Genomic DNA, 55,581 nt, shown 5'->3' on the forward strand with positions numbered 1-55,581 from the left:
CGCTGACGCGGTCACCCTCGGGCCGCTGACGCGGTCACCCTCGGGCCGCTGACGCGGTCACCCTCGGGCCGCTGACGCGGTCACCCTCGGGCCGCTGACGCGGTCACCCTCGGGCCGCTGACGCGGTCACCCTCCGGCCCGCAGATGCGGTCACCCTCGGGCCGCTGATGCGGTCACCCTCCGGCCCGCAAACGCGGTCACCCTCGGGCCGCTGACTCGGCCCGCCTCGCTGGAGGGTGGGTTGCGCTGCGCGACGAGCCGCCGCCTCCCCCACCCCGGCACAGGGTGGGTCGGAATGTAGCGCGCCGGTGTGACGAGACCGGGAAGTTATCCACAGGCGGGCGGAGGTAGCCTCGCCGCGTGGTGCGTCGTGTGGTGGTGGCTCTGCTGGTGCCGGTGACCTGGTCGCCGCCCGGTGTTGATCTGGGTGCGTGGCGGGCGGCGCTGGCCGAGGATGTGGTCGATCTGCTGGCCCGGCTGGCCGAGGCCACGCCCGCGATCGCGGCCACGCCGGCCGACAAGGCGCTGGCCGAGGAGATTGCCTGGCCGGGGACGGTTGTCTACGAGGTGGCGACGGCCACGATCAGGCCGGTGCTGGAGGCCGCCGCCCGGGACGGCTTCGATCAGGCCGCGGTGATCGCCGCCGACGCCCCGGACGTGCCGGGGATGCTCCTGGGGAAGCTACTGCGCCCGCTGGAGCGCAAGGCGGTGGCGGTCGCGCCGGGGCTGGGGGTGGCCGCCCAGCTGCCGCCGCCGGAGTGGCTGACCGACCACGACTTGGACGGCGCCACGCCGATGGCTCTGCGCCGGACCGCGCCGCAGCCCAGCGACGTCGAGTCGACTCCGGAGTGGCGCCGGCTGCGCGGCCCGGCCGACCTGGCCACCCTCGACCCGGCCCTGGAGGGCTGGGAGAACACCCGAGCCCTCCTGGGCGGCTGACCTAAGCCACGACATGCGCGGCTGACTTAAGCCCACAACATGCGCGGCTGACCTAAGCCCACGACACGCGCGGGCGACCTGTAGCCACGATGCGGCGGGTTGACGGGACGCCACGATGTGGGTGGCGGACCTGCGCCTGCAACGCGGCCGGTCGACCTGTGGGGAGGGGGCGGTTGAGCTCGGCGGGACCTCGCCGAGACTGTGGAGAAGCCCAGCCGCTCACGCACGCCGAGCCGTCGCCGGAGGCGAGGCGACCTCGGCGGGAGCTGCGGTCCGCACCACCCGCCGAGCTACGACCTCGATCTTAGGCTTTGGGTTCTTCGTCCGGTTCGTCAGAGGAAGACGGGCCATCCAGCTCGGAGATGTCCCAGTCGAGCTTGGCCTCGGCGAACGCCGCCGGGTTGGCGAAGTCTTCGTCGGTCGGCAGCAGGTCGGGGTGGTCCCAGAGCGCGTCACGGCCCGCGATGCCGCGGTGTTCGGCGACCGCCGCCCACAGCGCGCCCGCCTCACGCAGCCGCCGCGGCCGCAGCTCGAGGCCGACCAGCGCCGCGAACGTCTGCTCGGCCGGGCCACCCGCCGCGCGCCGGCGCCGGAACGCCTCGCCCAGCGCGATCACCGACGGCAGCCGGTCACCCGCGGCCGTGTCGACGACGTGGCCGACCCAGCCCTCGACCAGCGCCAACGCCGTCTCGAGGCGGGCCAGGCTGGCCTTCTGCTGTGGTGTGTCCTCGGGCGTGAAGATGCCCTCGAGGGCCATCGCCTGCATCGACTCGGGGTCGGACGGGTCGACGCGGCTCATCGCCTCTTCGATCGCCTCGCGGTTGACCGTGATGCCCGCCGCGTACGTCTCGACCGCGTTGAGCACGTGGGCCCGCAGCCACGGGACGTGCTGGAAGAGCCGCTGGTGGGCCGCCTCGCGCAGCGCGACATAGAGCCTGACCTGGTCTTCCGGGATCTCCAGGCCCTCGCCGTAGGCCTTGATGTTGGCCGGGACGAGCGCCGCCGTGCCGGCCGGGCCGAGCGGCAGGCCGATGTCACCGGCCGACAGCACCTCGGCGGCGAGCTGACCGAGCGCCTGCCCGAGCTGGCCGCCGAACAGGGCGCCGCCCAGCGTGGCGACCATCGACTGCATCGGGCCGAGCTGGGACTTCGCCTCTTCGGGGACGAGGTCGCTCATCGCGCCCACCATGCGGCCGGCGATCGGGTCGCACAGCTTCTTCCACACCTCGAGCGTGTTGTAGATCCACTCGTTGCGGTTCCAGCCGGCCATCGCGCGGACGCCGCTGGGCATGGCGGACACCGGGTCGAGCCAGAGGTCGGCGAGCCGTAGGCTCTCTTCGACCTGGTTGCGCTCGACGATGGTCACGGCGGGGTCGCCGGAGCCCTGGAGCTGGCTCGCCGCCACCTGGCGGGCGAGGTCCCAGTTCACCGGGCCGCTTCCGCCACCGGCGAACATCTGCTGCAGCTGATTCATGAACTGCTGCATCTGCTGCGGATCGGAGGGATCGGGCGGCTGGGCCCCCGGCAGGGAGAAGCCGAACGGGATATCAGGCACGTGGTCAACGGTACGCGCGAATTGGGTTCCCGGTACCTATGCAGGTGTCAGCTCAGAGAGAACTCAGGGTGGGTGGGTACGCTCACGCGCATGAGACGTCGCGGTGTCACGGTAATCCTCGGCGCCCTGATCACCGCGCTGCTTGCCATCGGGGTCATGGCCGTCCCGATGCCGTATGTCGTGTTGAAGCCCGGTCCGACGGTGAACACGCTCGGTTCGGACAACGGCAAAGAAGTGATCCAGGTGACGAAGGCGACCACGTCGACGTCCAAGGGGCAGCTCCGGCTGACCACCGTCGGGGTGCAGAACGACGTCGAACTGGTCTGGGCGATCCGCGGCTGGTTCAGCAACGACCAGGCGGTCGTGCCGCGCGACGTCATCTACCCGCCGGACCAGACCGAGGAACAGGTCGAGGAGACCAACAAGCAGGAGTTCCAGGGCTCGCAGTCCAGCGCCGAGACGGTCGCGCTGCGCAAGCTCGGTTACCCCATCCAGACGTACGTCGCCGACGTCACCGCGAACGGCCCGTCGGCCGGCAAGCTGGTCAAGGACGACATCCTGACCTCGGTGGACGGCACCACGGTGACCAGCCCCGCGAAGCTGACCGAGCTGATCCAGGCCAAGCCCGCCGGCACCGAGCTGACGCTGGGCTACACCCGCGCGGGCAAGCCGGCCACCGTCAAGATCAAGACCGCGGACGACAAGGGCACGCCGCGCGTCGGCGTGCAGATCGACAAGAAGCAGCCGCACCCCTTCGACGTCACGATCGACCTGACCGAGATCGGCGGCCCCAGCGCCGGCCTGATGTTCACGCTCGGCATCATCGACAAGCTCGAGCCGGAAGACCTGACCGGCGGCAAGATCATCGCCGGCACCGGGACCATCGACGACGAGGGCAACGTCGGCCCGATCGGCGGCATCCCGCAGAAGCTGGTCGGCGCGAAGGCGGCCGGCGCTCAGATCTTCCTGGTCCCCAAGGACAACTGCGCCGAGGCGCTCCGCAACGCGGTGACCGGGCTGCCGATGGCCGAGGTGGCCACCGTGGACGACGCGCTCACCGCGCTCAAGACCTTCAATACCGGTGGCACACCCAAACCGTGTACCGCTGGCTGACAATGCGTTGCAAACGAGTGGGTGGAGTTTACGTTGGTAATGCGTAACAGTCCCCTGCCGAGGATGAGCCGGCGCGGTCGCGTCACGGTCGGCGTCCTGGTCGGGGTCTTTCTTCTTTTCACATTGCTGGGCTGGGGCATCGACCAGTACACCGATCTCCTCTGGTTCCGCGAGGTCGAGTTCGCCAACGTCTACACCGGCGTGCTGTTCACGAAGGTGTTGCTGTTCCTGGCGGTGGGCGCGGCGATGGCGCTTCTGGTGGCGGGCAACCTCTACCTCGCGTACCGGCTCCGGCCACTGCTCCGCCCGCATTCGGCGGAACAGGCCACGCTGGAGCGCTATCGAATGGTGCTGGCCCCGCGGCTGGGCACCTGGATCGCCGTCCTCTCGATCATCGTCGGCTTCTTCGCCGGCGTGAGCGCACAGAACCGCTGGAAGGAGTGGATGCTCTTCCAGAACGCGCAGCCGTTTGGCGTCCGCGACCCCCAGTTCAACGTGGACATCGGCTTCTACGTCTTCGACTACCCGCTGTGGCGCTACCTCCTCGGGGTCGGCTTCACCGCGATCGTGCTGGCGGTGATCGGCGCGCTCGCCGTCCACTACATCTTCGGTGGGGTACGCCTGCAGGGCGTCGGCGACCGCATGACACCCGCCGCCCGGGCCCACCTGACCTCGCTGGTCGCGGTGTTCGTGCTGCTCAAGGCGGTCGCGTACATTCTCGACCGGCGCGCGCTGCTGCTCGAGCAGCATGTGTCACCCGGTCTGTACGGCGCCGGGTACACCGACGTGAACGCGTTGTTACCGGCCAAGGAGATCCTCGCGTACATCTCCATCGTGGTCGCGGTGGCGATCGTCGTGTTCTCCAACGCGGTCATGCGCAACCTGGTCTGGCCGGGCGTCTCGCTGGCCCTGCTGGCCATCTCGGCGGTCGCGATCGGCGGCATCTACCCGCTGGCCGTGCAGAACTTCACCGTCCAGCCGAGCCTGCAGGACAAGGAAGCGCCCTACATCCAGCGGTCGATCGACGCGACCAGAGCGGCCTTCGGCATCGCACAGACCGATATACGCCCGTACGCCTCCGGCAACACCAGGGCGCCGGCGAATCTGTCGTCGAACACCAGCGCCCAGAACGTGCGGCTGATCGATCCACAGCTGGTGTCCGAGGCGTTCACCCAGTCCCAGCAGGTGCGCGGTTTCTACGACTTCGGCGCCAAGCTGGACGTGGACCGCTACACCGTCGAGGGCAACACCCGGGACTACGTGGTCGGTGTCCGCGAGATCAACGACCAGCAGCTGACCGCGCAGCAGCGCAACTGGCTCAACCGGCACACCGTCTTCACCCACGGGTACGGCCTGGTCGCCGCGCCCGCCAACCAGGTGTGCAGCGGCCTGCCGCACTTCGTCTCCGGCTTCCTCGGCGAGCAGAAGGCCGACCCCAGCCAGGACGCCGCCTGCGCGCCGTCCGAGCAGATCAAGGTCGAGCAGCCGCGCGTCTACTACGGCGAGCAGGCCACCGAGTACGCGATCGTCGGCCAGGCCGACAAGGACCGCAACGTCGAGTTCGACCGCCCGCAGCCGGGCGACAGCAACGCGGAGGAGCGCTACACCTACGAGGGCAAGGGCGGCGTCCCGATCGGGTCGTTCGGCCGCCGGCTGGTGTTCGCCATCAAGAACACCGAGAGCAACTTCGTCCTGTCCGACGCGGTCAACAACAACAGCAGGCTGATGTACGTACGGAATCCGCGCGACCGGGTCGAGAAGGTCGCCCCGTTCCTCACCATCGACGGTGACCCGTACCCCGCCGTCGTCGACGGCCGCATCCAGTGGATCCTCGACGGCTACACGACCAGCAACAGCTACCCGTACTCGCAGCAGGTCAACCTGCAGACCGAGACCCGCGACGAGACCACCAACCAGGGCACCTTCGCCCTGGAACGGGACAACGTCAACTACATGCGCAACTCGGTCAAGGCCACCGTCGACGCGTACGACGGCACGGTCAAGCTGTACGAGTTCGACGGCCAGGACCCGGTCCTGAAGGCCTGGAACAAGGCCTTCGGCGGCAACCTGATCGTCCCCAAGAGCCAGATCCCCGAGTCCCTGGAAGCGCACTTCCGGTACCCCGCGGACCTGTTCAAGGTGCAGCGCAACCTGCTGGCCAGCTTCCACGTCACCAACGCCGGCGAATACTTCTCCGGCCAGGACTTCTGGCAGGTCCCCAACACGCCGGACGCGCCCCAGGAGGGCGTCAAACAGCCGCCGTTCTACCTGAACGTGCAGCTCCCCGGCCAGGACAGCACCAGATTCCAGCTCACCTCGGCCGTCACCCCACGCAACCGCGACAACCTGGCGGCCTTGATCTCCGGCAGCTATGTCGACGGCCAGCCCAAACTGGAAGTCCTCGAACTACCCGACCAGACCGCCATCCCCGGCCCCGTCCAGGTCCACCAGCGGATGGCCAACAACGCCGAGGTCAGATCCCAACTGACCCTTCTGTCCACCAGCACCCAATCCACGGTGCTGTACGGAAACCTGATTTCCTTGCCGGTGGGCGACGGCATGCTCTACGTAGAACCCATCTACGTCAAAGGCACCCAGGCCAACGCCACCCCGCTGCTCCAGAAGGTCCTGATGTCCTTCGGCGACGGCAGCCAGTACGTAACCCTGGCCAACAACCTGGAAGAGGGTCTGGCCGACCTGATCAAAAAGGGCCAGGCCGCCGGCACCGGCAACAACCCGCCGGCCAACACCGAAAAGCCGCCGACCACCGGCACCAACCCGCCGGCGACGGGCCCCGTGGCCCAGGCCGCAGCCGAACTCGACACGGCCATCAACAACGCCCGGGACGCCCAGAAGAGCGGCGACTTCGCCCGCTACGGCCAGGCCCTGCAAAACCTCGACAGCGCCATGACCAAGTACCAGGACGCCGTCCGAGCGGCCGGAGGCACCGTCACACCCAACGCCTCCACGCCACCCAGCCCATCAGCAAGCGCCCCCGCGCCCAACCCAAGCCCCAGCGGCTGACGGATTTCGTGGCCCGCCCCCTGTGGGGCGGGCCACGCCCACCCGTTTTGCAGGTAACTGAGCCCCTGCGCTACTGTTAACGAGCCGACGCGGGGTGGAGCAGCTCGGTAGCTCGCTGGGCTCATAACCCAGAGGTCGCAGGTTCAAATCCTGTCCCCGCTACAGAGATGGGAGACCCCTGTCCAGCCCTTCGGGCTTGGACCGGGGTCTCTTTCGCTATTCCGCGATGGGGGCCGAGCCCCCAAACCCCCACGGTGCGGTGGTTGCGGTTTTCGGGGTTGGTTTCTGGTGGGTGGGCTTGTTGGCCTTCGGCCTCACCTCTTCGCTTGGCCTTCGGCCTTTGCTTGAGTTTGGGTGCGGTGGGGCTTTGGGCGCGCTTCCTGAAGCGTTGTTTGGGCTGGTCGGGGGTGTGGTGGCGGGGGAATGGGTGTGCCGGGTGCTGGGGGGCGGGCGGGCTGCGGTAGGCTTTGTGAGGCGACGCGGGGTGGAGCAGCTCGGTAGCTCGCTGGGCTCATAACCCAGAGGTCGCAGGTTCAAATCCTGTCCCCGCTACGACATGAAGAGGCCCGGTCCAGCACTGCTGGATCGGGCCGCTTTGTGTTTGCGGTGGGCGGGCGGGCCTGGGCCAAGCGTGAGGTGATCTCACGCCTCGAGCGCGAGGGCCGTGACTGACAACGGCAAGGCCTCGGGGCAGTGAGGGTGATTGGCTGGCCCCCGAGCCCCACCACGAAGCCGCACTGCGAGTGCCGGCGCGCCCCACCATTGGAAGCCTTCGCAGTGCCCCGGGTTTGACCGAAACCGCACCCCAAACGGCAGCCCGCCGCTGGGAGTCCAAGCCGGGCCCCGCGCCTGCACCCTCCCCTCCCGCCGGTGAAGGTTTTGACTTCGCCGCAACATCCAACGAGGGCGTGGGCGGCCTGACGGCTCGGACGGCAGCACCAACCGACGGCCCGGTGTCCTAATGTTTTGACCTTCTGGAACGAGACGACGGCGGCCTGATTTCGCGGTGTGTCAACCTTCCGCTCCGACCTGGTAGCGGTGCTGCATGACGTTGTCGCCGATCAGCATGTACGGGCGGCCGCTGTTTCCCCATGTTCCGATCTGCGGCAGCTGTCGATGGCCCGGTGTCCTCGTGACCTCGGCCTCGGCACGCAGTGCCGCCGATGGCCGGCCGTTGAGCTTGAGCTCGAAATTCCGTTGCGCCTTCCTGGGAGCCCGTTACCTTGGTCCCTAGGGACCACGACGGGGGGAGTGCTATGACTGAGGCGGCGAACAAGATCGAGCGGGTTCAGCTCGGTGTGCGGCTGGAGGCGCGGCTGGTGAAGGTGCTTAAGGGCCTGGCCGAGTTCAACGATGAGACGCTCGGGGAGCTGCTCGAGAAGATCATCCTGCATTCCTTCGAGCCGGTGCCGGGAGACGAAGGGGAGTCCAGCGCGAGCCCCCACAGCAAGGCCCAGCTCAAGGCGATCGAGGACCTCAAGAAGGTCTACGGCCTCGACTACGAGACGCACGGCGCACGAGACTTCCCCAAGCAGTCCTCAGCCGGCTGACGCCTTCGACGTCAAGGCTCCGACCCGCGTTGACCAAGACGGCGCCGTTGGCGCTGATCAAGGACCCCTCCGGGCCCCAGCCGGCGGGCCGGCTGGAGGGTCGGCAGGCTTGCACTCGTCGGCGGGGACGTCACCGGCGGCTCGTGAGTTATGACCGCGTTCCCCACCGCGCCGGCCGGCGATGAATCATCGGGTACTCCGGCCGGATCCGGCGAGCCCACCGCACCGGCCTGACAGCCCGCGGCGGGGAGTGTCAGGCCGGTACCAGCCCTGTGTGCGTTCCCTGCCAGCCGCGCCCACCAGGCTCGACGGCATGACGATCACCCTGCGGCCGGGCACCACCGTGATGTTCACCGGCGACTCGATCACCGACCTGTGGCGACCCGACGGCGAAGGCCGGTGCGGCTACCCGCTCCTGGTCGCCGGCGAATGGTGCTTCCGGCACCCGGACCGGCCCATCACCTGGCTGAACACCGGGAACGCCGGCGACAAGGTCAGCGACCTCGAAGCCCGCTGGCAAGCCGACGTGCTCGACGCACGCCCCGACCTGGTGTCGATCCTCGTCGGAGTCAACGACAACAGCTGGCACACCCTGGACCCGAGCGGCCACGAGATCTCGGCGGACGAGTTCGCGGCGGGGTACGGCCGCCTGCTCGCTTCCCTCGCCGGGACGGGCGCCGAGATCATCCTCATCGAGCCGTTCCTCCTGCCGATCCGAGGCGTCGTCGAAGCCGGGATCCACCGCGACGGCGAATCCGGCGCCGTGCTCATCGACGACGACGTCCGCCGCGCATGGCGCACCGGCCTGAACCCGAAGATCGCGGCCGTCCGGCAACTCGCCGTCGAGTACGGCGCGCACCTGCTCGCCGCCGACGGCATGTTCGCCGGCCTCGCCGCGAGGACCGGACCGGAACACTGGTCCGAAGACGGGGTGCACCCGACGCCGGCGGGCCACGCCGCACTCGCGGATGCCTGGCTACGCCTGGTGGCGTGACTCCGCCTGTCTTAGCGGGTGCCGGGGAGGATGGCGGCGCTCGCGTTCGCGGCGCGCGTGATTCGAAGGCGGGGTCAGGGGCGCCCGCCCCAACCGCAGGTCACGGCCAGGTAGAGGTTGGCAATGAGGTTCGATTGCAGACAGCGCTGTCAACGCTGTTTCGGCTGTTGGGCGCGCTCCCAGCCACCCCGAGACCAGGAAAGAACGACCTGCCCATTGACAGCGCTGTCTAATCCGGCGCAGGATCGGCCCAGGGCCGATGTTTCGGGCGTGTTAATGGGATGACGCCCCTGTCCAGGAGGTGGGTCGAGCATGACTGAGCTTCCTGCGGGTCGCCCCACCGTCTATGACGTGGCGCGGGTGGCCGGGGTCTCCATCAAGACTGTTTCGCGGGTGGTCAATCAGTCCGCGGGGGTCTCGGACAAGACGCGACAGCTGGTTCTCGGTGTGGTCGAAGAGCTGGGGTACGTCGTCAATCCGGCGGCGCGCAGCCTGGTCACCGGGAGCAGTAGCACGATCGGGGTGATTGTCGACTCGATCGCCGACCCGTTCTTCGCCTCGCTGGTCAGCGTGGTCGAGGTGCGGGCGCTGGCGGCCGGGTTCAGCACCCAGGTGGCGTCGACCTGGCGGGATCCGCAGCGGGAACGGGACCAGCTGCTGCGCATGACCCGGGAGAATGTCAGCGGGCTGATGCTCGCCCCGACCATGGGGGATCACAGCTGGTTCGCGGCCACGGTGGGGGATGTGCCGGCGGTGCTGGTCGACCGTGGGTGGCCCGGTTCGGGGCTGGACATGGTCGGGGTCAACGACCGGGCGGGCGCGAAGCACGCGGTCGAGCAACTGCTGAAGGCGGGGCATACGCGGATCGCGTTTCTCGGTGACGACACGGAGCTGACGACGACCGAGCACCGGCGGGAGGGATATCTGGCCGCGATGGATGCGGCCGGAGTGCCCGTCCCCGAGGAACTGGACCGGGGGTCGCTGGCCATGACCGATCCGGGCGTGGGGGCCGTGACCGAGTTGCTGGAGCTGCCCGATCCGCCGACGGCGTTGTTCTCGTCGAACGCACGGGCCAGCCTGGGCGCGGTGCGGGCGTTGCACATGACCGGGCGTACCGATGTGGCGCTGATCAGCTTCGGGGACTTCGAGCTGGCGGACGCGCTGCAGCCGGGAATCACCGTGGTGGACCACGATCCGGCGCTGATCGCCGCCACGGCGGTCGAGCGGCTGCTGGCCCGGATCGGCGGGGCCCAGCTGGTTCCGGCCGAGATTCTGTTGCCGACACCGCTGGTGAAGCGGGGATCCGGAGAGGTGCCATGCAACCGGTCTTGATGCCGCCGAACATCATCGATCACTTCTACCGGGGTGGCGACCGGCTGACCGCCTTCCGGGGCGTGCCGCAGCATTCGCCCAGGACGCCGGAGGAGTGGCTGGCGGCGACCGTGCACCGGGCCGGCGAGCCGGAGGTGGGACTGAGCCGGCTGGCCGACGGGTCGCTGTTCGCGAAGCTGGTCGAGGCGGATCCGGAAGGCTGGACGGGGTTCGAGCACGGCGGCCCGGGCGCGGGTCCGGCCGACACGGGCCTGCTCGTGAAGTTTCTGGACGCGGGGCAGCGGCTTCCGGTGCACGTACACCCGACACGATCTTTTGCTATAGCAAATTTGCACTCTTGCTATGGCAAAACCGAGGCGTGGCACATCCTCGACGTTCGCGGTGACGATCCGGCCGTGTGGGTCGGGTTCCGCGAGGACGTCGACGAACGCGAGCTGGCGGCGCGGGTGGACGCTCAGGACTCGGAGTGGCTGCTCGGGCACATGAACAAGATCTCGGTACGGCCGGGCGACGGGATTCTGGTGCCGGCGGGGCAGCCGCATGCGACCGGCGCGGGCATCTTCCTGGTCGAGGTGCAGGAGCCGACCGACTTCTCGATTCTGCTGGAGTGGTCGGTCACCACCGCCACGCGCGACGAGTCGCACCTCGACCTGGGGTTCGAGACGGCGTTGCGCGGGGTGAGCCATCGGGCGACAGGCGCCGACGAGCTGGCCTCGCTGCTGCACCACCTCGATCCCGGCACGCGCGACGGCGGTCTGCTCAGGGCGCTGCCGGCCGCGGCGGATCCGTTCTTCCGAGTCGATGTGGCCGCGCCGGGCGGCAGCGACGAGGCCGGCGGTGTGAAGGCCGAGAGCGAGGCGGTCGGCGGCGAGAAGGTCGGCGGTGCGAAGGCCGGCGGTGAGGTAGCCGGCGGCGAGGTGGTCAGCGTGCCGCGCGGCTTCGCCGTCGCGATCGTGCTGGCTGGTCAGGGTGAGCTGGGCTGGTCCGGGGGTGGCGTGGCGATCAAGAGCGGTGAGGTGTTCGCGATCCCGGCCGGCCTCGGCGACTGGACCGTGACGGGCCCGGCCCGGGTGGCGATCTGCCGGCCCGGTGTGGGGTGGCCCGACCTGACGTGATGCGTGAGTTTCCCCCCCGACGGAGGTGCAACATATGACAACGGTTCTCAGAGCCGAGGGCCTGTCCCGGTCCTTCGGGCACGTGATGGCCCTCAACGCGGCCGATTTCGACATTGATCAGGGCGAGGTGGTGGCCCTCATCGGTGACAACGGCGCGGGCAAGTCGACCCTGGTCAAGGCGCTCACCGGCAACCTGCAGCTGGACTCCGGCCAGATCGAGTTCGAGGGCCGGCCGGTGACGCTGGAGTCGCCGACGGCGGCCACCCGGCTGGGCATCGAGGTGGTGCACCAGGACCTGGCCCTGGCGCCGCACCTGAGCCCGGCGCAGAACATGTTCCTCGGGCGGGAGATCTCGGCCAAAGGTGTGCTCGGCTGGCTGGGCTTCATGGACAACAAGGCGATGCGCGACCGGACGCGGCAGCGGCTGGCCGATCTCGGCGGCACCGTACGGGCGCTGAACTCGCCGGTCGGCTCGATGTCCGGCGGCCAGCGGCAGCAGATCGCCATCGCCCGGGCGATCGCGTGGGCCGACAAGGTCGTCTTCCTGGACGAGCCGACGGCCGCGCTGGGCGTGGTGCAGACCAAGAACGTCCTCGACTCGATCAAGCGGGTGCGTGACCGCGGCATCGCCGTGGTGCTGATCTCGCACTCGATGCCCGAGGTGCTCGAGATCGCCGACCGCGTCCAGGTGATGCGGCTCGGCCGGCGGGTCGCCACCTATCGCGGTGCGGACACCAACGTCGAGGAACTGGTCGGCGCGATGACCGGCGCCCTGGACTTCAAGGAGGCGGCGTGACCACGGCGGCTAGGACCAAGGTGGAGAACGCCCGGGACGAGGACGACGAGTCGGGCACCCTGCTCCAGCGGCTGGCCGGCACCCAGGCGGTGTGGATCCTCGGCGTGCTCGTGGTGATCATCGCCTTCTTCTCGATCGCCGGCGGCGACCGCTTCCTCTCCGCGGCCAACTTCTCGCTGATCAGCCAGAACCTGGCCGTGCTGGCGGTGCTCGGGGCCGGGATGACCTTCGTGATCATCACCTCCGGTATCGACCTGTCGATCGGTTCGGTGCTGGTCTTCTCGTCGGTGATCTCGGCCAAGCTGATGGATTCGATGGGCGGCGACGGCGCCGGCGTGGTCCTCGTGGGCATCCTGGCCGCGGTGGTGGCCGGCGCCGCCTGGGGCTGGCTGAACGGCTTCCTCATCGCGTACGCCAAGATCCCGGCCTTGATCGTCACCCTCGGCACGTTGTCGGCGGCTCTCGGCCTCGCCTACGTGCTCAGCAAGGGCATCAACATCACGGTGAGCGCGGAATCGCTCACCGACTTCGGTATCTACACGCGGTTCGCCGGGCTGCCGGCGCTGCCGCTGGTGGCGCTGGTGATCGTGGTGATCTTCGGCATCGCGCTGCACCGAACCCGGTTCGGCCGGCACACCTACGCGATCGGCTCCAACCAGGAGGCCGCCCGCCGGGTGGGCATCCGGGTCGACCGGCACCTCATGCTGGTCTACCTGATCACCGGTGTGCTCGGTGGCATCGGTGCGGTGATGTACCTGGCCCAGTTCGGCACCACGACGATCGGCGGCCAGTCGCTCACCAACCTCAATGTGATCGCCGCCGTCGTGATCGGGGGAACCTCGATCTTCGGCGGCTACGGCTCGATGTTCGGCACGATCGTCGGGCTCTTCATCCCGGCCATCCTGCAGTCCGGATTCGTGATCATCGGCGTCGACCCGTTCTGGCAGGGCGTCGCCGTGGGCGCCGTACTCATCGCCGCCGTCTATGTCGACCAGACCCGTCGCGCTGCCGCGCAGCGTGGCGCCCCCCGTGCAAAGCAAGCAAAGGAAGGTACCAAGGAATGAGAAGAGGGAATGTCCTCGGCGTCATCACTCTGAGCGCCGCGGTCGTGGTCTCCGCGTCGGCCTGCTCGTCCACCAAGGACGACTCGGCCGGAGGTGGCACCGGTGTCGTCACGCAGCCGTCCAGCTCCGCCTCGTCGGCCGCTCCGGAGATCCCGCTGCCGACCAAGGCCAGCAAGAACTACAACATCACGTTCATCCAGGGTGTCCAGGGTGACGCGTTCTACATCAGCATGCAGTGCGGCATCCAGGAGGAGGCGGCCAAGCTGGGCGTCACCGTCAACACCCAGGGCCCGCAGAAGTTCGACCCGACCCTGCAGAAGCCGATCTTCGACTCGGCCCTGAACGCCAAGCCGGACGCGATCCTGATCGCGCCGACCGACGTGAAGGCCATGCAGGCCCCGCTGCAGGCGGCCGCGGCCTCCACCAAGATCGTGCTGGTGGACACCTCGACCGAGGACCCGTCGTACGCGGTGTCGCAGATCGCCTCGGACAACGAGGGCGGCGGCAAGGCGGCCTTCGACGCGATCAAGCAGCTCGCCCCGCAGGGCGGCAAGGTGCTGGCGATCTCGGTCGACCCCGGTATCTCCACCACCGACGCCCGGGTGAAGGGCTTCTCCGAGGCGGCGGCCGCGGACGGCAAGTACCCGTACGTCGGCGTGCAGTACTCGCACAACGACCCGGCCACCGCCGCCCAGCTGGTCACCGCGGCCCTGCAGAAGGACCCGGACATCGTCGGCGTCTTCGCGGCGAACCTGTTCGCGGCCCAGGGCTCGGCCACCGGCATCCAGCAGGCCGGCAAGAAGGGCAAGGTCAACGTGATCGGCTTCGACGCCGGCCCGGACCAGGTCAAGGCCCTGAAGGACGGCACGGTGCAGGCGCTGATCGCGCAGCAGCCGGGCTACATCGGCAAGGTCGGCCTCGGTGAGGCCGTGGCCGCGCTGGACGGTGGCCAGGTGACCAAGGAGGTCCAGACCGGATTCTCGATCATCACCCAGCAGAACGTCGACGGCGACCAGAAGGACGCGGCCTACAAGGCCAGCTGCTGACGATGGCGCCCGGGGTCAGCGGTCGCGGTTGCCGCGGCCGGTGATCCCGGGCTCCTGGTCGGGGGCGCGGCGGGAGCCGATGCGGCCCCGGCCCGAGTTGGCGGCCATCCGCGCGGCGGTGCGGCGCATCGACTCGGCGCGGGCCGCGAGGTTGGTGGTCGGCAGGTCACCGAGATTCCGCGCGGGCGCCTCGCCGGAGCGGGGCTCGGAATGCAGCGGCATCCGCAGCGGCAACTCGATCACGACGGCGGTCGGCCCGTCGTCATCCGGCTCCGACACTGATTCCGGCGACGAAGGCGCAGGCGCGGGCGAAGGCAAAGACGCGGGCGAAGGCGCAGGCGCGGGCGACGAAGAAGGCGCAGGCGGCGGAACGGCGGAGCTGACCATGTTCGCCACCCGGGCGGCCAGGTCGGCGGCCCGCGAGGCGATGTCGGGCTCGACGAGCTGAGCCTCCTGCTCGGCCCGCTCGGCCATGATCGCCCGAGCCGCGTCGGCGGCCCGGCCGGGACGATAGTTGATCAGGCGGGTGCTCTCGGCGCGGTCGAGCAGCGTCGGCTCGGGCGCCGCGGCCGGACGGTTGACCAGCAGCGAGCCCAGGATCGAGACGGTCTGACCCTCGCCACCCTGGTGATTGCGGAACTCGGGCCCGATCAGCAGCCGCGACAGCATGCGGACCTGGTTGGCGTCGATGCCCAGCCTGCCCGCGTTGTCGATGCGGAAGCGGGTGATCGACTGGCGGATCATGTTGGCCACCCGATCGGCGTCGCCGGCCGTGGCCAGGTCGCCGCCCGCGAAGACCAGCGCCGGGAACGAGCCGTCGGCACCGCCGCAGACCAGCTGGATCTGGGTGGCCGCCGCGCCGCGGTCGTCGCTGCGGGCGCCCGGCTGCACACGAAGATGTTGGGGCCAGAGCCAGCGCAGCTCGCCCGAGCGGACCCGCTCGCCGTCCTGGGGACGGTGCGCGTAGATCACGCGGCGGTCGGTGACCAGCACGTCGGTGGCCTCGGGCAGGGTCCACCGGGGCATCGAGGCGGCCTCGTCGAACGCGTATTCCGCCACGCCGCAGCGCCCGCGCCACATCGGCCGCTCGCCGCCCTCAAGGGGCCCGACCACCTCGTCGCCGGCCGAGAAGCCGGTCGGCCCGGCCGAGGAACCGGCGGAACCGGAGGAGCCGGCGCCGGCAGACGCGGCCGAGGAACCGGCCGAGGAGTCGGCATCGGCCCAGGAGGAGGCCGGCACAGCCGAGGAGGAGGACAGGAAGTGCTGTTCGAACATGCGCACGCCTCCCGTCGGCGCCACGATCCGGATCGTCGTGGCCGCATCGATTACATCGGTGCGACATCGACGACGACAAGTCCGCGCGCCGGTATTTCGCGTGTTGGCGGATAGATGACACTTGAGGACTGGCGAACTGGCACTTTCGGACGATAAGTCCGCGCCTCCCGGCTGATCCGGCGCGTGAAGCGGTCAGGGACGGACGCTGAACAGTCCCGCCGGAGGCTCGGGGGAGGCGACCGCGTCCGCATCGGTCATCGCGGCGGCGCCACCGGCAAATCGGTCCAGATCAGACTCCACGCGCCCCGGGAACCAATCGCCCGCCGCGCGCCGGGACAGCGCGGCCACCGGCGGCGGGGTCGTCCCGGCCACCACGACCAGGTTGCCGAAGCGGCGGCCGCGCAGCACCCCGGCGTCCGCGATCAGGCAGGCCTCGGGCAGCGCGGTCCGGATCGTGGCGACCTGGGCCCGGGCGTGCCGCAGCGGCGGCCCGTCGGCGATGTTGGCGATCAGGAAGCCGGCGCCCAGCACCCGGGCCACCTCGGCGAAGAACTCGGCCGAGGCCAGGTGGGCCGGGGTGCGGGCGCCGGCGAAGACGTCCAGCACGATCACGTCGTACCCGCCGCTGGTGGCCCCGCCGACGACCTCGCGCGCGTCGGCGACGCGTACCCGGATCTTGGCCTTGGTGTCCCAGGGAAGCTCGCGCCGCACCAGCTCGACCAGGTCGCCGTCGATCTCCACCACCCGCTGCGGCGAACCGGGCCGCGTCGCGGCCAGGTAGCGCGGCAGCGTCAGCGCGCCGCCGCCCAGGTGCAGCGCGCGCAGCGGTTGCCCGGGCGGGGCCAGCAGGTCGAGCGCGGTGGCCATCCGGCGGACGTACTCGAACTCCAGGTGGGTCGGGTCGGCGAGGTCGACGTACGACTGCGGGGTGCCGTCGATGCGCAACGTCCACGACGAGGACCGGTCCGGGTCGGCCACCAGCTCGGCTCGACCCGACCTGATCACCTGTTGTCGTCGGGGCATCGGGTAAGTATCGGTCAGCTCTACCGTGATCTGATGTTGACCCGGGCCCGAGTGGCCACCTCGATCATGTTCGCCGTGCACGGCTCGGTGACCGGCACGTTCGCGGCCCGCCTGCCGTGGATGGCCGACCACGTCGGTGTCGAGGTCGGCGGCCTGGGTGTGGCGCTGCTGATGCCCGGTGTCGGCGCGCTGCTGGCCATGCCGTTGTCCGGGCGGCTGGTCCACCGGTACGACCTGCGGACGCTGACCCGGCTCCTGATGCTGTGCTGGTGCCTGGCGCTGGTGCCGACGGCGCTGGCCGGCTCGCTGCCCCTGCTGTGCGCGGCCCTGGTCCTGTACGGCGCGACCGCCGGCGTGGCCGACGTCGCCATGAACGCGCACGCCGTGGTGGTCGAGGAGCGTCTCGGCCGGTCGGTGATGTCCGGCTTCCACGGATTCTGGAGCCTGGGCGGGCTGGCCGGCTCGTCGGTCGCCGCGCTGGCCGCGAAGTTCGGCGTGGACGGCCGGGTGCACTTCGCCGCCGCGGCCGCCGTGCTGTGCGTGATCGCCGCGGTCGGGGCGACCGGGCTGCTGCCGCACCGCCCCGAGCCGGAGGTCGACGAGCCGCCGGCCTTCGCGCTGCCGTCCCGGGCGGTGCTGCCGATCGGGCTGGTCGGCCTGTGCGCGGTGTTCGCCGAGGCGGCCGGACTGGACTGGTCGGCCCTGTACGTGCGGAACCTGCTCGACGGCTCGGCCAGCACCGCCGCGCTGACCGTGGCCATCTTCTCGGTGGCCATGGCGCTGACCCGGTTCGCCGGGGACGCGGTGGTGCGGCGGCTCGGCGCGGCCCTGACCGTACGGATCGCCGCGGGCTGCGCGCTGGCCGGTGCGGTCGTCGTGGTGCTGGCCCGGGTGCCGGTCGTCGCCATCGTCGGGTTCGGGCTGGTCGGGGTGGGCATCGCGGTGGTGGTGCCGCTGGTCTTCGCGGCGGCCGGCCGGCTCGATGATCAGCCGGGGCGCAACATCGCCGGGGTGGCCGGCATCGCGTACGGAAGCAGTCTGATCGCACCCGGCGTGCTCGGCGGCATCGCCCACCTCTCGTCCCTGACGATCTCGTTCATCCTGGTCGCGATCCTGCTCGCGGCCATGGGCGCAGCCGCGGGGGCGCTGCGCGCCCGCAACGCCTAGGGTGGGGCGGGTGAGCGTGAAGAGCCTGACCCAGACCGAAGCCGAGGAGCGCGCCGCGCTGCTCGCCGTGGAGCGGTACGACATCGCGGTGGACCTCACCGACCTGCCGACCGGCCCACGGGTCCGCAGCAGGTCGACGATCACGTTCACGTGCACGACCCCGGGCGCCGAGTCGTTCGTGGACGCCGCCGCGACCGTGGTCCGGGCCACCCTGAACGGCCGCGAGCTGGGCCCCGCCGCCGACGGCCGGCTGCCGCTGCCCGGGCTGGCCGCGAGCAACACGCTGGTGGTCGAGTGTGAGCAGCCGAACACCCAGGACGGCGCCGGCGTGCACAAGGCGGTCGACCCGGGCGACGGCGAGGTCTACCTCTGGATGTCGTTCGAGCCGGACGAGGCCCGCTGGGTGTGGGCCTGCTTCGACCAGCCCGACCTGAAGGCGCCCCACGCGTTCACCGTCACCGCGCCGGCCGGCTGGACGGTGACCAGCAACTCGGGCCACGCCCAGGTCAGCGCGTCCGGGTCGTCGCAGGTGTGGGCGTTCCCGGCCACGCCGCCGCTGTCGCCGTACAACACCGTGATCAACGCCGGGCCGTTCTACGAGCTGCGGCGTCAGATCGACGGGTACGACCTGGGCCTGTACTGCCGCCGGTCGTTGGCCGCGGTGCTCGACCGGGACGCCGACAAGCTGTTCACGGTGACCGAGCAGGGCCTGCGCTTCTACGGCGAGCAGTTCGGCATGCCGTTCCCGCAGCCGCGCTACGACCAGGTCTTCATGCCCGAGTTCGGCGGCGCGATGGAGAACTACGGCTGCGTGACCTGGGCCGACACCTTCCTGCGGCGGGCCGAGCCGACCCCCGCCGAGGACGAGCTGCTGGCCAAGGTGCTGCTGCACGAGATGGCCCACATGTGGTTCGGCAACATCGTGACCATGCGCTGGTGGAACGACCTGTGGCTGAACGAGGCGTTCGCCGAGTTCGCCTGCAACTGGTCGGCGGCCGAGGCCACCGCGTACACCGACGCCTGGGCCGGGCATCTCGCCGACGACAAGCTCGACGCGTACGTCGCCGACCAGGGCCCCACCTCGCACCCGATCCACCAGCGGATCACCAACGTGGCCGAGGCCGCGTCGATCTTCGACGCGATCACCTACCCCAAGGGCGCGTCGGTGCTCCGCCAGCTCCAGGTCTACGTCGGTGAAGAGGCGTTCCGCGTCGGCATGACGGCATACTTCGCGCGTTTCGCCTGGCAGAACACCACCCTGCAAGACCTGATCGACGAGCTGGCCGCGGTCAGCGGCAAAGACCTCAACGCCTGGCGGGACGGCTGGCTGTCGCTCGCCGGCACCGACCGGCTGACCCTGGTGTCGGCCGGCGACCAGATGGTGCTCGAAGGTCGGGGTCCGGCCGGCCCGCCGCGCCCGCAGGTGCTCGCGGTCAGCGCCTACCAGAAGCAAGATCAGGCTTTGGTACGCACCAAGCGCGCGCTGGTCGAGGTGCAGTCCGAGCGGACCCCCGTCGACCTGCCCGTGGGCGCCGACTTCTACCTGGTCAACGACGACGACCTGACGTTCGCGACGACCCGCCCCGCGGCCCCCGAGATGGCCGCCGCGCTGCCGACCGCCATCGCCCGCGGGGTGGCCGTGGCGACCCTGTGGGACGCCCTGGTCACCGGCGAGGCGACCGCCGCCGAAACCGCCGCCGGCCTGGTCTCGGTGCTCGACGTGGAGACCGCGCCCGCGGTGATCGAGCCCTACCTGCTGCTGGCCGGCGACGTGGCCGAGTACTGGTCGCCGCCCGCGGCCCGGGAGGCGATCGCGGCCGAGGTGGCCGACGTCTGCCGCCGCCTCGCCGCCCAGCCCGGCAAGAGGCGGATCGCGCTCCGGACCCTGGCCCGGGTCACCACCGACGCCGACGCCCTGCTCGAGGCGGCCGGCGACGACGTCGACCTGCGCTGGCGGGCGCTGATCAAGATGTCCGAGCTCGGCGCCGACACGTCGGTCCTGGTCGCCGACCTGCTGTCCCGCGACACCGACCCCGACGCCAAGTACCGCGCGCTGACCGTGCGGGCGGCGGCGCCCGACGCGGCGGCCAAGGCCGAGATCTGGCAGGCCCTGGCCCTCGACCGCACCGTGCCGATCGGCGCCACGAACGCGGTGACCACCGCCTTCTGGCGCCCCGGCCAGGACGAGGTGCTCACGCCGTACGCCGACAAGTATTTGACCTTGCTTCCCGTCCTGCACCGCAGCGGCATGATCGTGGCGATGCACTACACCCGCCGCCTGTTCCCGGTCTTCACCAGCGACGAGGCCTACCTGACCCGGGCGCGCGAGGCGGCGTCCGGTGACGTCGCGCCGGTGGTGCGGAAGAGCTTGATCGAGCGCGCGGACCAGATCTCCCGCATGCTCCGCACCCGCTCCCTGACCAAGGCCTGACGTCGACATCGAGGGCTCCGAGCTCCGCCTCCTAGAGTCGTCGGACGAGCGCGAGCCGGCCGGCGTGTGACGGACCGCTAGCGAGCCGGGACGAAGCAGCGGCCGTCGGCGACGCGCTCGTCATGGGCCTCGTGCGCCTCGTGGAGCAGTTCCATCAGCTCCTGCTCCTGGCGGACGCGCAGACGGTATTTCGGTGGGAGCTGGCGGATGTTCTCCTCCTCGGTGAGGAGCTTGTGGTAGATCTCGTCGCAGTACGCCGGGTCCTGCTCGATGTTCAGGAACTCCCTGGCGTGGCGGCGGGCCGCCGACACGTACGTCTGGGCCCGGCCCTTGGGGCTGAGCAGTGACGCCACCACCGTGACGATCAGGACGGCGACGATGAAGCCGAGGGACGCGCCGGTGCTGATCTCGACCACGTCGATGTGCTCGCCACCGTTGATGAACGGCACGTTGTTCTCGTGCATGGCGTGCAGGGCCAGCTTGACGCCGATGAACGCGAGGATCGCGGCCAGGCCGTAGGACAGGAAGACCAGGCGGTCGAGCAGGCCCTCCAGCAGGAAGTAGAGCTGGCGCAGGCCGAGCAGCGAGAACGCGGTGGCTGTGAAGACCAGGTAGACGTCCTGGGTGAGGCCGAAAATGGCCGGGATCGAGTCGAGCGCGAACAGCAGGTCGGTGCCGCCGATCGCCACCATGACCAGCAGCATCGGGGTCATCACCCGCTTGCCGTCCTGGACGGTGAAGAGCTTGTCGCCGTCGTAGGTGTCGGAGGTGCGCAGGAAGCGCCGGGCGACCCGGATGATCAGGTTGTCGGCCGAGCGTTCCTCCCCGTCGTCCTTGTTCCTCAGCAGGTTGCCCGCGGTGACCAGCAGGATCAACCCGAACGCGTAGAACACCCAGGCGAACGAGTTGATCAGCGCCGCGCCCAGGAAGATGAACCCGGTCCGGGCGATCAGCGAGAACACGATGCCGAAGAGCAGCACCTTCTGCTGGTCGGCGCGCGGCACCTTGAAGCTGCCGAGCAGGATGAGGAAGACGAACAGGTTGTCGACCGAGAGCATCGCCTCGGTCACCCAGCCGGCGAAGTACTGCGCGCCGTGGTCGGGTCCGGCGAAGATCAGGACGCCGAGCCCGAAGAGCACGGCGATGCCGATGTAGATCGACGACCAGATGGCCGCTTCCTTGATCGAGGGGATGTGCGCGCGGCGGACGTGGAAGACGAAATCGAAGAGCATGAGCCCGGCGATAGCGACCACAGTCAGCACCCAGACCAGCCCGGACACCTGCATGAGCCCATGCTAGGGGGAAACAGCGGTCCGCGCCGAGCGCAGTTGCGAGGCGGTCAGGAACAGCGCGCCGCGAAGATCAGCTTCGCGCAGGTCGGCACCCCGGAGATCGGCGCCGGTGAAATCGGCCCTCTGCAGATTCGCCCCCCGAAGATCGGCGCCGATCAGCCGCGCGCCCCGGAAGTTGGCGCCGCGCAGGTCCATTCCGCGCATCCGGCGGCCGATCAGGTCGGCGCCGCGATGGTCGGGTCGTGGCCCGGCGCCGGCTCGGGCCAGCTCACTCGCCCGTTGCAGCAGCGGGTTCACCCGGCGCCGGTGCGCGTCCAGGTCGAGGGCGGCGAGCTCCGCCGGCGTACCCATGGTCAACTGCTCGGTCTGGTCGAGCGCTGCGCGCAGCTTGTCGTGTACGCGCGCGGCGGCGTCCAGCTCGAGCGCCTCGGTGACGTACCAGAGCAGCTCGTGCAGCTGCCGCATCACGGGCAGGGTGGCGAACATCGCCCCGGCCAGCTCGGGCGCCGACCGCCAGTCGCGGCCGCCGAAGGTGTGCTGCGTCACCTGCTGACCGGCGCCGAAGCAGTCGAAGACCACGCACCCGCGGAAGCCCCGATCGGTCAGCTGCTGGTGGATGCCGCACCGGAAGTCGTCGGCCAGGTTGGGGCAGGGCCGGCCGGCCGGCTTGTCGATCGCGAAGTCGGATGACCTCGCGAACGCCGGCGCAACACAGCAGAGTCCCGCACATCGGGCGCAATCGGCCACGAGTTCTACCGGCTTTGAGGGCATGAGTCCAGGTTTAGCATTTAACGCTCCGTACTGTCGATCCGGTTGCAACACCTAGTACGACCAGCTAAAAAGGCTGGCCGCCCCGGATGATCAATACACAGGGTAGTTACTCATAGGCTCGCGGCATCGACCCGAGCGATGGAGATCTGTGATGCGCGTACGTTCACCGCGGCTGGTTGCCGCGCTGGCGGCGGCGGGGATCGGGCTGGGCAGCGCGCTGCTCGGCGCCGGCCCCGCGATGGCCGCCACCGTGCCGACCTTGACCGGCCCGGCGAGTGTGGTCGGCTGGAACTGGGCAACCCTGCACGGCAAGGCCGACCCGGGCGCCACCATCCGGTTGCGGGAGGCCGCCTACGTCTACCGCGACGACATGTACTACTCGGAGGCGTTCTTCCCGGAGGACGTCGTCACCGCGACGGCCGACGCGAACGGCGACTTCACCCTGCGCCGCCGGCTCGACTCCGGCTTCGTGTTCGTCGCCGAGGCCAACAACACGGTCGCGCTGCGTTCGGCGCCGCTGTACGTCGGCATCGTGCCGAAGCCGACCCTCGAGCTGAGCGTCTCCGGCACCAACGTGTCGGTGCGCGTCGTGTCCGAGCCGGGCCAGGCGTTCCTGCCGGTCAAGATCCAGCGGCAGTCGGGCAGCACCTGGCAGACGCTGGTCGAGGGCCAGACCGAGACCGAGGGCGTCTACCAGACCGTGCTGACCGGTCAGAGCGGCGCGCAGAACTACCGCGCCTCGGTCGGCCCGGACGACGCGAACCGGGTCCTGGTCGGCAACTCGGTGGTGGTGGGCATCAACGGCGGCCAGCCCAACCCGCCCACCGACCCGACCACGCCGCCGACGACGCCCACCAAGCCGCCGACGACCACCCCGACCAAGCCGCCGGTGAAGCCGGCGCCGGCTCCGCTCGTGGTCAAGCCCGGTGACGTGCGCTTCTCGCTGATCGTCTTCGACCCGGCGGGCAAGGACACCACGAGCAAGCTGAACCAGGAGTACTTCCGGATCACCAACTACACCTCCAAGACCTTCAACCTGAAGTACTGGACGGTGAAGGACCGGGCCGGGAACACCTATCGGTTCACCACGGACTTCTACCTGCGCGGGAAGAAGAACGTGTACATACCGACCGGCAAGGGCACGAACGGCAGGCCCTCGAACTACCGGTACTGGGGCCGTAAGGGCTTCATCTGGGACAACGGCGGCGATTCGGCCTACCTCCGGACCGGCACCAGCAAGCTGATCGACAGCTGCCGGTACACGAAGAACAGCAAGGGCAAGACCTACTGCTGATCGGGTACGGCACACCAGCACCGGCCTCTCGGGTTCCCCCCAACCCGAGGGGCCGGTTCGTCGTCGGCGCTGCTCCACCGTTGGCGCTGCTCCACACGTTGGCGCTGCTCCACCGTTGGCGCGGGCGAAGCTGTCCGCGCCGGGCGAAACTATCGGCGCAGGGCGAACCGGGCCCGCGTGACCCCGCCCGCGGTGATGACCGAGAGCGCGTCGCAGATCTGGCCGACCAGCCACAGGCCCATGCCGCCGACCACGCCGGGCACCGGGGGCAGGTAGCCGGCCAGCGGGCCCGGCGGGTGTGGCCCGTCGTCGGCGACCTCGCACACCACCGCGCCCGGGTTGAGCCAGACGCGCAGCTCGCGGTGGGCGCCGCCGTGCCGGATGCCGTTGGTGGCGAGCTCGCTCAGGGCCAGGATCAGCACCTCGACCCGGTCGGGCGGGAGCCAGCACTCGGCGGTGGCCCGGTTGCGCAGGTGGGCGCGCAGGTCGGCGACCGAGTCGGCGATCGGCACCTCGACCAGGGGCTCGCCGGTGGCCGGGTAGGGCGGCTCCTCGATGGCGGCCAGCAGGGTGCGGGGCTCGACGAACTCGTCGCTGCGGGTCCAGCCGCCGTCGTAGAGGACGTGGTGGGTGCGGCGGGCGGCCTCGATCAGCTCGGGCGCCAGGGCGCTGCGGTCGTACGGGCACAGCAGGTGCCCGTTGAGGCCGGCCAGGGAGGCGTTCGTCGCGGACTCCGCGCGTACCCACGAGGGATCTTGACCTTGGAAGTCGATCTCGTTGATCAGCCGGGCCGACGGGCGCCCCGCGGTGGCCGCCGTGCGGAGCAGCCGGGACCACACGCCGATCGAGCGGACCGGCCGGATGTGCCAGTCTTCGGTCGGCTGGAAGCGCACCTGGCCGGCGTCGGCGCCGAGAGCCTCGCGCACCAGGGCGACCCGGTCGGTGCCGGCGGCCATCGCGATGGCGTCGCCGTGTTCCACCCCATCGCGGATGAAGCGCACGAGGAAGTCGCGGTAGTCGTCGGGGGAGTCGTACAGAAAGGCCGAATGCGAGAAGCGCATCGTCGAAGCGGCCGGCTCAGAGGGCCACGTGACATGGGTGGATGTCTCGTTGCGCACGTCCGGCACCTCCGCGCGACAACCGTAGCATCGGCTTCGGGCCGGATCGCCGCCGGCGACCGATGCGGGTGAATACCACCTGGCTTTCGCCAAAACGGTCATCGTGCCCGGATCGTCCCGCCACACTGGCCACACGGGACCCGTCGGCCACGGACGGGACGGACAGGAGGGATGCCACCGTGTCGGGCTCTAGCAGTGTGCTGGCCGAGTTCACCGGGCGTCCCCTCGGGCCGCCACCGGCCGACGCGATGGCCGAGATCCTGGCCGCGGCGGCCGCCGAGCACAGCCGCTCCCGGCCCGCGCTGCGGATCCGCCGGCACGACTCGGACGAGGGACCCGCGTACTGGCGCTGGGACTGCGTCCGCTGCGGCGAATACGGTGGCGGCCGGCATCACCCGGACGCGATCACCCGGGCCCTGCGGCACTGCGGCGAGCACCCGGAGCACCGGTCGTCGCTGCTGCCGCCGACCCGGTGCCGCGAGCGCTCGGCGCAGCCCGTGGCCCACCCGATGTTGTTCGCGGTCGACGACGACCCGCCGCCGCCACCCCTCTAGGGGCGGGTGTCGCCCTCGCCGGTGCGCTTCTGCGCCTCGTCGACGCCGCGGTCGATCTGGCCCGAGTACTTGTGGCCGGTCCGCTTGTCGACCTCGTCGCCGACCTTCTCCAGCACCTGGTCGACCTGCTTGTCGTGCTTGTCGGCGAATTCCTTGGCCTTGTCCAGGAAGCTCATCCCGCACCCTTTTTCGCGCTCAGCACGCCGGCGATCCGCCGGACGCGTGGGTCCACCACGATCTGCTCCAGGCTAGTGGTGATCGGCATCCGCCAGTTCGGGTACTCGTCCGTGGTCCCGGGAAGGTTCGGCTGGTCCAGCACCCCCAGCACGTCGTAGAGCGACGCGGTCACCAACCGGCACGGCGTACGCGCCAGGAACTCGTGCATGGCCACCACGATCTCCTCCGAGCTGCTGTCCGGGGTGATCAGGCCTTCCTTGGTCAGCGCCAGCAGCAACTGCGCCCGGTCGGCGTCGGCCGCGCGCTGCTCGTCCTCGACCGTGCCGGCCAGCTGGCCCAGCCGCGCGCGGACCCGGACCTGCTCGCCGGTCAGGAAGCCGGCCGCGGTCGGCAGGTCGTGGGTGGAGACGCTGGCCAGGGCGTTGCGCGGATAGTCCTCGGCCGGCACGAAGACGCTGTCCGGGTCGTCCCAGTCCCGGGTGAACCAGAGGACCGCCGAACCCAGCATGTTCATCCGTTCGAGGCCCTCGGTGACCGCCGGCTGCACGGTACCGAGGTCCTCGCCGATCACCACGGCGCCGGCCCGGTGCGCCTCCAGCGCCAGGATGCCGAGCATCGCCTCCGGGTCGTAGTGCACGTAGGTGCCCTCGGCCGGGCCCAGGCCCGGCGGCACCCACCACAGCCGCCACAGCCCGGCCACGTGGTCGACCCGCAGCCCGCCGGCGTGCCGGAAGATCCGCCGCAGCATGTCCCGGTAGGCCGCGTAGCCGGTTTCGATCAGCCGGTCGGGCCGCCACGCGGCCAGGCCCCAGTCCTGCCCGAGCTGGTTGAACGCGTCCGGCGGGGCCCCGGCGTGCACCCCGGCGGCCAGCACGTCCTGGAGCAGCCAGCCGTCGGCGCCGTTCGGGTCGATGCCCACGGCCAGGTCGAGCACCACCCCGACCGGCATGCCGGCGGCCGCCCGGTTGGCCGCTTCCAGTTGTTCCTCGACCAGGCGCTGGACCCAGATGTGGAAGGCGACCCGGTCCTCGTCGGGGCGGCCGGGGTCGGCCGGCCAGGTCGGCCAGTTCGGGCCGTGCCGTTCGGCCAGCGCGCAGAACTCGGCGAACTCGGTGAGCCCCGGATCGGCGTCCCGATCGACCTGGCCTTTCCCGGGGAAGAGGAGTTCGAGGGCGGCCCGTTTGGCCTCCCACACCGCGGTGTAGTCGATCAGCTCGGTGTCGGCCGGCCGTAGGGCGTCAACCTGTGCCTTGACGGCCGGGCTAGCCGACTTGTATTGGTTTATGTCGGAAATGCGCAGGTAGAGCGGATTGGCGAACCGGCGGCTGGACGGCGAGTACGGCGAGGCCGGCACCGGCGTGGTCGGGGTGATCGCGTGCAGCGGGTTGAGCAGGACCAGGCCCGCGCCGTGGCTGTTCTCGATGAACGTCCGCAGGTCGCCGAGGTCGCCCATGCCCCAGGAGCCGGCCGACCGCAGCGCGTACAGCTGGAGCATCCAGCCCCAGGTCTCCGGCGGCTCGGGCAGCTCGACCGGCACCACGACCAGCGTGACCTCGCGGTCGCCGTGGCGCAGCCGGTGCCAGCCCAGCGGCAGGTCGGCCGGGACCGCGGTGACCTCCCGGACGGCGCCGTCCTCGCAGGTGATCCGGGACGGGCCGGGCAGCGGGCGGGTCGTGCCCTCCCGCACCACCACGGTGCCCGGGAGGTCCTGCTTGGCCGGGACTGCGGCCAGCGCGGCCCGCACCGCCGCCGGGGTGCTCGCGTCCACGCCGAGCAGGCCCAGAACCCCGATCACCGACTCGGGGGCGACCTCGCGTTCTTCGCGGTGCCAGTCCTCGTACGAGGTGGCCACCCCATGCGCCGCGGCGAGCGCGCTCAGATCCACATCCATGCCCCCAGCCTCTCAGCCATTGCCCCGATGGGTCACGATGGGTCGCATGTCCACAGCTCTGAAGTGGTGGTCGCGGGCTTCCGCCGCGGTCACCGGTCTCGTTCTGACCCTGGTCATCCCGGTGCACGCGTGGGCGGCAAGCACCGGCGTGGCCGATGTCGCCGTCGAGGCGGCCAAGTCGCGCCGGGGGCGCGGCGGCTTCCTCCCGATCATCGGCGGCCTCTGCTGCCTGCTCGTGGTGGGCGGTGTCATCCTGGCCATCGTCCTCATCTCCCGGCGTCGCAAGCGCTGATTTCCCGCTTTCTCCGCGAACCCGGGCGCGGCCGACCTAGCGTGGAAGGCGTGGCGATCAGGGCTGGGGCAGTGGCGTTCGGCACCGGTGTGGCCGCGCTGCTGACCGTCCCGCTGGTCGTCACGGTCACCGCGGACGCCGCCAGCGACATGGCGCTCTCGCCGGGCCGCGGGGTGATGGCCTCGGCCGGATCCGGCGCGGCGGCCGCGGTCGACGGAGACCTCGGCACCGCCTGGACCACGCCGGCCGTGCTCGGCAGTCAATGGCTGCGGGTCGATCTGGGTGCGCCGCTCCGGGTGGTGCGGGCCCGCCTGACCTGGGACAAGGCGTACGCCTCGGCGTACCGCGTACAGATCTCCGCCGACGCCGCGTCCTGGACCGATCTGGCCGTGGCCGGCGACGGTGACGGCGGCACCGACGATCTCAAGCAGCTCGGCGGCGCCGGCCGCTACGTCCGGGTCCTCGCGCTCCGCGGCGGCGGTTCCGGCTTCGCGTTGCGCGAGTTCCAGGTGTACGGGCCCGGTCCGGCCGTCCCGGCCCGCGCCGAGTCCGGCATCAACCCGGCCGCGCCGCTGACCGACGTGAAGCCCAAGGAGATCGCCCAGCAGCTGGTCTCGTCGGCCGAGAACTCGTCGCTGAACTGGCGTGGCCAGTACGGCTACCTCGAGGACATCGGCGACGGCCGCGGCTACACCGGCGGGCTGGTCGGCTTCACCTCGGGCACCTCGGACATGCTCGCGCTGGTCGAGGAGTACACCCGCCGGAAGCCGGACAACCTGCTCGCCCGCTATCTGCCCGCCCTGCGTGCGGTCGACGGCTCGGACTCGCACGCCGGCCTGGACCCGGGTTACCCGGGGGCCTGGAAGAAGGCCGGCACCGACCCGGTGTTCCAGAAGACCCAGGAGGACGAGCGGGACCGGATGTACTTCGGCCCGGCCGTCACGATGGCCCGCGCCGACGGGCTCCGCGCCCTGGGCCAGTTCGCCTACTACGACGCGGCGGTCATGCACGGGATGTCCGGCCTGCGGGGCATCCGCGAGGCCGCGACGGCCAAGGCGAAGACGCCCAAGCAGGGCGGCGACGAGATCACCTGGCTGAACGCCTTCCTCGACGCCCGGGTGCGGGCCATGAAGACGGAAGAGGCGCACAGCGACACCACCCGGGTGGAGACCGCTCAGCGCCTCTTCCTCAAGTCGAGCAACCTCGACCTGAACACGCCGCTGACGTGGAAGGTCTACGGCGACCGCTTCTCGGTCAAGTAGCTCAGGTCCGCGTCCACTTCTGGTTGGTGGTGCCGGCGCAGTCCCAGAGCTGGAGCTGCGCGCCGTTCCCGCTGTTCCAGTCCTTGACGTCGACGCACCGGTTGGCCGAGACGTTCACCAGGTCGCCGGCGCCGGACAGGGTGAACCGCTGCACCGGGTTGCCGTTGCAGGTGACCAGCTGGATCGGGGTGCCGTTGGCGAGCGCGCCGCCGGCCGGGTCCATGCACTTGCCCATCGCCCGCAGCGTGCCGTCGCCGTTGAACGACCACTGCTGGGCGTTGCTGCCGTTGCAGTCGTAGAGCTGGAGCCGGGCGCCGTCGACCGGGTTGGCGGCCGGGATGTCGATGCACCGGTTGCTGAAGTTCGACCGCAGGCCGCCGGTCGGGGACGGGGTGCCGCCGTCGGTCCAGGCCGAGACGCGGACCCAGTCGACCAGCATGGTCTGCGGGAACACCGTGCTGGCGTCCGGGTAGCCCGGCCAGTAGCCGCCGACCGCCACGTTCAGGATCATGAAGAACGGGTGGTTGAAGACCCACTGGTTGCCGTTGATGTTGGACGGGGTGATCCGGAAGAACTCCGAGTTGTCCAGGTACCAGACGATCAGGTTGGGTGACCACTCGACCGCGTACTGGTGGAAGGCGTCGGCCAGCGGCGCGCCGATGGTGCGGCCGCCGCCGATGCCGCCGGCGCCGGAGTAGCCCGGGCCGTGCACGGTGCCGTGCACCGTGTTGGGCTCGAAGCCGACGTTCTCCATGATGTCGATCTCGCCGTCGGCCGGCCAGTTGCCGCCGCCCAGCATCCAGAAGGCGGGCCAGATGCCCTGACCCCGGGGAATCTTGAGGCGGGCCTCGAAGCGGCCGTAGGCCTGGGAGAACTTGTCCGCGGTCAGGATCCGGCCCGAGGTGTACTCGCAGCGCCCGTAGTGGCACTGGTAGTTGTTCGGGTTCTCCTGGCGCGCGGTGATCGCCAGGTTGCCCTGACCGTCGTGCACCACGTTGCTGGTCGAGTTGGTGTAGTACTCGCGTTCGTTGTTGCCCCAGCCGCCGCCACCGATGTCGAACTTCCACTTCGACTGGTCCAGCGGCGTGCCGGCCAGTTGGTTGAACTCGTCCTGCCAGGTGATGGGCCCGACGGCGGCGTCGGCGACATCGTTGCGTGAGGTCGCTACCAGTCCGCCCGTGAGTGTGACCGCCACGGTCGCGACGGCGAGCAAGAGCCTTGTCCTGCGCATGGGGATCCTCCGGGGAGAGGTGCCGTTAACTTTTAGTAGTCTTTATAGATTGACCACCATCAGTCAAGACAGCTCGGTTCCGGAACCACCTTCTACTGCGCCTTGAACAGCTCCGGGATGGCCGTGGGCTCCCAGCCGGGCAGCGAGGTGTGGGTCGACAGCACCTCGTACGTGACGCCCTTGAACTCGACCTTGGTGCCGGCCGTGTAGAGGTGGAACGGCTCCCAGGCCTCCGCGGCCGGGGGCTGCTCGGCCGGGGGCTGCTCGGCCGGGGGCTGCTCGGCCGGGGGCTGCTCGGCCGGCGGTTCTTCAGCCGGCGGTTCTTCGGCCGGCGGGGCGCTGGGCTCCTCCGAGGCTGGGGGCTCTTCCTCCTCGGGCGCGGCCGTCGAGACCCGCACGAAGTCGACCAGCATCCGCCGCGCGGTCCGGTCGCGGTCGACCTCGCCCGCGGTCACCTCGAGGGCCACCGCGAACGGCTCGTCCAGGTCGGTCTTGGTGCGCAGGAACTCCCGGTCGTCGATCGTCCAGATGACCTCGCCGAACGACCAGGTCACCGCGTACGAGTGGAAGTCGGCCGCGAGCGACTGCTCCGACTCCAGCTGCCCGTCGACGTCGGCGCCGAACGACCCGCGCAGCACCTTGGAGCGGTTGCCCCGGTTGTCCATGACGTCGAGCCGGGAGTCGTCGGCCCCGAGCATCCGGAAGACCGAGCGCACCGATTCGCCGTCGGCGACCCGGACCCGCGCCTCGACCTTGCCCGCCGCGGCCTGGAAGGTCTGCTTGGTCTGCACGCCCGCGTCGGCGGACCGGTCCCGCCGGCCGGGCCGCGCGAAGATCGCCACGTTGCCGTCGCCGTCCAGGCGCACGCCCTGGCCGTCGGCCGACCACTTCGCCGCGTCGGGGTCGTCGCCGCGGGCGCCGTCGAACTCGTCGGCGAACACCGGGACGAGGGTCGGGGTCGACTGGGCCGCGTCGGCCCGGTCGAATCGGGTGGGCAGCCAGACGGCGGTCGCGAGCCCGGTCGCCGCGACCGCCAGCGTCACCACGGAACGTGTGCGCAGGGTTCGAGACGGAGCGGAGTGGCGGGCGACGAATCGACGATCGCGTTGCATGGGACGAAGGTCCTCCTTGTCGGCGGCCTCCTGTAAAGGCAGAAGAACTTTCGGATATTGCCGGGCCGGGCGCAAGCTCGCCTCTGATACTTAAAGATTCCTTAAGAAGACCGGGTCGAGACGCGAACCCTCGTCCCTTCTGGACTCGTGTTCAGCCGCAGGTCATCGGTCAGTTCGGCGGCCAGCCAGAGCCCCCGGCCGCCCGGTTCGTCGGCCCGCGGGCGATGGGGGTGATTAAGCGTCGGTTCAGAGATGCCGGGCCCTCGATCGGAGACCTCGCAGACCACCGACCCGGTCTCCCGCCACAACGCAACGTGACCTTGCCCGCCACCGTGGCGTACCGCGTTGGTCAGCAACTCGTTCACCGCGACCACAAAATCGTCCAGCCGTGACCCGCTGAGACCGGCCCGTCCGGCACAGGACGCGACGGCGTGCCGCAGGCCGGTCACCCGGTCGCGGTCGAAGGCCTCCGACAGGAGGATCTCGGCGCCGATGCGTCGACCGTATTCCAGCGCTGATCATTCCGCAGGACACGGGGCCCACCGCCGGTGTGGGAAGGTCGGCGGGTGAGCGTCGCGGAAAGACGGCCGAGCAGCCCGCTGACGCCGCTCTGGCGGGCCATCGCGGTGTTCCGGATCGCGGCGCTGGTCTACGTCGCCGTGCTGGTGGTGAACGACGTCCCCGAGTACGCGCGGCCGATGCTCGCCTGGCCCGTCCTGGGCGTGATGGCGACGTGGACGATCGTCACCACCTACGCGTACGCCGACCGCACCCGGCGCCGCCCGCCCCTGCTCACCGCCGACCTGCTGATCACCATGGCCGTGCTGGCGGTCAGCTTCTGGGTGGTCGGGCGCCCGGCCCTGGCGGACGGCACCGCCACGCTGGCCGTGGCCTGGCAGACCGCGCCGGTGCTGGCCTGGACGGTCGCCCGGGGCCGCCGGGCCGGCATCGTCGCCGCGCTCGCCATGGGCGCCGTCGACCTGCTGATCCGCGCCCGCAGCAACCAGGCCACCACGGGCACGGTGCTGATGGTGCTGGCCGCGTTCGCGGTCGGCTACCTGGTGCGCCTGACCGAGGAGTCGCACGCCCGGCTCCAGCGGGCGGTCGAACTGGAGGCGGCCACCCGGGAGCGGGAACGGCTGGCCCGGGACATCCACGACTCGGTGCTGCAGGTGCTGGCGCTGGTGAAGCGGCGCGGGGCGGGACTGGACGGCGAGGCCGGCGAGCTGGCCCGGCTGGCCGGGGAGCAGGAGGTCGCGCTGCGGGCGCTGGTCGTCGGCCCGTCCACCGGCCCGGCCGGCGAGGTCGACCTGATGACGCTGCTCGCCGGGCACGCCTCGACGACCGTGTCGGTGGCGGCGCCGGCCGGGGCGGTGCTGCTGCCCGGGAACGTGGCCCGGGAGGTGGCCGGGGCGGTCGCCGCCGCGCTGGACAACGTGACCCGGCACTGCCCGCCCGGCACCAAGGCGTGGGTCCTGGTCGAGGACGAGCCGGACGCGGTGACGGTCAGCGTGCGCGACGACGGCCGCGGGATCGGGCCGGCGCGGCTGGCCGAGGCCGAGGCGCAGGGCCGCCTGGGGGTCGCGCAGTCGATCAAAGGCCGGGTGGCGGCCCTGGGCGGGCGGGCCTCGGTGCAGAGCGGCCCGGCCGGCACCGAGGTGGAGCTGGTGGTCCCGCGTGCCCAACTACCCTGATCACGTGGTGCGAGTGATGGTGGTGGACGACCACCCGATGTGGCGCGAGGGCGTCAGCCGCGACCTGACCGCGGCCGGGTACGAGGTGGTGGCCACGACCGGCGAGGGCCGGCAGGCGGTGCGCATCGCCGCCGCGGCGCGGCCCGACGTCGTGGTGCTCGACCTCCAACTGCCGGACATCTCCGGGGTCGAGGTGATCAACGGGCTGCTGGCGGCCGTTCCCGGCGTACGCGTGCTGATGCTGTCCGCGTCCGGCGAGCAGCAAAGCGTCCTGGACGCGGTGAAGGCCGGCGCCGGCGGCTACCTGCTCAAGTCGGCGGCCCTGGACGAGTTCCTGGACGCGGTGGCCCGGACCGCGGCCGGCGGCACCGTCTTCACGCCCGGGCTGGCCGGGCTGGTGCTCGGCGAGTTCCGTCGGCTGGCCGGGGAGCCGCCCGCGCCGGCCGGCCCGAGCGCCCCGAAGCTGACCGAACGCGAGACCGAGGTGCTGCGCCTGGTCGCCAAGGGGCTCTCGTACCGGCAGATCGCCGAGCGGCTGGTCCTGAGCCACCGCACGGTGCAGAACCACGTGCAGAACACGCTGGGCAAGCTCCAGCTGCACAACCGCGTGGAACTCACCCGCTACGCGATCGAGCAGGGCCTCGACTAGACCCTGCCTACTCGTAGGCCGGCGGGCGGGTCTCGTGCATCGCCAGTTCCTCGGCCGAGGCTCCGCCACCGGCGGCGCCCGCGTCGTACGCGACGCTGTCTTCCTCGTTGTCGAAGCCGCCGCCCTCGTCCGGGGCGACCAGGCGGCCCACCGTGGCCGGGTCGTCGTCGTCGAGCTGGCCGTCGTCGTAGAGGGAGACCTCCGAGTTCGGGTCCGAGGTCGGGCCGGCGCCCCACTCGTCGGCGAGCCGGTTGCGCTCCTCGGAGCTGTCCACGGTCTCGTCGTTCGGGTCGCGGCGCGCCGGGATCGGGTCTTCGGCGCCGACGTCCGGCTCCTCCTGGCGCAGCCGCCGGTCGAGCCCCTCGCCCTGCCGGGCCTCCTCGGCGGTGTCACCGAAGCGGTTCGAGCCGCCCGGGCCCACGCCGGCCAGCGCGGCCGGGTCGGCGCCATCGGCCCAGCGGGGGCTGTTGACCTCGTCGTACGCGCTCGAGTCGTCGTCCGCGGTGTCCGGCAGTCCGGAGGCCTCGGGATCGGTCACCTCGGCCGGGTAGTCGTTGTCTCGCATGAGCGAAACCTACCCCCGCGGAGCGTCCGGTATGCGTTCCGCGGCCTCCGACAGCTGGGCCCAGACGATCTTGCCGTGGGGCAGGGCCAGGCTGCCCCAGCGGTCGGCGACCGCGTCGATCAGCAGCAGGCCGCGACCGCCGTACGAGGTGGGCGCCACCGGCCCGGTGAACCGCGGCGTGTGGCCGGACCGGTCGCGGACCGCCACCCGGATCGTCCGGCCCTGCCGGGACAGCAGCACGGTCATCGGGGTGCGAGCATGCGCCACCACGTTGTTGACCATCTCGGTGACGACGATGGTGGCCGAGTCGGCCAGGTCGGCGCAGCCCCAGCCCGTGCACGCGGCGGTGACCAGCTCGCGGGCCCGGCGGGCGGCGCCGGTCACCGGCTCCAGGTCGAGCTCGCGGCGGTCGTCCGGGTGGGCCGGGCCCAGCGTGTCGAGGGCGTCACCCCGGTCGGCGTAGAGCGGCAGCCCGGTGTCGGCCCAGCCGTCGGCGCCGTTCACGGCCAGCACCATCCGGGTGGCCGGCCAGGCGGCGTTCTCGGCGGCGACCTCGGTCAGCACTCCGGCCGACCCGGCGTCGGCCGGTCGCAGGCGCTCGACGTCGACCACCAGGGCCTCGGGCTGCCCGGCCAGCACGTCGATCAGCGCCGAGCGGACTGCTGGGGCGGCGGCCGGATCGAGCACCCCGGAGAGCCGGATCACCGGAAATGTCTGATCGGTGTCCACCAGGTGTGCAACCTCGCTCGGCATGATCGCTCCATTGTGCATAGGGCCGCTCTTCCCCGCATATTCGGAGCAAGGACCCCATGACCGATTAGTCCCGAATGTGAGTTATGGGCCAATCGTGCGGTAAAGGGGTGAACGCCATGCTCATGCCAATACCCGCTGAGCGTGACCTCATACACGCGAACGGAGCTCAGCGCGAGCTACGCGAGCTTCCTTCACCTTCACCGCCGGGGCGGTGGCGTGGTGGTGCTGCGGTTCGGCGTACCTGGTCAGGCCGATCACCGAGGCCAGCGTGGCCACGAAGCCGACACCGGCCAGCCACTCGCGACCAGGGAAGATCTGGTCGCCGAGCAGGAGCAGGCCGACGATCGCCGCCGGCACCGCGCCCGCCGCGTCCATCGCCGCCACCGCCGCCGTGGTCGACCCGCGCTGCATCGCCAGGCCGAGCAGCAACTGCCCGATGATCGAGTGTGCGATGAGGAGGTAGAGCAGCGGGTTGGAGCAGAACCCGCCGACCGAATGCTCGCCGGCCAGCGGGCGGGCGGCGATCGCGGCCGCCGAGAACGCGATCCCGGCCAGCGACCCGAGAACCACCGATCCCATCGCGCCGTGCAGGCGTACCGCGAAGAAGCCCAGCGCCGCGATCACCGCGATCGCGACGGCCAGCCCGACCACCCCCGCGGTCCCCATCGGCCGCGAGTGTGCCGGCTGGGCCGACAGGACCAGCGCGGTGATGCCGCAGAGCAGCAGCGCGAGCAGGCCGATCTCGGCCCGGGGCAGGCTCCACTTGAGGATCACCACGCCGAGCAGAGCGGTCACACCCAGCCCGGCCGCCACGCTGGCCTGCACCAGGAACAGCGGCAGGTCGCGGCGGGCCAGGAAGGCGAAGACGAAGCCGAGCACCTGGCAGCCGAGGCCGAGCAGGTAGGTGCGGTGGCCGGCCAGCCGGAGCAGCAGACCCGGGTCGAAGGTGTGGTGCACGGTGGTGCGGGCGATCGCCTTGGACTGCAGAAGGTTGGCAACCCCGTACGCCGCGATCATCGCGGCGAGGAAGAACCAGCCCGGGGACACCACGGGAGCGAGGATAGACCAGCCGGGTAGCGGGTAGGCCGCGTCCCGTGGACCCGGCCTATCCGTCCTTCCGGTGCGTCAGGCGCCCGAGCAGCTCATCGTGCAGCAGACCGTTGGTGGCGATCGCGCTGCCGCCGCCCGGCCCGCCGGCGCCGTCCAGGTCGGTGAACCGCCCGCCCGCCTCGGAGACGATCGGGATCAGCGCGGCGACGTCCCACAGCGACAGCTCGGGCTCGACCATCGCGTCCACGGCGCCCTCGGCCAGCAGCATGTAGCCGTAGAAGTCGCCGTAGGCCCGGCTCCGCCACACCTGCAGGATGATCTCCAGCATCGGGTCGAGGCGGCCGCTCTCGGCCCAGCCGGACAGGCTGGAGTAGCAGAAGCTGGCGTCGGCCATCCGGTTCACCTTGGAGACGGCCAGCCGGGTGGCGGCGCGCTGGTGCTTCCCCGCGTACGCGCCGTGACCGACCGCGCCCCACCAGCGTCGCCCCAGGGCCGGCGCCGAGACCAGCCCGGCGACCGGCACATCACCCTCCATCAGGGCGATCAGGGTGCCCCAGATGGGCACGCCGCGGACGAAGTTCTTGGTGCCGTCGATCGGGTCGATCACCCACTGTCGCGTTCCCTTGGCCGGGGAGGTCACGCCGTACTCCTCGCCGAGCACGCCGTCGCGCGGGCGGGCGCGGGCCAGCGTGGCGCGGATCGCCTTCTCGACCGCGGTGTCGGCGTCGGAGACCGGGGTCAGGTCGGGCTTGGACTCCACCCGCAGGTCGAGCGCGCGGAACCGGGCCATCGAGATCGAGTCGGCCGTGTCGGCGAGCAGGTGGGCGAGCGCGAGATCATCGGCATAACCGGCCATTCAGGGAGATACCTTTCAAGATCAAATTCTTGTCGCGCCTTGGTGGGTGGTGCTGACCGCTGCTCCCGCCGAGGTCGCCTCGCCTTCGGCGACGGCTCGGCCTGAGTGAGTGGTCACCCTTCTTCTTCTGTCAGCCCCGAGCCGGCGGGCTCACCCGCTCGCGTCTTCCTCGGTCAGCCCCGAACCGGCCGGCTCACCCGCTCGCGACGACAGGAGGCGGCGGTAGGAGGCCAGCCGCCGAGGGTCGGCGTTACCCGCGGCCACCCACTTCTCCAGCGTGCAGTCGGCGCTCATGTGGTCGCAGTGCGGCTGGTCGTCGAGGGTGCCTTCGACCAGGTCGGGGAAGCCGTGCAGGAGGCTCTCGGCGCTCACGTGGGCCAGGCCGAAGCTGCGGATGCCCGGGGTGTCGATGATCCAGCCCGGGTCGTCCTTGCGGCGGCCGACCCGGGGGAGCCGGAGCGCCACCGCGCTGGTCGACGTGTGCCGGCCCTTGCCGATCGCGCTGACCACGCCGACCGCCCGCAGCGCGGCCGGCACCAGCCGGTTGACCAGGGTGGACTTGCCCACACCGGAGTGGCCGACGAGCACCGACATCCGTCCCGCGAGGCGGGCGCGCAGGTCGTCCAGGTCGCTGTCCGGCCGCAGCAGCACGTAGGGCAGATCGAGCTCGGCGTAGTAGTCCAGCACCTGCTCCGGCCCGGCCAGGTCGTTCTTGGTCAGGCACAGCAGCGGTTCGATGCCGGCGTCGTACGCGGCGACCAGGCACCGATCGATGAACCCGGTCCGCGGCGGCGGGTCGGCCAGCGCGCTGACGATGACCAGCTGCTCGGCGTTGGCGACGACGACCCGTTCCAGCCGCCCCTCGGGCGTGGTGTCGTCATCGTCGGCGGTGCGCCGCAGCACCGACGTGCGCTCGGCGATCCGCACGATCCGGGCCAGCGCTCCCGCGGCCCCCGAGGTGTCGCCCACCAGCGCCACCCGGTCGCCCACGACGACCGACTTGCGCCCCAGCTCCCGGGCCCGCATGGCGACGACGATGTCGTCGTCCCCGCCTTCACGCACACACCCGTAGCGCCCGCGGTCCACGGTGATCACCAGGGCGTCCACCGCGTCCTCGTGCTTCGGCCGGGTCCGGGTGCGCGGGCGCGACGACCGCCCCGGGCGCACCCGGACGTCGTCCTCGTCGTACTCCCGCTTACGTGCCGGCAGGGTTCAGCTCCTCGCGTTCACGACATCGGCCCAGAGTTCCGGGAACTCCGGCAGCGTCTTCGCGGTACAACCTACGTCGTCCAGGCTGATCCCCTCGACGGCGAGCCCGAGCACCGCCGCCGCGTGCGCCATCCGATGATCGTCGTACGTGGCCCAGGCCACCGCCCGCAGCGGCCCCGGCGTGATGTCCAACCCGTCGTGGTGCTCGGTGACCCCGGCGCCGGCCTTGCCGAGCTCGGTGGCCAGCGCCGCCACCCGATCAGTCTCGTGCGACCGGATATGCGCCACCCCGCGCAACCGCGACGGCGAGTCGGCCAGCGCGGCCAGCGCGGCCAGCACCGGCGTCAACTCACCCACCTCGGACAGGTCGGCATCGATCCCGTGCAGCGACCCCGTCCCGCGTACGGTCAGCCCTTCGGAGCCGCTGACCACCGCCCCGCCGAGCTGACCCACCAGCTCAGCCAACCGCTCCACCGGCTGCCAGCTCTCCGCCGGGAATCCCCGCAACGTCACCGACCCGCCGGTGACCAGCGCCGCCGCGAAGAACGGCGCCGCACCGGACAGATCCGGCTCGATCACCCATTCCCGCCCGCGCAGCTCACCCGGCTCGACCGCCCACACATCCGGAACACTCTCATCCACGACGCCCCCCGCGGCCCGCACCATGTGCGTGGTCATCCGCAGATGAGGCGCCGACGGAACCGGCGGCCCCTCATGCCGGAGCACCAGCCCCTTCTCGAACCGGGGCGCCACCAGCAGCAGCCCCGACACGAACTGACTGGACCCCGAAGCGTCGATCACGGCCTCGCCGCCCTCGACATGCCCCGTCCCCCGAACCGTCAACGGCAGCCCGCCCGTACCCGAGGCATCAAGATCGACCCCCAGCGCCCGCAACGTGTCGACAATCGGCCGCAACGGCCGCCGCCGGGCCTGCGGATCCCCGTCAACAGTCACCGTGCCCTCAGCCAGAGCAGCCAACGGCGTCCCGAACCGCATGACCGTCCCCGCCTGCCCCACATCAATGGTCGCCGGCCCCCGCAGCCGCCCAGGCGTCACCGTCCACACCTCGTCATCCGTGGTGTCGACCCGAGCCCCCAGCGCGGTCAGCCCCGCCGCCATCCGCATTGTGTCGTTGGCCCGCAGAGGCCGCACAACGCGAGACTCCCCGCCGGCCAGCGCACTGAGCACCAGAGCCCGAGCAGTCATCGACTTCGACCCCGGCAACCGCACCGAAGCAGAAACAGGCCCAGTCCCCACCGGAGCATCCCAAGACGTCACCCACCCATTCTGCCGTCCCCCACCGCAGCGCCGCGAGAGGCGGCCATCTCCCGCGGGTCGGGACCGGGGCGACCGCCGACGGAGTGGCAGGCGGCCCTGCGGGTCGGGGCCGGGGCGACCGCCGACGGAGTGGCAGGCGCCCCCCGGCGGCGGCCTGCCGCCAAGCGCAAGACGCCCCGACACCTCAAGCCCCGAGGGCCGCGCTCGGCAACGGCGGGGTTCCTGAGCTTGTCGACCTGACACCTCCCCCCAAGCGCGACCCGTCACCGCAGCGCAGCCAAGTCGCCGCCTCCCGCAGCGCGACCCGCCACCGCAGCGCGTCCTCTTCCCGCTGACCGGCGCGACCAGCGATCTCGCCTCGCGCGACCCGGCCGCTGCCGCCCGGGCGGCCATCTCGGCCAAAGTTGGCAAGCTCCACACAGCGGCGGGCGAGTATCGGCAGCTCGCGCTCCCCGCCGGCGGTAGTCATCGCGGACGAAAACGATCTTGAGCAGGTCGCGGCCACCGCCACCGCCCCCACCCCTCTGGGCGGGCAGGAATGTAGCTCGGGGATCTGGCCGGGCGCCGTCGCTGTCCACAAGACGTGTGTGCTGTGGAAAAGCGAGGCCAGGTCGGAGCCGAGATCAGCACCCGAGAACGACCGGCCGCTGGCTGGGCGCTGGGAGTTGCCACGGCCCGGTCGGGGGCGAAGGTCAACACATGAGGACACCGGGCCGTCGGTGAGGGGGCCGTCCGAGCCGTCAGGCCGCCCACGCCGGCGCTGGGCGTTGCGGTGAGTTCAAGGACTTCACCGGCGCCCGAGAAGGCGCGCCGACCGCGTCGGCCCACACCACGGGAGCGCCGGCGAGCCGCCCGAACCGCCACGAAAGACGCCCTGACGCACCCACCCAGACGTCGCGCGGAGGGTCGTCGCCAGCCCGGAACCGGGGAGCGTGGGCATGCCCCCACGGAGCGTCGTCAACGGCGTACTGTCCACGGCATGTGCGGCCGGTACGCGACAACCAGGAGCGACACCGACCTGACCCTGCTCTTCGAAGCCGACGACGTGACCGACGGCTTCGCCCCGAGCTGGAACGTGGCCCCCACCGACCCCGTCCCGGTGATCCGGCTGTCGGCGAGACGAAACAATGCCCGGGTGCTGGATCGCGCAAAATGGGGTCTCATCCCCGCCTGGTCGGACGATCCGCGGGCCGGATCCAAGATGATCAACGCTCGGGCCGAGACGGTGGCCACCTCGCCGGTGTTCGGGCCGGCCTTTGCCAAGCGGCGCTGTCTGGTGCCGGCTGACGGCTGGTTCGAGTGGGTGCGGGACGGGAAGCGTAAGCAGCCCTATTTCATGGCGCCCGCGGACGGTTCGGTGCTGGCCTTCGCGGGGCTCTGGAGCATGTGGCGCAAGGACACCCTGACCAGCACGATCATTACCACCGAGGCCACGGGTGAGCTGGCCCGCGTCCATCATCGGATGCCGTTGATCCTGCCTCGCGACCGCTGGCGGGAATGGCTCGGGTCGGAGAGTCCGCGGCTTGATCCGGTGGATGCCGCCGAGATCGAGATTCGGCCGGTGGGGTCGGAAGTCGGGAAGGTTCAGAACAATGGGCCTGGATTGATTGAGCGGCACGTGCAAGAAGTGGAAATTCAGACACTCTTCTGACTCCCGATTCGCGACGTTGATCGGGATATGTCGTGACTGCTGACTGTGAAGTTTGTTTCGAGATCGACACGAACCCTTGCCTGGATCTTGTGTCTCGGGATAGAAACCACCGCCGGTTGTGGTGCCGTCTGCACGGGGTGGATGGCGCAAGAGTCGGTCCGCCGCGCCCGAGAGGGGGCGGGGGACGGGCGCTGACCACGGGTTAAACCGGTCCCACGGGGGAGGTGGGCTGATGACACGGGCACGTATGCCGCGTCCGCACGAGGTCGCCATTGCACGAAGCGACCCGAGGCTGCTTGGGGCGATCGACCAGCGCAGGTCCGACGAGGCCTGGCGCGTTCGCGGCGCCTGCCGCACGGTCGATCCGGAAACGTTCTTCCCGGCTCCGAACGAGCCGACCGAAAGCGCCGTCACGCTGTGTGGCTCCTGCGTTGTGCAGGGGCCGTGCCTGGCGTGGGCGCTCCAGGTGGGCGACTGCCACGGCGTCTGGGGCGGCACCACGCCGCGCGAGCGCCGGGCGATGCTGGTGGCCTGGCGCGAGCGCGTCCAGCCCAACGGCGAGGCGGTCGACGACGGAGCGGACGAGGAGGATCGCAAGCTTCTGACGCTGATTCCGATCAGCAGGTAGCAGGATTGGGGCTGTGAAAAGCCTCGTCATAGATACGCCGCGCGGGCCGGCGGAGGTCGAGATCAGCGACCCCGCCGGCCCGCCCGTCTCCCTGCTGGTCCTCGGCCATGGCGCGGGCGGCGGAGTGCATGCGCCCGACCTGACCAAGGTGCACGACGTCGCGGTCGCCGCGGGTGTTCGGGTCGCGCTGGTCACTCAGCCCTATCGGGTGGCCGGGCGGCGCGCGCCGGCGCCGGCCGATCAGTTGGACGAGGCTTGGGTCCATTGCGTACGCGAGCTGGCCGACGGCCTTCCGCTGGTGGTGGGCGGCCGGTCGAGCGGGGCCCGGATCGCCTGCCGGACGGCCGGCGATCTCGGCGCGGCGGGCGTGCTGTGCCTGGCGTTCCCGCTGCATCCGCCGGGGAAGCCGGACCGGACCCGGGCGGGTGAATTGCCCGTGGACCTGCCGACCCTGGTCGTCAACGGGGATCGCGATCCGTTCGGCGTACCTTCGCCCGAGGGTTTGATCGAGGTTGTCGTGCGGCCGGGGGCAACCCATGACCTGCGCAAAGACCTCGTGGGCACGGGCGCCGTGGTGTCTGCCTGGCTGGCCCGCAACGGCTGGGCCGGCTAGCGGAATGCCGACCGGTGTCCCGCCGTTACACCACCCGGACGACCCTACGTCGGAAGAGGTGGAAGAGTGCCAGCCGGAATGGTGGAACTCGATCGGGACGGCCGGGAAGTGAACCGGGTGCGTAATCTTCTGAGATCCCCGGAGTGGCCGGCCGCGGAGCAGACGGTGAGCGTCAGCACACCCGCGGTTTTCGAGCCGGTTCCCGGGGCACTAGCCGTATCCTCGGCGCAGCGGTCGAGGGGAGAGGAACGCGTGGCCCAGAGAGAACGTACTGACGAGCGCCGCACCCGCTTCGAGCGGGACGCGCTGCCGTTCGTTGACCAGCTCTACGCCGCCGGCCTGCGGATGACCCGCAACCCGGCCGACGCGGAAGACCTGGTGCAGGAGACGTTCCTGAAGGCATATGCGGCATTCCACCAGTTCGAAGAGGGCACGAACCTCAAGGCGTGGCTGTACCGCATTCTGACCAACACCTACATCAACTCGTACCGGAAGAAGCAGCGCCAGCCCGTGCAGGCGCCGACCGAGGAGATCACCGACTGGCAGCTCGCGTCGAGCGAGTCGCACACGTCGGTGGGTCTGCGCTCGGCCGAGACCGAGGCGCTCGACCGCCTTCCGGACAGCGACATCAAGGAAGCGCTGCAGGCGCTGCCGGAAGACTTCCGGCTCGCCGTCTACCTCGCCGACGTCGAGGGGTTCTCCTACAAGGAGATCGCCGACATCATGGGTACGCCGATCGGCACGGTCATGTCCCGTTTGCACCGTGGCCGGCGTAGCCTTCGCAGGCTGTTGGAGAACTACGCCGTGGACCGGGGTATCACCCGGACCGCGACGGAACCCCAGGAGGCGTGAGCGGGATGGGCGACGAGGAGAAGAAGGCCGACTGCGGCACCGTTCTCTCCGAGGTGTATCTCTACCTCGACCTGGAGTGCAGCGAGACCCGGCGGACTCTGATCAAGCAGCACATCGACGACTGCACCGACTGCTTCCACGAGTACGACATCGAGTACGAGGTGAAGGCCCTGGTCGGCCGGTGCTGCGGCGAGGAGACCGCCCCGGCCGAGCTGCGCGCCCGCCTCCGCGCGAAGCTGCTGGAAGTGTCGAAGGAAGTCTGAGGCGATACCGAAGAAGCGAGCCCGGTCCGATCGGACCGGGCTCGCTTCTGTGTCTAGCTGTTCGGACGCTTGCCGTGGTTGGCGCTGCTCTTCTTACGAGCCTTCTTCTTGCGTGCCTTCTTAGCCATAAGTGACTCCTCTCGACGCGACGATGGTAGTCGCCCCGTTCGCTCAGATCATGATGGGATACTCACCGACGGTTGGGTCGGACGAAGGGGAGTGCCATGGCTGAGGAAGTCCGCGCCGAGATGGTGGCGAACGTGTGGAAGGTCGTGGCCGCCACCGGGGACACCGTCGCCGAGGGTGACACGCTGGTGATCCTCGAGTCGATGAAGATGGAGATCCCGGTTCTGGCCGAGTCCGACGGCACGGTTTCCCAGCTCGCGGTGAACGAGGGCGACGTGGTGCAGGAGGGCGACCTGATCGCCGTCATCGACGGCTAGGTCGCTAGCGGGTCAGCCAGCGCAGCAGCAGGCGGCGGTCCCGCTTCGGCTTGCGGGAACGCTGACGGGGGATGCGCGGGCGGCTGCGCTCCTCTTCGGCGCGGGCCACGGCGGTGGCCAGCTCGCGGGTGTCGTCGCGCAGGTCGGGCGTGGCGAGCGCGAGCCGCGCGACCGACCAGGCGATCGGCGGCCGGTTCTTGCGGGCCGGCCCGGCCAGGTTCATCAGGCGGCCGGTGACCAGGCCGGTCACATCGGTCCGGGCGGCGGGATCGACCCAGGCGTACGCGATCAGCGCGAACATCGCCGCCTCGGTGATCGCGTCGGCGCCGCCCACGGCCAGTTCGACCAGCCGGCGGCGGCGCACGGAGGTCATCCAGGGCTCGTCGGTGTCGTGATGGAGCAGCCCGAGGCAGGCCCAGACCCGGGACGCGCGGCGCTCGTCCTCGGTGCTGCCGGGCGGGTCGGTGAGCAGGGCCATGAGCTGCTCGGGCGGGACCAGCACCAGGCCCAGCGCGGCGTCGTAGGCGGCCGGCGGGTGGGGCCAGGTGACCCGGGCGATGCGCAGCAGCCGTTCCACCGACACGGCGGTCGCCGGCTCGGTCGACGGTGGCCGGCGGCGCGGGTCGTCGTCGCCGCGGGCGGCCTCGGGCACCCCGCCCAGCCACGGCGTGTTCACGCAGCACTCGGCCAGGTCGGTGTGCTCGTGGGTGTCGTCGGGGTGGTCGGCGGCGAAATCGGCCAGGGCGACCAGGTGGCTGAGCTTGCCGTCGGCGCGGAACCGCAGCCGGTGGGCAGTGTGCACGGCGCAGTCGAAGTCGGGGTCCTTGGCCAGCGCGCGCTCGACCCAGGCCAGGGCGTCCTCCATGCGGCCGGCGTCGGCCAGGGTGGCGGCGATGTCGGCGTACACCGACAGGTCTTCGGGGTCGTGGGTGACGGCCCGGCGCAGCGCCGCCAGGGCCTCACCGACGCGGCCCGCGCTGCGATAGGCGTAGCCGAGCCAGATCTCGGCGAGCTTGGACGGCCTGGCCCGCGCGCCGCGCTGGGCCCACTCGACGGCGGTCTCGGGTTCGCCGACCCGGCGGGCCAGCGCCGACCCGGCGCCCAGCAGCAGCGCGTGTTCGGGGTGGGCGGCGATCGCGTGCCGGAGCACGGTCAGGTAGGGGCGCAGCATCGAGCGGGTGTTCCCGGCGTCGGGGTCGCCGATCGCGGTGCACAGCTGCATGACGTTGCGGGCGAGCAGGCCGGGCTCGACCCGGACGCCGAGCGAGGGCTCGGTGACCCAGGGGACGCCGGCCCAGTCGCGACCGGGGGTGTGTCCGCTCGCGGCGAAGAGCAGCGGGAGGCCGTCTTCCGGGCGGCCGGCGGCGGCCAGCAGGTGGGCGCGGGCCACGACGGTGCCGACGAACGCGTTCTGCTCCAGCGGGAAGAGCTCGAGCGCGCCCCCGGACCGGGCGGCCAGGCGGCTCAGCAGCTCGTGGGTCTCCGGCAGCGTGGGCGCGAGCGCGATGGCCCCGGCCAGGTGGTCGGCGGCATGACGCATCTCACCGCGCTCGATCGCCGCACGCGCCTGCTCGAGGTCGCGGTCGGCGGAACGCCGGGGCTCCTCCATGTCGGTCGTGGGCCTTTCCCTCCGAAGATGTGCCAACGCGTGCAATTTGCGCGCCGCCACGCGCCCGAGCGAAGCCTAGGCGACGATCGTGAATATGTCAGTCCCTGACCGGTGCGCAGAGATGCTCGAAACATTGCGGCCAGATGCTCTTTCGTGCAGGATTGCGCATGGACTGAGCAGGATATGCGCGAGGAGGACGTTGTGGCGGATCTTGGCGCGGGCATGGCCGCGGACATCGCGGAGCAGCCCGAGGGGTACGCACGGCTCCTCGAAGGCGAACACGCGGCGGCGATCGCCGAGGTCGCGAGGCGGGTGGCCGAGCGCCGCCCGAGACACGTCGTCTTCGTCGGCCGGGGCACCTCCGACCACGCCGCGCTGTACGGCGCCTACCTGACCGAGATCCGGCTGGGAATTCCGGTCGGGCTCGCCTCGCCGAGCGCGATCACCCTCTACGGCGCACGGCCCAACTTCTCCGACGCGCTGGTGGTCGGGGTCAGCCAGAGCGGCGGCTCGCCCGACCTGACCGGGGTGCTCAAGGTGGCCCGCGAGAGCGGCGCGCTGACCCTGGCGGTCACCAACAACCCCGATTCGGTGCTGGCCACCACGGCCGAGCTGTCCCTCGACGTGGCGGCCGGCCACGAGCGGGCGGTCGCCGCGACCAAGACCTACACGGCCGAGCTGCTGGCCCTGCTGCTGCTCGTCGAGGGGGTCCGCAACGGCGACGGCACGCTGCCGGCCGAGGAGCGGGCGGCGCTGGGCGAGCTGCCGGGGCTGGCCGAGCAGGTGCTGGCCGACCGGGGCGCCGACGACCTGGCGCAGCGGTACCGGTTCGCGTCGCGGATGGTCACGACCGGGCGGGGGTACGCGTACCCGACCGCCCGCGAGACCGCCCTCAAGCTGATGGAGACGTCGTACCTGCCGGCCCTCGCCTTCTCCGGCGCCGACCTGCTGCACGGGCCGCTCGCGATGACCGACCCGGACGTGCCGGTTCTGGCCGTGGTCGGCGCCGGGCCGGGCGGGCAGGCGATGAGCGACGTGGTGCACCGGCTGGGCGAGCGGCGGGCCGACGTGGTCACCATCGGGCCGGCGGACGCCATCGGCGCCTCCGGGCGGCTGGCCGTGCCCCCGGTCGACGAGCGGTACGCGCCGCTGCTCGACATCCTGCCGCTGCAGCGCCTGGCCATGGCCCTGGCGCTGGCCCGCGGCGGCGACCCGGACGCCCCGCGCGGCCTCAAGAAGGTCACCACAACGCTCTAGAAACAACGGCGTGGCAGGCTTACCGGGTGTCCACCCTGCGTGATCTGGCCGAGGAGCACACCGGCCTGGGCCCGGCCGACATCGATCAGCTGCACCGGCTGGCCGGCGACTGGCAGCTGCTGTCCGACCTGTCCTTCGCCGACCTGCTGCTGTGGGTGCCGGTGCGGCCGGACGGCGGGCCGCGCTCGTTCCTCTGCGTGGCTCAGGTGCGGCCGGTCACGGCGCCGACCGCCTATCAGGACGACCAGGTCGGCAAGATCGTCGGCGGGCCCGAGGTCGCCCACCTGGACGTGGCGTTCGCGCAGGGGCGGATCTGGCGGGAGGGCGACCCGGTCTGGTACGGCGACACCCCGGCCCGGCACGAGGCGATCCCGGTACGCCGGCACGAACCGCCCGCCCCGGACACGTACCCCGAGGTGATCGCCGTCATCGGGCGGGACACCAACCTGTCCACCGCGCGTACTCCCAGCCAGCTCGAACTCAACTACCTGACCACGGCCGACGACCTGGCCCAGATGGTCACCGACGGCACGTTCCCGCCGCCGCGGGTGCCCGGCGAGACCACGTCCGCGCCCCGGGTCGGCGACGGCCTGATCCGGCTGGACGCGGCCGGCAAGGTCACCTACGCCAGCCCGAACGCGCAGTCCGCGTACCGCCGCCTGGGTTTCAACGCCCATCTGGTCGGTGAGGAGATGTCGGCGCTGTTCACCCGGCTGGCCGCCGACCCGCTGGAGGGCACCGACGCGGCCGAGCGGATCCTGGCCGCGCTGCGCGGTGAGTCACCACCCCGGCAGGAGGTGGAGGCGCGCGGCGCGACCGTGCTGATGCGGGCGCTGCCGCTGCTGCCGGCCGGGGTGCCGATCGGCGCGCTGGTGCTGGTCCGGGACGTCACCGAGGTACGCCGCCGGGACCGCGCGCTGATGACCAAGGACGCCACCATCCGGGAGATCCACCATCGGGTGAAGAACAACCTGCAGACCGTGGCCGCGCTGCTCCGCCTGCAGGCCCGCCGGGTCGACGTGCCCGAGGCCAAGAACGCGCTGGAGGAATCGGTACGCCGGGTCGCCTCGATCGCGCTGGTCCACGAGACGCTGTCGATGTCCAGCGACGAGGCGGTCGAGTTCGACGGCATCGTGGACCGGGTCGCCACCGCGGCCATGGAGGTCGCGTCGACCGAGGTCTCGGTGAAGATGCGCCGCGAGGGCTCGTTCGGCGTGCTGCCCGCCGAGATCGCCACGTCGCTGGTCATGGTGCTCAACGAACTGCTGATCAACGCGGTCGAGCACGGCTTCAACGACGAGGGCGAGGGCGCGCGGCCCGAGGCCGGCGCCGAGGTGGTGGTCACCGCACATCGGTTCCGCAAGCAGCTGCACGTGACCGTGGCCGACAACGGCCGGGGGCTCCCGGACGACTTCCAGCCGGACGCCGGCGGGCGGCTCGGCCTGCAGATCGTGCGCGCGCTCGCCACCGGTGAGCTGCGCGGAACCATCGAGCTGCGCAACCGGTCCGACAGCGGAACCGAAGCCGTGCTGGTGGTGCCGCTGGGGAAGCGGTGAGTGCCTGTGCCGTGACGCACACTCCCGGAATCTGGACTGCTCTGGCCGAGATTGGTTCGGCGTGGCAGGCTAGGCCGCATGACCGCTGCAGTTGACCGCCGCTTCGTGGCTCGACGCCACGTCGACTACGGCCGCGTCCGCAGCGCCATCTGTCCGGCTTCCTGACGCCCCGACCTTTTTCGTCGGGCGCGAATGACGCGCCGGCCTTCTCCTGACACTGAAGTCACGAGCCTCCCACCTGAGAGTGGCCGTGCAGCGATCCGCCGCGCCCACCACCAGCAGGAGGAACGCCAAGCATGGCGATCGACAGCACCCCGGCACGACCCGCCGCCCGGCCGCGCAAGGCCCGGGGCGAGGGGCAGTGGGCGCTCGGTCACCGCGAGCCGCTGAACCCCAACGAGCGGATCAAGAAGGACGACAACCCGCTCAACGTGCGCGCCCGCATCGAGAACATCTACGCCCACGCCGGGTTCGCCTCGATCGACCCGCAGGACCTGCGGGGCCGGTTCCGCTGGTGGGGCCTCTACACCCAGCGCAAGGCCGGGATCGACGGGGGCCGCACGGCCGTCCTGGAGCCGCACGAGCTCGAGGACGAATACTTCATGCTCCGCGTCCGCATCGACGGCGGCGCGCTGAACCTCGACCAGCTGCGGACCATCGGCGGGATCGCCACCGAGTTCGCCCGCGGGTCGGCCGACGTGACCGACCGCCAGAACATCCAGCTGCACTGGATCCGGGTCGAGGACATGCCGGAGATCTGGCGCCGGCTCGAGGCGGTCGGGCTGCAGACCACCGAGGCCTGCGGCGACTGCCCCCGGGTCGTGCTGGGCAGCCCGGTCGCCGGTGTCTCGGCCGACGAGGTGCTCGACGCGACCCCGGCCATCGACGAGATCCTGCGGCGCTACGTCGGCGACCCGCGATACTCGAACCTGCCGCGCAAGTTCAAGACGTCGATCGGCTGGCTGGCCGACAGCCCGTACGAGTCGAACGACTTCTCGCTGGTCGGCGTGGTCCACCCGCAGCACGGCCCGGGCTTCGACCTGTGGGTCGGCGGCGGGCTGTCGACCAACCCGCGGCTGGCCGAGCGGCTCGGCGTCTGGGTGCCGATGGACGACATCCCGGACGTCTGGGAGGGCGTGGTCGGGATCTTCCGCGACTACGGCTACCGGCGGCTGCGCAACCGGGCCCGGCTGAAGTTCCTGCTCGCCGACTGGGGCGTGGCCAAGTTCCGCGAGGTGCTCGAGAAGGAATACCTGGGCCGGGCGCTGATCGACGGGCCGCCGCCGGAGCTGCCGGCCAAGCCGCTCGACCACATCGGCGTCCACAAGCAGCAGGACGGTCGCAACTACGTGGGCGCGGCGCCGGTCGTGGGCCGGTCGTCCGGCCAACAACTGACCGAGCTGGCCGACCTGGTCGAGGCGGCCGGCTCCGATCGGGTACGCCTCACCGCGTACCAGAAGCTTCTCGTCCTTGACGTGGCCGACGAGAACGTGGAGGGGCTGATCCGCGGGATGCGCCAGATCGGCCTGGAGGCGCGGCCCTCGGCGTGGCGGCGCGGCACCATGGCCTGCACCGGCATCGAGTACTGCAAGCTCGCGATCGTCGAGACCAAGGCCCGCGGCGAGGAACTGGTCGCGCGGCTCGAGGAGCGGCTGGCCGACTTCGACGCGGACATCTCGATCCACATCAACGGCTGCCCCAACGCCTGCGCGCGGACCCAGGTCGCGGACATCGGCCTCAAGGGCCAGCTGGTCATGAACGCGCACGGCGAGCAGGTGGAGGGCTTCCAGGTCCACCTCGGCGGCGGCCTCGGCATGGCGCAGGGCCAGACCGCCGGTTTCGGCCGCAAGGTGCGCGGCCTCAAGACCACGGCCGAAGAGCTTCCCGCGTACGTCGAGAAGCTCGCCCGCCACTACCTGGACGGCCGGTCGTCGAAGGACGAAACCTTCGCCACCTGGGTCGTCCGCGCCGACGAGGGGCTGCTGACATGAGCGACGCGCGATCGGCCCCGCTGTACTGCCCCTACTGCGGGGAAGAGGATCTGCGGCCCAACGAGGCGTCGCACGGCGCGTGGGAGTGCCACTCCTGCGCCCGAGTTTTCACGGTCAAGTTCAACGGGTTGCTATCTAAGGGTGTGAACCGATGACGGTCGTGACCGCCACTTCTCTCGGTCTGGTGTCCCTGGGGGCGCCGGCCGCCCCCTCGCTCGAAGCGATCGCTCTGGAGGCCGCGGCCAAGCTCGAAGGCGCGCCCGCCGAGGAGATCGCCAAGTGGGCGACCGACACCTTCGGCGCGCGCTTCTGTGTGACCAGCTCGATGGCCGACGCCGTGGTGGCGCACCTGTTCTCCCGGGTCTCGCCCGGCGTCGACGTGGTCTTCCTCGACACCGGCCTGCACTTCCCCGAGACGCTGAAGGTGCGTGACACGGTCGCCCGCACGATGAACGTGAACGTGCGGTCGATCCGGCCGCTGCGCACCGTCGGGCAGCAGGACGGCGAGTACGGCCCCCGGCTGTTCGCCCGCAACCCCGACGAGTGCTGCTTCATGCGCAAGGTCGAGCCACTGGAGCGGGCCCTCAGCGACTACGACGCCTGGGCCACCGGGCTGCGCCGGGACGAGTCGCCGACCCGGGCCAACACGCCGGTCGTCACCTTCGACGCCCGCAAGGGCAAGGTGAAGGTCAACCCGATCGCGGCCTGGAACCAGCAGGACGTGGACAGCTACATCTCGCGCTGGGACGTGCCGGTCAACGAGCTGTTCAAGAAGGGGTACGGGTCGATCGGCTGCTGGCCGTGCACCCGCCGCACCAAGGCCGGCGAAGATCCGCGGGCCGGCCGCTGGGCGATGTTCGAGAAGACCGAATGCGGCCTTCACGTCTAGGGCGCCTGCCGTCGAACTCTCCTGTCTCCACGCCGGGGGTCATCCTCGTCGCGCACGGCAGCCGGGATCCGCGGGCGGCGGCGGCGACCACGGCTCTGGCTTCGGCGGTGGCGGCCGCGCACCCCTCGTGGGCGGTGCACGCCTCCTATCTGGACCACGCCGGGCCCCGGCCGCTCGACGTGCTGCGCCGGCTGTCCCGGTCGGGGTGCCGCCAGGCGGTCGTGGTGCCGCTGTTGCTGACCGCGGCCTACCACGGCAAGGTGGACATCCCGGCGGTCCTCGACGAGGCCGCCTCGCTCGATCTGGACGTCGCCCTGACCGACGTCCTCGGACCGGTGTCCGATCTGCTCGTTGATGGTCTGGTCCGGCGGTTGCCGTCGACGGAACTGGACGCGGTAGTGCTGGCGGCGGCGGGAACTCGCGACGCCGCCGCCCGCACGACCGTCGCCGACGCGGCGGACGCCCTGGGCGCCCGGCTCGGCCTCCCGTCCGCCGTGGCGTACGCGTCGGCGGCCCCGCCCACGGCCGGCGAGGCGGTCCGGTCCCTGCCCGGCCGGGTCGGCGTGGCCTCGTACTTCCTGGCCCCCGGCCTGCTCTACGACAAGGCCGTCGAGTCGGCGCTGGAGGCCGGCGCGGTCGCTGTGGCCCCGCCCCTGACCGACGCGCCGGAAGTGGTGTCACTCATCGAAGGCCGCGTCCGAGCGGCCCTCAACGTGGGGCTGCTCGCCGCTTAGGGTTGGTGGCATGACCGTTGGCGTGATGCTGCCCCGCGACCTGCCCGCCTCCTCCGTGCTCGACTATGCGCGGCGGGCCGAGGATCTCGGGTTCGAGTCGTTGTGGGTGGTCGAGGATCTCGGCTTCCGGGGCGGCGTGGCCCAGGCCGGCGCGGTGCTGGCGGTCACCTCGCGGATCACCGTCGGCATCGGCATCCTGCCCGCCGGGGCGCGGAACGCGGCGTTCGCGGCCATGGAGCTGGCGACGCTGGCGCAGCTGTTCCCGGGGCGGCTGATCGCGGGCCTGGGGCACGGGATGCCGGGGTGGATGCGGTCGGTGGGGGCCTGGCCGGGTTCGCCGCTCACGCTTCTGCGGGAGTACGCCGTCGCGGTGCGGACACTGCTGCGGGGCGAGCCCGGGCCGGCCGCGGGACGGTACGTCTCGGTGCCGGACGTGGTGATCGCGGAGAGCCCGTCGGTCGTCCCGCCGGTGGTCCTGGGCGTACGCGGCCCGAAATCGCTCGCCCTGGCCGCTGAGGTGGCCGACGGGGTGCTTCTGGCCGAGCCGGCCACGCCGGCCTACATCGCGGCTTCGGCGACCGGGCCGGCGGTCATCACCTACGACGCGGCCATCGTGGACGGCGACGGCCGGGCGGCGCGGGAGCGGGCCCGGCCGGGACTCGCCTGGGTCGGTGAGCCGGACTGGGCGCCCCACCTCGCGCCGCTGCCGTTCGCGTCGGAGATCGCCGAGTTCCGCGCGCGATGCGCATCGCGCGACGAGTTCGCCGCCACCATGCCGGCCGAGTGGGTGGACGCGCTGGCGCTGGCCGGCACGCCGGACGAGGTGGGCGCGAAGATCGCCGCCCGGCACGCGGCCGGCGCCACCGGCGTGGTGCTGATCCCGGCCGACCCCGGCCGTCTCGACGACCTGGCCCGAGTTCTCTAGGCCGAGGCCTGCTGGCGCTCGGGGATGGCGACGTCGCGGTACCAGGCGATCTTGTTGCGGATGTACTGGCGCTGGTCCTCCAGCTCGGCGATGCGCCGGGTGACCTCCTCGTCGTGCTCCTGGAGGATGCGCATGCGTTCGTCCTCGGTGTCGGCCACCCGGGTCAGCTCGGCGTAGCGCTGCATCCGGGAGATCGGCATGCCGGTGTCGCGGAGGCAGCGGAGCGTGCCCAGCCACTCCACGTCGTTGTCGGTGAAGGCCCGCCGGCCGCCGGCCGTCCGCCCGATGTGGGCGAGCAGCCCGATGCGCTCGTAGTAGCGGAGGGTGTCGATGCTGAAACCGGTTTTCTCGGCCACCTCGCCGGGGGAGTAGGTCATGCTCCCATCTTCCTCTCAGGATCCACTGCGGACGGTGCGCGGATCGAAACTAAACGCTGTCGCGAGCATTTTCGAGATCATTTCGCGAACGTATAGGTGATCGAATTTCTCCGCAGTCGCGCTGTCACGCACAGCAGGGATCCCTAAACAGCAAGCGGCCCCGGAACCGATGGACCCGGGGCGCAAATGCTGTGTAGTTGGGAATCAGGCGGTAGGAGCGCCGACCCGAAGGCCACCGCGACGCTTCACGGCACGCCGTTCGTCCTCGCTCATACCGCCCCAAACGCCGGCGTCCTGACCGGACTCGAGGGCCCAAGCCAGGCACGCCTCGGTCACGGTGCACCGCCGGCAGACGGCCTTGGCCTGCTCGACCTGCAGGAGTGCGGGGCCAGACGTCCCGATCGGGAAGAACAGCTCCGGGTCCTCGTCGCGGCAGATCGCATGGTGACGCCAGTCCATGGCGGCAACACTCCTTGTTTCGGGTGGGTGATAAACAATTGCCGTGCGGTCTTACTCATATGCGTACGCGATTGGCGACCCGACGGACTGCATCCGCCCCATCACCCATGCGTTAGCAAGCTTTGGGTTCGGCTTCCGTTGCTGCGCTTCTTGATTAGGAACGCGCGCGAGCGGTTGCCGGTTACTTCTTATCGCTTGTGAATGCTTTCACGAACTCTCGCGATGTCAAGGGTAGCGCCGGAAGTTTCTCCGAGTGGGTGAGCTGGCCCACAGCCCCTATGTCCGGTTCTGCCCGCTATCCGCAGGACCGGATGACCAACGCCTCCATCAATGTAGTACGGTCCCGGCCCTAAAGCCGAGTGTTCGACCGAATTTTTGTAACGGATCGTGATGATCGCTCGATCTCGTTACTCCCCGGTACCCCGTACTCAGCAGATCACACGCAGGGCATCCGGAACGGACACGAAGTGCACCTTCTGGCGCTCACCCAGGTAGTCACCGTCCAGCTGGAACGGTTGGGGGCGGCTGGACAGCACGGTGAACTCGTCCTGGTCGTGCAGCTTGAGCACCTGCTTGCCATGCGGATCGCCCTTGCGGGAGGCCATCTGCGTCACTGTCCGTATCGTGCTCGGGACATAGAGCTGCCGGGTGGCCAGCACGTCAAGCCCCCGGTCGAAGGATGCGTCCGGGTTGGGGTTGATCGGGCGATCGCCCAGGTATGTCCACGGTGCTGTGTTCTGCACGATGACCATGCTGAGTTCGGGCTGGGTGTCCTCGCCCGGGCGCTCCACCGCCAGGGGCGGCGTCCGGCGGTCCTCGCCGCTGAGGAACTGCGCCACGATGGACCGGACGTAGAGACCGTGCGTCGAGGTGCGGCCGCGGCGGCGGGCCTGCTCGACCCGGCGGACCACGGCGGCGTCCAGGCCCATGCCCGCGCAGAAGGTGAAATAGCGGTCGTCGGCCCGGCCGAGCCCGATGGTGCGGTGCCGGCCGTCGCGCAGCCCGTCGAGGATCACGCTGGTGCCGTCGGCCCAGTCGTGCGGCAGGCCCAGCGCGCGGGCGAAGACGTTGGTCGAGCCGCCCGGGACCACGCCCAGGGCGGGCAGCCGGTAGCAGGACGCGGCATCCGGATCGCCCAGCGCGGGGTCGGCGGTCATCAGCCCGTTCACGACCTCGTTCACGGTGCCGTCCCCGCCGAGCGTGACCACCACATCGACGCCGCTCTCGGCGGCCGCGCGCGCGAGGGCGGTGGCGTGACCCCGGCGCAGGGTGTATTGCACCTCGAGGTCGACCGCGCTGCGCAACGCCCGGACCAGCACGTCGCGGCCGCGTTCACTGGTCGTGGTGGCTTTGGGGTTAACCACCAGTAACGCACGCATGGGCGGCACTGTACATCGCGAGCGCCTACGGGGCTGTCGGTATGGTGCTCCGGTGACCGGTGCCGAATCCGACATTCCCGGGGCGTTGACCTGGGCCACCCGGCTGCTCTATGTGCAGGCGGCCGGACTCGCCGTGCTCACCGCGTACCTCATCGTCGAGCTGGTGACGACCGACGACGTGCAGGTGGGTGTGGCGATCTCCCTGATCGTGCTGGCCGCCCTGGGCGCCGCGGCGATCGTCGTGGTGGCGCGTGCGCTGGGCCGGCGGGCGCGCGGGGCTCGAGGACCGGCCATCGTGGTCCAACTCTTCGTGATCGCCTCGGGCGGCTTTCTGGTACAGACCGGTCCGGCCTGGGCCGGCTGGGCGCTGATCGCCTGGGGGCTGCTGATCGGCGTGCTGATCATCCTGCCGGCGAGCACCCGGGCCCTGGGCGTCGACTGAGCCGGCCAGGTTCCCGAGTTGGCCTGCGCTAAAGGCATCCC

At 70.9% G+C, this 55,581-nt stretch carries 52 protein-coding genes and 2 tRNA genes; 33 read left to right on the top strand and 21 right to left on the bottom strand.

Features of this window, described 5'->3' with window-relative positions; genetic code table 11:
- Nucleotides 1-360 precede the first annotated feature (360 nt).
- The gene (locus AB0O15_RS05605; RefSeq protein ID WP_364314436.1) at nucleotides 361-939 is read left to right on the top strand and encodes a hypothetical protein; all 579 of its coding nucleotides are present in this window, start codon (nucleotides 361-363) and stop codon (nucleotides 937-939) included.
- A gap of 304 nt (nucleotides 940-1,243) precedes the next feature.
- Here AB0O15_RS05605 and AB0O15_RS05610 read toward each other — a convergent pair whose 3' ends face one another.
- A complete protein-coding gene (locus AB0O15_RS05610) occupies nucleotides 1,244-2,494 on the bottom strand; it encodes a zinc-dependent metalloprotease (RefSeq protein ID WP_364314439.1) in 1,251 nt (416 codons plus the stop codon).
- A 90-nt stretch (nucleotides 2,495-2,584) separates the two neighbouring features.
- On the opposite strand from AB0O15_RS05610, the gene AB0O15_RS05615 reads away from it, so the two are divergent.
- The 11 genes from AB0O15_RS05615 (at nucleotide 2,585) to AB0O15_RS05665 (ending at nucleotide 14,528) form a co-directional block, all read left to right on the top strand.
- Nucleotides 2,585-3,607: a PDZ domain-containing protein gene (locus tag AB0O15_RS05615; RefSeq protein WP_364314442.1), complete on the top strand. Its 1,023-nt coding sequence runs from the start codon at nucleotides 2,585-2,587 to the stop codon at nucleotides 3,605-3,607.
- Between the two features lie 63 nt (nucleotides 3,608-3,670).
- Entirely contained in the window at nucleotides 3,671-6,631 is a 2,961-nt protein-coding gene (locus tag AB0O15_RS05620; RefSeq protein WP_364314445.1) for a UPF0182 family protein, read from the top strand.
- Between the two features lie 88 nt (nucleotides 6,632-6,719).
- Nucleotides 6,720-6,793: transfer RNA gene (locus AB0O15_RS05625), tRNA-Met, on the top strand.
- Between the two features lie 316 nt (nucleotides 6,794-7,109).
- Nucleotides 7,110-7,183 (top strand) — tRNA-Met (locus AB0O15_RS05630).
- 704 nt (nucleotides 7,184-7,887) lie between these two features.
- Complete coding sequence (locus AB0O15_RS05635; protein WP_364314447.1) at nucleotides 7,888-8,181, top strand: hypothetical protein; 294 nt, start codon at nucleotides 7,888-7,890, stop codon at nucleotides 8,179-8,181.
- 313 nt (nucleotides 8,182-8,494) lie between these two features.
- Nucleotides 8,495-9,175 (top strand): SGNH/GDSL hydrolase family protein, encoded by a 681-nt coding sequence (locus tag AB0O15_RS05640; RefSeq protein ID WP_364314450.1) that lies wholly within the window; start codon nucleotides 8,495-8,497, stop codon nucleotides 9,173-9,175.
- 312 nt (nucleotides 9,176-9,487) lie between these two features.
- On the top strand, nucleotides 9,488-10,507 hold the full coding sequence (locus AB0O15_RS05645) for a LacI family DNA-binding transcriptional regulator (RefSeq protein WP_364314453.1): 1,020 nt from the start codon (nucleotides 9,488-9,490) through the stop codon (nucleotides 10,505-10,507).
- Nucleotides 10,492-11,622, top strand: coding sequence for a carbohydrate kinase (locus AB0O15_RS05650; protein ID WP_364314456.1), 1,131 nt, complete (start codon nucleotides 10,492-10,494; stop codon nucleotides 11,620-11,622). The genes AB0O15_RS05645 and AB0O15_RS05650 overlap by 16 nt, the downstream gene beginning before the upstream one ends.
- 34 nt (nucleotides 11,623-11,656) lie before the next feature.
- Complete coding sequence (locus AB0O15_RS05655; protein ID WP_364314459.1) at nucleotides 11,657-12,418, top strand: ATP-binding cassette domain-containing protein; 762 nt, start codon at nucleotides 11,657-11,659, stop codon at nucleotides 12,416-12,418.
- Nucleotides 12,415-13,482: an ABC transporter permease gene (locus tag AB0O15_RS05660; RefSeq protein ID WP_364314462.1), complete on the top strand. Its 1,068-nt coding sequence runs from the start codon at nucleotides 12,415-12,417 to the stop codon at nucleotides 13,480-13,482. The genes AB0O15_RS05655 and AB0O15_RS05660 overlap by 4 nt, the downstream gene beginning before the upstream one ends.
- Nucleotides 13,479-14,528: an ABC transporter substrate-binding protein gene (locus tag AB0O15_RS05665; protein ID WP_364314465.1), complete on the top strand. Its 1,050-nt coding sequence runs from the start codon at nucleotides 13,479-13,481 to the stop codon at nucleotides 14,526-14,528. Before AB0O15_RS05660 ends, AB0O15_RS05665 begins: the two co-directional genes overlap by 4 nt.
- A 15-nt stretch (nucleotides 14,529-14,543) precedes the next feature.
- Here AB0O15_RS05665 and AB0O15_RS05670 read toward each other — a convergent pair whose 3' ends face one another.
- Both AB0O15_RS05670 and AB0O15_RS05675 read right to left on the bottom strand, forming a co-directional pair.
- A complete protein-coding gene (locus tag AB0O15_RS05670; RefSeq protein ID WP_364314467.1) occupies nucleotides 14,544-15,827 on the bottom strand; it encodes a translation initiation factor 2 in 1,284 nt (427 codons plus the stop codon).
- A 168-nt stretch (nucleotides 15,828-15,995) separates the two neighbouring features.
- The gene (locus tag AB0O15_RS05675; RefSeq protein WP_364314470.1) at nucleotides 15,996-16,826 is read right to left on the bottom strand and encodes a fused MFS/spermidine synthase; all 831 of its coding nucleotides are present in this window, start codon (nucleotides 16,824-16,826) and stop codon (nucleotides 15,996-15,998) included.
- Between the two features lie 33 nt (nucleotides 16,827-16,859).
- On the opposite strand from AB0O15_RS05675, the gene AB0O15_RS05680 reads away from it, so the two are divergent.
- A complete protein-coding gene (locus AB0O15_RS05680; protein ID WP_364314473.1) occupies nucleotides 16,860-17,993 on the top strand; it encodes an MFS transporter in 1,134 nt (377 codons plus the stop codon).
- Nucleotides 17,994-18,003: 10 nt separating this feature from the next.
- A complete protein-coding gene (gene pepN / locus AB0O15_RS05685; RefSeq protein ID WP_364314475.1) occupies nucleotides 18,004-20,424 on the top strand; it encodes an aminopeptidase N in 2,421 nt (806 codons plus the stop codon).
- A gap of 77 nt (nucleotides 20,425-20,501) precedes the next feature.
- Here pepN and AB0O15_RS05690 read toward each other — a convergent pair whose 3' ends face one another.
- Nucleotides 20,502-21,710 carry a TerC family protein gene (locus tag AB0O15_RS05690; RefSeq protein ID WP_364314478.1) on the bottom strand — a complete coding sequence of 403 codons (1,209 nt, stop codon included), beginning with the start codon at nucleotides 21,708-21,710 and terminating at the stop codon, nucleotides 20,502-20,504.
- A 9-nt stretch (nucleotides 21,711-21,719) separates the two neighbouring features.
- Nucleotides 21,720-22,487 carry a pentapeptide repeat-containing protein gene (locus tag AB0O15_RS05695; protein ID WP_364314480.1) on the bottom strand — a complete coding sequence of 256 codons (768 nt, stop codon included), beginning with the start codon at nucleotides 22,485-22,487 and terminating at the stop codon, nucleotides 21,720-21,722.
- Nucleotides 22,488-22,638: 151 nt separating this feature from the next.
- On the opposite strand from AB0O15_RS05695, the gene AB0O15_RS05700 reads away from it, so the two are divergent.
- Nucleotides 22,639-23,781 carry a lamin tail domain-containing protein gene (locus AB0O15_RS05700; protein ID WP_364314482.1) on the top strand — a complete coding sequence of 381 codons (1,143 nt, stop codon included), beginning with the start codon at nucleotides 22,639-22,641 and terminating at the stop codon, nucleotides 23,779-23,781.
- Nucleotides 23,782-23,930: 149 nt separating this feature from the next.
- On the opposite strand, the gene AB0O15_RS05705 is transcribed toward AB0O15_RS05700, so the two are convergent.
- The gene (locus AB0O15_RS05705) at nucleotides 23,931-24,899 is read right to left on the bottom strand and encodes an anti-sigma factor RsbA family regulatory protein (RefSeq protein ID WP_364314485.1); all 969 of its coding nucleotides are present in this window, start codon (nucleotides 24,897-24,899) and stop codon (nucleotides 23,931-23,933) included.
- 179 nt (nucleotides 24,900-25,078) lie between these two features.
- Between AB0O15_RS05705 and AB0O15_RS05710 the strand changes: the two genes are divergently transcribed.
- Nucleotides 25,079-25,453, top strand: coding sequence for a hypothetical protein (locus AB0O15_RS05710; protein ID WP_364314488.1), 375 nt, complete (start codon nucleotides 25,079-25,081; stop codon nucleotides 25,451-25,453).
- Here the strand turns inward: AB0O15_RS05710 and AB0O15_RS05715 are convergent.
- Both AB0O15_RS05715 and AB0O15_RS05720 read right to left on the bottom strand, forming a co-directional pair.
- Complete coding sequence (locus AB0O15_RS05715) at nucleotides 25,450-25,629, bottom strand: antitoxin (protein WP_364314491.1); 180 nt, start codon at nucleotides 25,627-25,629, stop codon at nucleotides 25,450-25,452. The two genes, AB0O15_RS05710 and AB0O15_RS05715, sit on opposite strands and share 4 nt — an antisense overlap.
- On the bottom strand, nucleotides 25,626-27,521 hold the full coding sequence (locus AB0O15_RS05720; RefSeq protein WP_364314494.1) for a 4-alpha-glucanotransferase: 1,896 nt from the start codon (nucleotides 27,519-27,521) through the stop codon (nucleotides 25,626-25,628). The genes AB0O15_RS05715 and AB0O15_RS05720 overlap by 4 nt, the downstream gene beginning before the upstream one ends.
- Before the next feature lie 46 nt (nucleotides 27,522-27,567).
- Here AB0O15_RS05720 and AB0O15_RS05725 point away from each other — a divergent pair, with 46 nt between their 5' ends.
- Both AB0O15_RS05725 and AB0O15_RS05730 read left to right on the top strand, forming a co-directional pair.
- Nucleotides 27,568-27,813, top strand: a complete 246-nt coding sequence (locus AB0O15_RS05725) for a hypothetical protein (RefSeq protein WP_364314496.1) — start codon at nucleotides 27,568-27,570, stop codon at nucleotides 27,811-27,813.
- 50 nt (nucleotides 27,814-27,863) lie between these two features.
- Nucleotides 27,864-29,075: a chitosanase gene (locus AB0O15_RS05730; RefSeq protein ID WP_364314498.1), complete on the top strand. Its 1,212-nt coding sequence runs from the start codon at nucleotides 27,864-27,866 to the stop codon at nucleotides 29,073-29,075.
- Nucleotide 29,076: 1 nt separating this feature from the next.
- On the opposite strand, the gene AB0O15_RS05735 is transcribed toward AB0O15_RS05730, so the two are convergent.
- The 3 genes from AB0O15_RS05735 to AB0O15_RS05745 all read right to left on the bottom strand — a co-directional run bounded on the left by AB0O15_RS05735 (nucleotide 29,077) and on the right by AB0O15_RS05745 (nucleotide 31,930).
- Complete coding sequence (locus AB0O15_RS05735; protein ID WP_364314500.1) at nucleotides 29,077-30,306, bottom strand: family 16 glycosylhydrolase; 1,230 nt, start codon at nucleotides 30,304-30,306, stop codon at nucleotides 29,077-29,079.
- Between the two features lie 92 nt (nucleotides 30,307-30,398).
- Nucleotides 30,399-31,418: a carbohydrate-binding protein gene (locus AB0O15_RS05740; RefSeq protein WP_364314503.1), complete on the bottom strand. Its 1,020-nt coding sequence runs from the start codon at nucleotides 31,416-31,418 to the stop codon at nucleotides 30,399-30,401.
- 101 nt (nucleotides 31,419-31,519) lie between these two features.
- Nucleotides 31,520-31,930 carry an ATP-binding protein gene (locus tag AB0O15_RS05745; RefSeq protein ID WP_364317072.1) on the bottom strand — a complete coding sequence of 137 codons (411 nt, stop codon included), beginning with the start codon at nucleotides 31,928-31,930 and terminating at the stop codon, nucleotides 31,520-31,522.
- Nucleotides 31,931-31,984: 54 nt separating this feature from the next.
- Here AB0O15_RS05745 and AB0O15_RS05750 point away from each other — a divergent pair, with 54 nt between their 5' ends.
- Both AB0O15_RS05750 and AB0O15_RS05755 read left to right on the top strand, forming a co-directional pair.
- Nucleotides 31,985-33,112 carry a DUF5931 domain-containing protein gene (locus AB0O15_RS05750; protein ID WP_364314505.1) on the top strand — a complete coding sequence of 376 codons (1,128 nt, stop codon included), beginning with the start codon at nucleotides 31,985-31,987 and terminating at the stop codon, nucleotides 33,110-33,112.
- A 16-nt stretch (nucleotides 33,113-33,128) separates the two neighbouring features.
- The gene (locus AB0O15_RS05755; RefSeq protein WP_364317075.1) at nucleotides 33,129-33,761 is read left to right on the top strand and encodes a response regulator transcription factor; all 633 of its coding nucleotides are present in this window, start codon (nucleotides 33,129-33,131) and stop codon (nucleotides 33,759-33,761) included.
- Nucleotides 33,762-33,768: 7 nt separating this feature from the next.
- Here the strand turns inward: AB0O15_RS05755 and AB0O15_RS05760 are convergent, their stop codons facing one another.
- The 6 genes from AB0O15_RS05760 to aroA form a co-directional block, all read right to left on the bottom strand.
- Nucleotides 33,769-34,326 carry a DUF5709 domain-containing protein gene (locus AB0O15_RS05760; protein ID WP_364314508.1) on the bottom strand — a complete coding sequence of 186 codons (558 nt, stop codon included), beginning with the start codon at nucleotides 34,324-34,326 and terminating at the stop codon, nucleotides 33,769-33,771.
- Nucleotides 34,327-34,335: 9 nt separating this feature from the next.
- Nucleotides 34,336-35,079 (bottom strand): ATP-binding protein, encoded by a 744-nt coding sequence (locus AB0O15_RS05765; RefSeq protein WP_364314511.1) that lies wholly within the window; start codon nucleotides 35,077-35,079, stop codon nucleotides 34,336-34,338.
- A 147-nt stretch (nucleotides 35,080-35,226) separates the two neighbouring features.
- Nucleotides 35,227-36,096 (bottom strand): hypothetical protein, encoded by an 870-nt coding sequence (locus tag AB0O15_RS05770; RefSeq protein ID WP_364317078.1) that lies wholly within the window; start codon nucleotides 36,094-36,096, stop codon nucleotides 35,227-35,229.
- Between the two features lie 88 nt (nucleotides 36,097-36,184).
- Entirely contained in the window at nucleotides 36,185-36,985 is an 801-nt protein-coding gene (hisN, locus tag AB0O15_RS05775; RefSeq protein ID WP_364314514.1) for a histidinol-phosphatase, read from the bottom strand.
- 150 nt (nucleotides 36,986-37,135) lie between these two features.
- Nucleotides 37,136-38,194, bottom strand: a complete 1,059-nt coding sequence (rsgA, locus tag AB0O15_RS05780) for a ribosome small subunit-dependent GTPase A (RefSeq protein ID WP_364317080.1) — start codon at nucleotides 38,192-38,194, stop codon at nucleotides 37,136-37,138.
- A 3-nt stretch (nucleotides 38,195-38,197) separates the two neighbouring features.
- On the bottom strand, nucleotides 38,198-39,400 hold the full coding sequence (aroA, locus tag AB0O15_RS05785) for a 3-phosphoshikimate 1-carboxyvinyltransferase (RefSeq protein WP_364314516.1): 1,203 nt from the start codon (nucleotides 39,398-39,400) through the stop codon (nucleotides 38,198-38,200).
- 1,051 nt (nucleotides 39,401-40,451) lie between these two features.
- Between aroA and AB0O15_RS05790 the strand changes: the two genes are divergently transcribed.
- From AB0O15_RS05790 to AB0O15_RS05815, 6 genes are all read left to right on the top strand, one after another.
- Nucleotides 40,452-41,123 carry an SOS response-associated peptidase gene (locus AB0O15_RS05790; RefSeq protein WP_364314519.1) on the top strand — a complete coding sequence of 224 codons (672 nt, stop codon included), beginning with the start codon at nucleotides 40,452-40,454 and terminating at the stop codon, nucleotides 41,121-41,123.
- A 232-nt stretch (nucleotides 41,124-41,355) separates the two neighbouring features.
- Nucleotides 41,356-41,751 carry a WhiB family transcriptional regulator gene (locus AB0O15_RS05795; protein ID WP_364314521.1) on the top strand — a complete coding sequence of 132 codons (396 nt, stop codon included), beginning with the start codon at nucleotides 41,356-41,358 and terminating at the stop codon, nucleotides 41,749-41,751.
- Nucleotides 41,752-41,755: 4 nt separating this feature from the next.
- Nucleotides 41,756-42,364: an alpha/beta family hydrolase gene (locus AB0O15_RS05800; protein ID WP_364317083.1), complete on the top strand. Its 609-nt coding sequence runs from the start codon at nucleotides 41,756-41,758 to the stop codon at nucleotides 42,362-42,364.
- Between the two features lie 78 nt (nucleotides 42,365-42,442).
- Nucleotides 42,443-43,216 (top strand): sigma-70 family RNA polymerase sigma factor, encoded by a 774-nt coding sequence (locus AB0O15_RS05805; RefSeq protein WP_364317084.1) that lies wholly within the window; start codon nucleotides 42,443-42,445, stop codon nucleotides 43,214-43,216.
- 5 nt (nucleotides 43,217-43,221) lie between these two features.
- The gene (gene rsrA / locus AB0O15_RS05810; protein WP_364317087.1) at nucleotides 43,222-43,479 is read left to right on the top strand and encodes a mycothiol system anti-sigma-R factor; all 258 of its coding nucleotides are present in this window, start codon (nucleotides 43,222-43,224) and stop codon (nucleotides 43,477-43,479) included.
- Nucleotides 43,480-43,703: 224 nt separating this feature from the next.
- Nucleotides 43,704-43,922: a biotin/lipoyl-binding carrier protein gene (locus AB0O15_RS05815; RefSeq protein ID WP_364314523.1), complete on the top strand. Its 219-nt coding sequence runs from the start codon at nucleotides 43,704-43,706 to the stop codon at nucleotides 43,920-43,922.
- A gap of 4 nt (nucleotides 43,923-43,926) precedes the next feature.
- On the opposite strand, the gene AB0O15_RS05820 is transcribed toward AB0O15_RS05815, so the two are convergent.
- On the bottom strand, nucleotides 43,927-45,531 hold the full coding sequence (locus tag AB0O15_RS05820; RefSeq protein ID WP_364314526.1) for a tetratricopeptide repeat protein: 1,605 nt from the start codon (nucleotides 45,529-45,531) through the stop codon (nucleotides 43,927-43,929).
- A gap of 222 nt (nucleotides 45,532-45,753) precedes the next feature.
- Here AB0O15_RS05820 and AB0O15_RS05825 point away from each other — a divergent pair, with 222 nt between their 5' ends.
- The 6 genes from AB0O15_RS05825 (at nucleotide 45,754) to AB0O15_RS05850 (ending at nucleotide 52,883) form a co-directional block, all read left to right on the top strand.
- On the top strand, nucleotides 45,754-46,788 hold the full coding sequence (locus AB0O15_RS05825) for an SIS domain-containing protein (RefSeq protein ID WP_364317089.1): 1,035 nt from the start codon (nucleotides 45,754-45,756) through the stop codon (nucleotides 46,786-46,788).
- Nucleotides 46,789-46,814: 26 nt separating this feature from the next.
- On the top strand, nucleotides 46,815-48,344 hold the full coding sequence (locus tag AB0O15_RS05830; RefSeq protein ID WP_364314528.1) for a histidine kinase N-terminal domain-containing protein: 1,530 nt from the start codon (nucleotides 46,815-46,817) through the stop codon (nucleotides 48,342-48,344).
- A 296-nt stretch (nucleotides 48,345-48,640) separates the two neighbouring features.
- Nucleotides 48,641-50,335: a nitrite/sulfite reductase gene (locus AB0O15_RS05835; RefSeq protein ID WP_364314531.1), complete on the top strand. Its 1,695-nt coding sequence runs from the start codon at nucleotides 48,641-48,643 to the stop codon at nucleotides 50,333-50,335.
- 151 nt (nucleotides 50,336-50,486) lie between these two features.
- A complete protein-coding gene (locus tag AB0O15_RS05840; RefSeq protein ID WP_364314534.1) occupies nucleotides 50,487-51,224 on the top strand; it encodes a phosphoadenylyl-sulfate reductase in 738 nt (245 codons plus the stop codon).
- Nucleotides 51,206-51,958 carry a CbiX/SirB N-terminal domain-containing protein gene (locus AB0O15_RS05845; protein WP_364314536.1) on the top strand — a complete coding sequence of 251 codons (753 nt, stop codon included), beginning with the start codon at nucleotides 51,206-51,208 and terminating at the stop codon, nucleotides 51,956-51,958. Before AB0O15_RS05840 ends, AB0O15_RS05845 begins: the two co-directional genes overlap by 19 nt.
- Nucleotides 51,959-51,968: 10 nt before the next feature.
- A complete protein-coding gene (locus tag AB0O15_RS05850; RefSeq protein WP_364314539.1) occupies nucleotides 51,969-52,883 on the top strand; it encodes an LLM class flavin-dependent oxidoreductase in 915 nt (304 codons plus the stop codon).
- On the opposite strand, the gene AB0O15_RS05855 is transcribed toward AB0O15_RS05850, so the two are convergent.
- From AB0O15_RS05855 to AB0O15_RS05865, 3 genes are all read right to left on the bottom strand, one after another.
- Nucleotides 52,880-53,260 (bottom strand): MerR family transcriptional regulator, encoded by a 381-nt coding sequence (locus AB0O15_RS05855; RefSeq protein WP_364314542.1) that lies wholly within the window; start codon nucleotides 53,258-53,260, stop codon nucleotides 52,880-52,882. The genes AB0O15_RS05850 and AB0O15_RS05855 overlap by 4 nt on opposite strands.
- 204 nt (nucleotides 53,261-53,464) lie before the next feature.
- Nucleotides 53,465-53,719 (bottom strand): WhiB family transcriptional regulator, encoded by a 255-nt coding sequence (locus AB0O15_RS05860; protein ID WP_364314545.1) that lies wholly within the window; start codon nucleotides 53,717-53,719, stop codon nucleotides 53,465-53,467.
- A gap of 428 nt (nucleotides 53,720-54,147) precedes the next feature.
- Nucleotides 54,148-55,098 carry a diacylglycerol kinase family protein gene (locus AB0O15_RS05865; RefSeq protein WP_364314548.1) on the bottom strand — a complete coding sequence of 317 codons (951 nt, stop codon included), beginning with the start codon at nucleotides 55,096-55,098 and terminating at the stop codon, nucleotides 54,148-54,150.
- A 52-nt stretch (nucleotides 55,099-55,150) separates the two neighbouring features.
- On the opposite strand from AB0O15_RS05865, the gene AB0O15_RS05870 reads away from it, so the two are divergent.
- Complete coding sequence (locus AB0O15_RS05870) at nucleotides 55,151-55,540, top strand: hypothetical protein (protein ID WP_364314551.1); 390 nt, start codon at nucleotides 55,151-55,153, stop codon at nucleotides 55,538-55,540.
- Nucleotides 55,541-55,581: the final 41 nt, after the last annotated feature.

Source organism: Actinoplanes sp. NPDC089786, assembly GCF_040684855.1.
Taxonomy (GTDB): Bacteria; Actinomycetota; Actinomycetes; order Mycobacteriales; family Micromonosporaceae; genus Actinoplanes.

Excerpts from the sequence above, each read along its gene's own strand:
- AB0O15_RS05850 (WP_364314539.1), top strand. The coding sequence starts at position 51,969 with ATGACCGTTGGCGTGATGCTGCCCCGCGACCTGCCCGCCTCCTCCGTG.
- rsrA (WP_364317087.1), top strand. The coding sequence starts at position 43,222 with ATGGGCGACGAGGAGAAGAAGGCCGACTGCGGCACCGTTCTCTCCGAG.
- AB0O15_RS05635 (WP_364314447.1), top strand. The coding sequence starts at position 7,888 with ATGACTGAGGCGGCGAACAAGATCGAGCGGGTTCAGCTCGGTGTGCGG.
- AB0O15_RS05760 (WP_364314508.1), bottom strand. The coding sequence starts at position 34,326 with ATGCGAGACAACGACTACCCGGCCGAGGTGACCGATCCCGAGGCCTCC.
- AB0O15_RS05720 (WP_364314494.1), bottom strand. The coding sequence starts at position 27,521 with ATGGATGTGGATCTGAGCGCGCTCGCCGCGGCGCATGGGGTGGCCACC.
- AB0O15_RS05805 (WP_364317084.1), top strand. The coding sequence starts at position 42,443 with ATGGTGGAACTCGATCGGGACGGCCGGGAAGTGAACCGGGTGCGTAAT.
- AB0O15_RS05700 (WP_364314482.1), top strand. The coding sequence starts at position 22,639 with ATGCGCGTACGTTCACCGCGGCTGGTTGCCGCGCTGGCGGCGGCGGGG.
- AB0O15_RS05825 (WP_364317089.1), top strand. The coding sequence starts at position 45,754 with ATGGCCGCGGACATCGCGGAGCAGCCCGAGGGGTACGCACGGCTCCTC.
- aroA (WP_364314516.1), bottom strand. The coding sequence starts at position 39,400 with ATGACTGCTCGGGCTCTGGTGCTCAGTGCGCTGGCCGGCGGGGAGTCT.
- AB0O15_RS05640 (WP_364314450.1), top strand. The coding sequence starts at position 8,495 with ATGACGATCACCCTGCGGCCGGGCACCACCGTGATGTTCACCGGCGAC.
- AB0O15_RS05725 (WP_364314496.1), top strand. The coding sequence starts at position 27,568 with ATGTCCACAGCTCTGAAGTGGTGGTCGCGGGCTTCCGCCGCGGTCACC.
- AB0O15_RS05860 (WP_364314545.1), bottom strand. The coding sequence starts at position 53,719 with ATGGACTGGCGTCACCATGCGATCTGCCGCGACGAGGACCCGGAGCTG.
- AB0O15_RS05665 (WP_364314465.1), top strand. The coding sequence starts at position 13,479 with ATGAGAAGAGGGAATGTCCTCGGCGTCATCACTCTGAGCGCCGCGGTC.
- AB0O15_RS05650 (WP_364314456.1), top strand. The coding sequence starts at position 10,492 with ATGCAACCGGTCTTGATGCCGCCGAACATCATCGATCACTTCTACCGG.
- AB0O15_RS05740 (WP_364314503.1), bottom strand. The coding sequence starts at position 31,418 with ATGCAACGCGATCGTCGATTCGTCGCCCGCCACTCCGCTCCGTCTCGA.
- AB0O15_RS05690 (WP_364314478.1), bottom strand. The coding sequence starts at position 21,710 with ATGCAGGTGTCCGGGCTGGTCTGGGTGCTGACTGTGGTCGCTATCGCC.
- AB0O15_RS05675 (WP_364314470.1), bottom strand. The coding sequence starts at position 16,826 with ATGCCCCGACGACAACAGGTGATCAGGTCGGGTCGAGCCGAGCTGGTG.
- AB0O15_RS05615 (WP_364314442.1), top strand. The coding sequence starts at position 2,585 with ATGAGACGTCGCGGTGTCACGGTAATCCTCGGCGCCCTGATCACCGCG.
- AB0O15_RS05680 (WP_364314473.1), top strand. The coding sequence starts at position 16,860 with ATGTTGACCCGGGCCCGAGTGGCCACCTCGATCATGTTCGCCGTGCAC.
- AB0O15_RS05695 (WP_364314480.1), bottom strand. The coding sequence starts at position 22,487 with ATGCCCTCAAAGCCGGTAGAACTCGTGGCCGATTGCGCCCGATGTGCG.
- AB0O15_RS05835 (WP_364314531.1), top strand. The coding sequence starts at position 48,641 with ATGGCGATCGACAGCACCCCGGCACGACCCGCCGCCCGGCCGCGCAAG.
- hisN (WP_364314514.1), bottom strand. The coding sequence starts at position 36,985 with ATGGCCGGTTATGCCGATGATCTCGCGCTCGCCCACCTGCTCGCCGAC.
- AB0O15_RS05855 (WP_364314542.1), bottom strand. The coding sequence starts at position 53,260 with ATGACCTACTCCCCCGGCGAGGTGGCCGAGAAAACCGGTTTCAGCATC.
- AB0O15_RS05765 (WP_364314511.1), bottom strand. The coding sequence starts at position 35,079 with ATGCCGAGCGAGGTTGCACACCTGGTGGACACCGATCAGACATTTCCG.
- AB0O15_RS05770 (WP_364317078.1), bottom strand. The coding sequence starts at position 36,096 with ATGATCGCGGCGTACGGGGTTGCCAACCTTCTGCAGTCCAAGGCGATC.
- AB0O15_RS05715 (WP_364314491.1), bottom strand. The coding sequence starts at position 25,629 with ATGAGCTTCCTGGACAAGGCCAAGGAATTCGCCGACAAGCACGACAAG.
- AB0O15_RS05795 (WP_364314521.1), top strand. The coding sequence starts at position 41,356 with ATGACACGGGCACGTATGCCGCGTCCGCACGAGGTCGCCATTGCACGA.
- AB0O15_RS05845 (WP_364314536.1), top strand. The coding sequence starts at position 51,206 with ATGCGGCCTTCACGTCTAGGGCGCCTGCCGTCGAACTCTCCTGTCTCC.
- AB0O15_RS05645 (WP_364314453.1), top strand. The coding sequence starts at position 9,488 with ATGACTGAGCTTCCTGCGGGTCGCCCCACCGTCTATGACGTGGCGCGG.
- AB0O15_RS05620 (WP_364314445.1), top strand. The coding sequence starts at position 3,671 with ATGAGCCGGCGCGGTCGCGTCACGGTCGGCGTCCTGGTCGGGGTCTTT.
- AB0O15_RS05865 (WP_364314548.1), bottom strand. The coding sequence starts at position 55,098 with ATGCGTGCGTTACTGGTGGTTAACCCCAAAGCCACCACGACCAGTGAA.
- AB0O15_RS05820 (WP_364314526.1), bottom strand. The coding sequence starts at position 45,531 with ATGGAGGAGCCCCGGCGTTCCGCCGACCGCGACCTCGAGCAGGCGCGT.
- AB0O15_RS05755 (WP_364317075.1), top strand. The coding sequence starts at position 33,129 with ATGGTGGTGGACGACCACCCGATGTGGCGCGAGGGCGTCAGCCGCGAC.
- AB0O15_RS05840 (WP_364314534.1), top strand. The coding sequence starts at position 50,487 with ATGACGGTCGTGACCGCCACTTCTCTCGGTCTGGTGTCCCTGGGGGCG.
- AB0O15_RS05655 (WP_364314459.1), top strand. The coding sequence starts at position 11,657 with ATGACAACGGTTCTCAGAGCCGAGGGCCTGTCCCGGTCCTTCGGGCAC.
- AB0O15_RS05735 (WP_364314500.1), bottom strand. The coding sequence starts at position 30,306 with ATGCGCAGGACAAGGCTCTTGCTCGCCGTCGCGACCGTGGCGGTCACA.
- AB0O15_RS05815 (WP_364314523.1), top strand. The coding sequence starts at position 43,704 with ATGGCTGAGGAAGTCCGCGCCGAGATGGTGGCGAACGTGTGGAAGGTC.
- AB0O15_RS05790 (WP_364314519.1), top strand. The coding sequence starts at position 40,452 with ATGTGCGGCCGGTACGCGACAACCAGGAGCGACACCGACCTGACCCTG.